At 71.2% G+C, this 56,088-nt stretch carries 52 protein-coding genes; 23 read left to right on the forward strand and 29 right to left on the reverse strand.

Annotated features, from left to right (window positions below; all coding sequences use genetic code 11):
• Nucleotides 1-187: 187 nt before the first annotated feature.
• A complete protein-coding gene (locus tag DVH02_RS05875; RefSeq protein WP_114622616.1) occupies nucleotides 188-454 on the reverse strand; it encodes a hypothetical protein in 267 nt (88 codons plus the stop codon).
• 176 nt (nucleotides 455-630) lie between these two features.
• On the opposite strand from DVH02_RS05875, the gene DVH02_RS36915 reads away from it, so the two are divergent.
• On the forward strand, nucleotides 631-1,014 hold the full coding sequence (locus DVH02_RS36915) for a cold-shock protein (RefSeq protein WP_114622617.1): 384 nt from the start codon (nucleotides 631-633) through the stop codon (nucleotides 1,012-1,014).
• Between the two features lie 53 nt (nucleotides 1,015-1,067).
• Here the strand turns inward: DVH02_RS36915 and DVH02_RS05885 are convergent, their stop codons facing one another.
• Entirely contained in the window at nucleotides 1,068-1,643 is a 576-nt protein-coding gene (locus tag DVH02_RS05885; protein WP_114622618.1) for a TetR/AcrR family transcriptional regulator, read from the reverse strand.
• Nucleotides 1,644-1,890: 247 nt separating this feature from the next.
• Here DVH02_RS05885 and DVH02_RS05890 point away from each other — a divergent pair, with 247 nt between their 5' ends.
• On the forward strand, nucleotides 1,891-2,883 hold the full coding sequence (locus DVH02_RS05890; RefSeq protein WP_114622619.1) for a zinc-binding dehydrogenase: 993 nt from the start codon (nucleotides 1,891-1,893) through the stop codon (nucleotides 2,881-2,883).
• 71 nt (nucleotides 2,884-2,954) lie between these two features.
• On the opposite strand, the gene DVH02_RS05895 is transcribed toward DVH02_RS05890, so the two are convergent.
• From DVH02_RS05895 to DVH02_RS05910, 4 genes are all read right to left on the reverse strand, one after another.
• Nucleotides 2,955-3,839, reverse strand: coding sequence for a 1,4-dihydroxy-6-naphthoate synthase (locus DVH02_RS05895; protein WP_114622620.1), 885 nt, complete (start codon nucleotides 3,837-3,839; stop codon nucleotides 2,955-2,957).
• Nucleotides 3,836-4,588, reverse strand: a complete 753-nt coding sequence (locus DVH02_RS05900; protein WP_114622621.1) for a futalosine hydrolase — start codon at nucleotides 4,586-4,588, stop codon at nucleotides 3,836-3,838. The genes DVH02_RS05895 and DVH02_RS05900 overlap by 4 nt, the downstream gene beginning before the upstream one ends.
• A 53-nt stretch (nucleotides 4,589-4,641) precedes the next feature.
• Nucleotides 4,642-5,139, reverse strand: coding sequence for a DUF2771 domain-containing protein (locus tag DVH02_RS05905; RefSeq protein WP_114622622.1), 498 nt, complete (start codon nucleotides 5,137-5,139; stop codon nucleotides 4,642-4,644).
• Between the two features lie 261 nt (nucleotides 5,140-5,400).
• Nucleotides 5,401-6,813, reverse strand: a complete 1,413-nt coding sequence (locus DVH02_RS05910) for an MFS transporter (RefSeq protein ID WP_114622623.1) — start codon at nucleotides 6,811-6,813, stop codon at nucleotides 5,401-5,403.
• Nucleotides 6,814-7,326: 513 nt separating this feature from the next.
• Here DVH02_RS05910 and DVH02_RS05920 point away from each other — a divergent pair.
• From DVH02_RS05920 to DVH02_RS35055, 4 genes are all read left to right on the forward strand, one after another.
• A complete protein-coding gene (locus DVH02_RS05920; RefSeq protein ID WP_114622624.1) occupies nucleotides 7,327-8,352 on the forward strand; it encodes a DUF3027 domain-containing protein in 1,026 nt (341 codons plus the stop codon).
• A gap of 267 nt (nucleotides 8,353-8,619) precedes the next feature.
• A complete protein-coding gene (gene hisS / locus DVH02_RS05925; RefSeq protein ID WP_114622625.1) occupies nucleotides 8,620-9,948 on the forward strand; it encodes a histidine--tRNA ligase in 1,329 nt (442 codons plus the stop codon).
• A gap of 47 nt (nucleotides 9,949-9,995) precedes the next feature.
• A complete protein-coding gene (locus DVH02_RS05930) occupies nucleotides 9,996-10,607 on the forward strand; it encodes a hypothetical protein (RefSeq protein ID WP_114622626.1) in 612 nt (203 codons plus the stop codon).
• Nucleotides 10,608-10,691: 84 nt separating this feature from the next.
• Entirely contained in the window at nucleotides 10,692-10,841 is a 150-nt protein-coding gene (locus DVH02_RS35055; RefSeq protein ID WP_158575843.1) for a hypothetical protein, read from the forward strand.
• A gap of 31 nt (nucleotides 10,842-10,872) precedes the next feature.
• Here the strand turns inward: DVH02_RS35055 and DVH02_RS05935 are convergent, their stop codons facing one another.
• Nucleotides 10,873-11,370 (reverse strand): hypothetical protein, encoded by a 498-nt coding sequence (locus tag DVH02_RS05935; protein ID WP_147286009.1) that lies wholly within the window; start codon nucleotides 11,368-11,370, stop codon nucleotides 10,873-10,875.
• A complete protein-coding gene (locus tag DVH02_RS05940; RefSeq protein WP_233518058.1) occupies nucleotides 11,367-12,017 on the reverse strand; it encodes a hypothetical protein in 651 nt (216 codons plus the stop codon). The genes DVH02_RS05935 and DVH02_RS05940 overlap by 4 nt, the downstream gene beginning before the upstream one ends.
• A 491-nt stretch (nucleotides 12,018-12,508) precedes the next feature.
• Here DVH02_RS05940 and DVH02_RS05945 point away from each other — a divergent pair, with 491 nt between their 5' ends.
• Nucleotides 12,509-15,793 (forward strand): sacsin N-terminal ATP-binding-like domain-containing protein, encoded by a 3,285-nt coding sequence (locus tag DVH02_RS05945; RefSeq protein WP_114622662.1) that lies wholly within the window; start codon nucleotides 12,509-12,511, stop codon nucleotides 15,791-15,793.
• A gap of 146 nt (nucleotides 15,794-15,939) precedes the next feature.
• Here DVH02_RS05945 and DVH02_RS05950 read toward each other — a convergent pair whose 3' ends face one another.
• Nucleotides 15,940-18,810 (reverse strand): ADP-ribosyltransferase, encoded by a 2,871-nt coding sequence (locus DVH02_RS05950; RefSeq protein ID WP_114622628.1) that lies wholly within the window; start codon nucleotides 18,808-18,810, stop codon nucleotides 15,940-15,942.
• A gap of 499 nt (nucleotides 18,811-19,309) precedes the next feature.
• Between DVH02_RS05950 and DVH02_RS05955 the strand changes: the two genes are divergently transcribed.
• Complete coding sequence (locus DVH02_RS05955; protein ID WP_114622629.1) at nucleotides 19,310-20,215, forward strand: DUF5707 domain-containing protein; 906 nt, start codon at nucleotides 19,310-19,312, stop codon at nucleotides 20,213-20,215.
• Nucleotides 20,216-20,302: 87 nt separating this feature from the next.
• Here the strand turns inward: DVH02_RS05955 and DVH02_RS05960 are convergent, their stop codons facing one another.
• The gene (locus tag DVH02_RS05960; RefSeq protein WP_114622630.1) at nucleotides 20,303-22,813 is read right to left on the reverse strand and encodes an HAD-IC family P-type ATPase; all 2,511 of its coding nucleotides are present in this window, start codon (nucleotides 22,811-22,813) and stop codon (nucleotides 20,303-20,305) included.
• A gap of 193 nt (nucleotides 22,814-23,006) precedes the next feature.
• Nucleotides 23,007-23,384 (reverse strand): DUF2530 domain-containing protein, encoded by a 378-nt coding sequence (locus DVH02_RS05965; protein ID WP_114622631.1) that lies wholly within the window; start codon nucleotides 23,382-23,384, stop codon nucleotides 23,007-23,009.
• Between the two features lie 285 nt (nucleotides 23,385-23,669).
• Between DVH02_RS05965 and DVH02_RS05970 the strand changes: the two genes are divergently transcribed.
• On the forward strand, nucleotides 23,670-25,130 hold the full coding sequence (locus DVH02_RS05970) for an NCS2 family permease (RefSeq protein ID WP_114622632.1): 1,461 nt from the start codon (nucleotides 23,670-23,672) through the stop codon (nucleotides 25,128-25,130).
• Between the two features lie 27 nt (nucleotides 25,131-25,157).
• On the opposite strand, the gene DVH02_RS05975 is transcribed toward DVH02_RS05970, so the two are convergent.
• Nucleotides 25,158-25,346 carry a ribbon-helix-helix protein, CopG family gene (locus DVH02_RS05975; RefSeq protein WP_114622633.1) on the reverse strand — a complete coding sequence of 63 codons (189 nt, stop codon included), beginning with the start codon at nucleotides 25,344-25,346 and terminating at the stop codon, nucleotides 25,158-25,160.
• Nucleotides 25,347-25,575: 229 nt separating this feature from the next.
• Between DVH02_RS05975 and DVH02_RS05980 the strand changes: the two genes are divergently transcribed.
• The 3 genes from DVH02_RS05980 to DVH02_RS05990 are packed head-to-tail and all read left to right on the forward strand — an operon-like array spanning nucleotide 25,576 to nucleotide 28,015.
• On the forward strand, nucleotides 25,576-26,022 hold the full coding sequence (locus DVH02_RS05980; protein WP_114622634.1) for a MarR family winged helix-turn-helix transcriptional regulator: 447 nt from the start codon (nucleotides 25,576-25,578) through the stop codon (nucleotides 26,020-26,022).
• 29 nt (nucleotides 26,023-26,051) lie between these two features.
• Complete coding sequence (locus DVH02_RS05985) at nucleotides 26,052-27,617, forward strand: MFS transporter (RefSeq protein ID WP_233518059.1); 1,566 nt, start codon at nucleotides 26,052-26,054, stop codon at nucleotides 27,615-27,617.
• Nucleotides 27,614-28,015, forward strand: coding sequence for a 2'-5' RNA ligase family protein (locus tag DVH02_RS05990; RefSeq protein WP_114622635.1), 402 nt, complete (start codon nucleotides 27,614-27,616; stop codon nucleotides 28,013-28,015). Before DVH02_RS05985 ends, DVH02_RS05990 begins: the two co-directional genes overlap by 4 nt.
• A gap of 196 nt (nucleotides 28,016-28,211) precedes the next feature.
• Here the strand turns inward: DVH02_RS05990 and DVH02_RS05995 are convergent, their stop codons facing one another.
• Entirely contained in the window at nucleotides 28,212-29,084 is an 873-nt protein-coding gene (locus tag DVH02_RS05995; protein ID WP_114622636.1) for an alpha/beta fold hydrolase, read from the reverse strand.
• A 108-nt stretch (nucleotides 29,085-29,192) separates the two neighbouring features.
• Here DVH02_RS05995 and DVH02_RS06000 point away from each other — a divergent pair, with 108 nt between their 5' ends.
• A complete protein-coding gene (locus tag DVH02_RS06000; RefSeq protein WP_114622637.1) occupies nucleotides 29,193-29,660 on the forward strand; it encodes a winged helix-turn-helix transcriptional regulator in 468 nt (155 codons plus the stop codon).
• Between the two features lie 161 nt (nucleotides 29,661-29,821).
• Here the strand turns inward: DVH02_RS06000 and DVH02_RS06005 are convergent, their stop codons facing one another.
• Complete coding sequence (locus tag DVH02_RS06005; protein WP_114622638.1) at nucleotides 29,822-30,805, reverse strand: aldo/keto reductase; 984 nt, start codon at nucleotides 30,803-30,805, stop codon at nucleotides 29,822-29,824.
• A 417-nt stretch (nucleotides 30,806-31,222) separates the two neighbouring features.
• On the opposite strand from DVH02_RS06005, the gene DVH02_RS06010 reads away from it, so the two are divergent.
• Nucleotides 31,223-31,561: a hypothetical protein gene (locus DVH02_RS06010; protein WP_147286010.1), complete on the forward strand. Its 339-nt coding sequence runs from the start codon at nucleotides 31,223-31,225 to the stop codon at nucleotides 31,559-31,561.
• A 164-nt stretch (nucleotides 31,562-31,725) separates the two neighbouring features.
• On the opposite strand, the gene pip is transcribed toward DVH02_RS06010, so the two are convergent.
• Nucleotides 31,726-32,757 carry a prolyl aminopeptidase gene (gene pip, locus DVH02_RS06015; RefSeq protein ID WP_114622640.1) on the reverse strand — a complete coding sequence of 344 codons (1,032 nt, stop codon included), beginning with the start codon at nucleotides 32,755-32,757 and terminating at the stop codon, nucleotides 31,726-31,728.
• 182 nt (nucleotides 32,758-32,939) lie between these two features.
• On the opposite strand from pip, the gene DVH02_RS06020 reads away from it, so the two are divergent.
• Nucleotides 32,940-33,590, forward strand: a complete 651-nt coding sequence (locus DVH02_RS06020) for a dihydrofolate reductase family protein (protein WP_114622641.1) — start codon at nucleotides 32,940-32,942, stop codon at nucleotides 33,588-33,590.
• A gap of 56 nt (nucleotides 33,591-33,646) precedes the next feature.
• Nucleotides 33,647-34,705, forward strand: a complete 1,059-nt coding sequence (locus DVH02_RS06025) for an SdiA-regulated/phytase-like domain-containing protein (protein ID WP_114622642.1) — start codon at nucleotides 33,647-33,649, stop codon at nucleotides 34,703-34,705.
• Nucleotides 34,706-34,775: 70 nt separating this feature from the next.
• On the opposite strand, the gene serC is transcribed toward DVH02_RS06025, so the two are convergent.
• The 7 genes from serC to DVH02_RS06060 form a co-directional block, all read right to left on the reverse strand.
• The gene (serC, locus tag DVH02_RS06030; RefSeq protein WP_114622643.1) at nucleotides 34,776-35,894 is read right to left on the reverse strand and encodes a phosphoserine transaminase; all 1,119 of its coding nucleotides are present in this window, start codon (nucleotides 35,892-35,894) and stop codon (nucleotides 34,776-34,778) included.
• A 241-nt stretch (nucleotides 35,895-36,135) separates the two neighbouring features.
• On the reverse strand, nucleotides 36,136-37,509 hold the full coding sequence (locus DVH02_RS06035; protein ID WP_114622644.1) for a cytochrome P450 family protein: 1,374 nt from the start codon (nucleotides 37,507-37,509) through the stop codon (nucleotides 36,136-36,138).
• Between the two features lie 64 nt (nucleotides 37,510-37,573).
• Nucleotides 37,574-38,767 (reverse strand): cytochrome P450, encoded by a 1,194-nt coding sequence (locus DVH02_RS06040; RefSeq protein WP_114622664.1) that lies wholly within the window; start codon nucleotides 38,765-38,767, stop codon nucleotides 37,574-37,576.
• Nucleotides 38,768-38,922: 155 nt separating this feature from the next.
• Complete coding sequence (locus tag DVH02_RS06045) at nucleotides 38,923-39,627, reverse strand: GTP-binding protein (RefSeq protein WP_233518060.1); 705 nt, start codon at nucleotides 39,625-39,627, stop codon at nucleotides 38,923-38,925.
• Nucleotides 39,608-39,964 (reverse strand): DUF742 domain-containing protein, encoded by a 357-nt coding sequence (locus DVH02_RS06050; protein WP_114622645.1) that lies wholly within the window; start codon nucleotides 39,962-39,964, stop codon nucleotides 39,608-39,610. Before DVH02_RS06050 ends, DVH02_RS06045 begins: the two co-directional genes overlap by 20 nt.
• On the reverse strand, nucleotides 39,961-40,392 hold the full coding sequence (locus DVH02_RS06055) for a roadblock/LC7 domain-containing protein (RefSeq protein WP_114622646.1): 432 nt from the start codon (nucleotides 40,390-40,392) through the stop codon (nucleotides 39,961-39,963). Before DVH02_RS06055 ends, DVH02_RS06050 begins: the two co-directional genes overlap by 4 nt.
• Complete coding sequence (locus DVH02_RS06060; protein ID WP_114622647.1) at nucleotides 40,389-41,873, reverse strand: sensor histidine kinase; 1,485 nt, start codon at nucleotides 41,871-41,873, stop codon at nucleotides 40,389-40,391. The genes DVH02_RS06055 and DVH02_RS06060 overlap by 4 nt, the downstream gene beginning before the upstream one ends.
• A gap of 265 nt (nucleotides 41,874-42,138) precedes the next feature.
• Between DVH02_RS06060 and DVH02_RS06065 the strand changes: the two genes are divergently transcribed.
• The 3 genes from DVH02_RS06065 (at nucleotide 42,139) to DVH02_RS06075 (ending at nucleotide 47,435) form a co-directional block, all read left to right on the forward strand.
• Nucleotides 42,139-45,162, forward strand: a complete 3,024-nt coding sequence (locus tag DVH02_RS06065) for an FAD-binding and (Fe-S)-binding domain-containing protein (protein ID WP_114622648.1) — start codon at nucleotides 42,139-42,141, stop codon at nucleotides 45,160-45,162.
• Nucleotides 45,163-45,540: 378 nt separating this feature from the next.
• The gene (locus tag DVH02_RS06070; protein ID WP_114622649.1) at nucleotides 45,541-46,689 is read left to right on the forward strand and encodes a type III polyketide synthase; all 1,149 of its coding nucleotides are present in this window, start codon (nucleotides 45,541-45,543) and stop codon (nucleotides 46,687-46,689) included.
• 299 nt (nucleotides 46,690-46,988) lie between these two features.
• The gene (locus DVH02_RS06075) at nucleotides 46,989-47,435 is read left to right on the forward strand and encodes a hypothetical protein (RefSeq protein WP_114622650.1); all 447 of its coding nucleotides are present in this window, start codon (nucleotides 46,989-46,991) and stop codon (nucleotides 47,433-47,435) included.
• Between the two features lie 82 nt (nucleotides 47,436-47,517).
• On the opposite strand, the gene DVH02_RS06080 is transcribed toward DVH02_RS06075, so the two are convergent.
• Nucleotides 47,518-49,128 carry a hypothetical protein gene (locus DVH02_RS06080; protein ID WP_114622651.1) on the reverse strand — a complete coding sequence of 537 codons (1,611 nt, stop codon included), beginning with the start codon at nucleotides 49,126-49,128 and terminating at the stop codon, nucleotides 47,518-47,520.
• A 388-nt stretch (nucleotides 49,129-49,516) separates the two neighbouring features.
• Entirely contained in the window at nucleotides 49,517-50,347 is an 831-nt protein-coding gene (locus DVH02_RS06085; protein ID WP_114622652.1) for a hypothetical protein, read from the reverse strand.
• A 111-nt stretch (nucleotides 50,348-50,458) separates the two neighbouring features.
• Between DVH02_RS06085 and DVH02_RS06090 the strand changes: the two genes are divergently transcribed.
• Complete coding sequence (locus tag DVH02_RS06090) at nucleotides 50,459-51,136, forward strand: DUF308 domain-containing protein (RefSeq protein WP_233518061.1); 678 nt, start codon at nucleotides 50,459-50,461, stop codon at nucleotides 51,134-51,136.
• Between the two features lie 50 nt (nucleotides 51,137-51,186).
• On the opposite strand, the gene DVH02_RS06095 is transcribed toward DVH02_RS06090, so the two are convergent.
• The 4 genes from DVH02_RS06095 to DVH02_RS06115 form a co-directional block, all read right to left on the reverse strand.
• Entirely contained in the window at nucleotides 51,187-51,744 is a 558-nt protein-coding gene (locus DVH02_RS06095) for a DUF1203 domain-containing protein (RefSeq protein ID WP_114622653.1), read from the reverse strand.
• An 81-nt stretch (nucleotides 51,745-51,825) separates the two neighbouring features.
• Entirely contained in the window at nucleotides 51,826-52,071 is a 246-nt protein-coding gene (locus DVH02_RS06100; protein WP_114622654.1) for a hypothetical protein, read from the reverse strand.
• A 494-nt stretch (nucleotides 52,072-52,565) separates the two neighbouring features.
• On the reverse strand, nucleotides 52,566-52,763 hold the full coding sequence (locus DVH02_RS06110; RefSeq protein WP_114622656.1) for a DUF397 domain-containing protein: 198 nt from the start codon (nucleotides 52,761-52,763) through the stop codon (nucleotides 52,566-52,568).
• 10 nt (nucleotides 52,764-52,773) lie between these two features.
• Entirely contained in the window at nucleotides 52,774-53,622 is an 849-nt protein-coding gene (locus DVH02_RS06115; protein ID WP_114622657.1) for a helix-turn-helix domain-containing protein, read from the reverse strand.
• Nucleotides 53,623-53,867: 245 nt separating this feature from the next.
• Here DVH02_RS06115 and DVH02_RS06120 point away from each other — a divergent pair, with 245 nt between their 5' ends.
• Together DVH02_RS06120 and DVH02_RS06125 are read left to right on the forward strand one after the other, a co-directional pair.
• Nucleotides 53,868-54,350 (forward strand): ATP-binding protein, encoded by a 483-nt coding sequence (locus tag DVH02_RS06120; protein WP_114622658.1) that lies wholly within the window; start codon nucleotides 53,868-53,870, stop codon nucleotides 54,348-54,350.
• Nucleotides 54,347-54,547, forward strand: a complete 201-nt coding sequence (locus tag DVH02_RS06125) for a hypothetical protein (protein WP_114622659.1) — start codon at nucleotides 54,347-54,349, stop codon at nucleotides 54,545-54,547. The genes DVH02_RS06120 and DVH02_RS06125 overlap by 4 nt, the downstream gene beginning before the upstream one ends.
• Here DVH02_RS06125 and DVH02_RS06130 read toward each other — a convergent pair.
• A complete protein-coding gene (locus DVH02_RS06130) occupies nucleotides 54,538-55,395 on the reverse strand; it encodes an RNA methyltransferase (protein ID WP_114622660.1) in 858 nt (285 codons plus the stop codon). The two genes, DVH02_RS06125 and DVH02_RS06130, sit on opposite strands and share 10 nt — an antisense overlap.
• A gap of 211 nt (nucleotides 55,396-55,606) precedes the next feature.
• On the opposite strand from DVH02_RS06130, the gene DVH02_RS06135 reads away from it, so the two are divergent.
• Nucleotides 55,607-56,088: hypothetical protein (locus tag DVH02_RS06135; RefSeq protein WP_147286011.1), on the forward strand; the 482-nt coding region annotated here is incomplete at its 3' end.

The raw sequence follows: 56,088 nt of genomic DNA on the forward strand, positions 1-56,088 counted from the left end.
CGGCCTGAGCGGCGGGAGCGGCGGGAGCGCGAAACCGCCTCCCGCCCCGCGGGCGGACGGGCGCTGTCTGCCAGACAGGGCCCAGGGGGGGGAGCGCCTCTGGGACGGCTGGAGTCCGGTCGAGATTCCCGGGGCCCCAGGGGGGGGCGCCTCCGGTACGCCCGGCTCCGGTGGAGATTCCCGGGGCTCAGGAAGGCCCGGCGGACGACTTGGCCAGCCGCCGCTGCGCGCCGATCGACCGCAGCACCCCCGCCCCCGCGATCGCGAAGCCGGCGCCCATCAGCATGCAGACGAGATAGGCGACGGGCGGAAAGGGGTCGGAGCCGAGGAACAGCGGCGCCACGGTGATGAGCGTGGCGACCGCGCCCACGATGAAGACGATCGCGCCGATACGGACCAGCCCGTCGCCGGGGCCGGTCTCGTCCGTCGTGCGGGGTGCAGGAGTAGCAGTCACGCCACCAGGGTAGTTCCCTGCCGACAACAGCGGAAAGGAACCGACCGGCGACGTCTTGTCACCAGCCCCTGGACCATTAGCCTTGGTATCGGCGGGTCGGTGGACCCGCTTCAGCGCTATGCAGAGCCGATTTCGCGCGCGCCAGCGCCCCAACGAGTACGAGGACGAGGACAGACGTGCCTACCGGCAAGGTCAAGTGGTTCAACAGCGAGAAGGGCTTCGGCTTCCTCTCCCGTGACGGCGGCGGCGACGTCTTCGTGCACTCGTCGGTTCTGCCCACCGGAGTCGACGCGCTCAAGCCCGGCCAGCGTGTGGAGTTCGGCGTCGTGGCGGGCCAACGCGGTGACCAGGCCCTCTCGGTGACCGTCCTCGACCCCGCGCCCTCCGTCGCCGCCGCCCAGCGCCGTAAGCCCGACGAGCTGGCCTCGATCGTCCAGGACCTGACGACGCTGCTGGAGAACATCACGCCGATGCTGGAGCGTGGCCGCTACCCGGACAAGGTGCACGGCGCCAAGATCGCGGGCCTGTTGCGCGCGGTGGCCGACCAACTGGACGTCTGAGGCCCGGCACCCGCCTCCGCGGGGGGCTTTCGCGCAAGCCGCTGCGGGAGCCTTTACGGAGGCGCCTGGAACGCCCGGATCGCGAGGGCGGCGAAGCGCCGCGACGCCGCGACCCCGGCGGGCGTCGACGTCGTGTGGAGCCCCCTGTTGGCCATGATCACGAGGATCAGGTCGTCCAGGACGAAGTCGGCGCGCAACCGGCCGTCGGCCTTGGCGCGGCGGGCCAGCTCCGCGGTGGACTTCAGTGTGTGCGCACGGCTGGCCGTGAAGTCCAGCGCGCCGGGGAAGGCCGACATGAAGGCGTCGGTGAAGCCGCGGTTGCGCGCGTGCAGTGCACAGGTCCTGTCGATCACGTGACAGAACCCGCGCCACGGATCCGGGTCGGCGAGCCCCTCGTCGACGATCGCGCGGCACGCGAGCAGCTCGTCCGCGAAGGCTTCGGTGGCCAGCGTCTGCTTGGTCGGGAAACGCCGGTACAGGGTGGCGGGCCCGACTCCGGCGTGCCGGGCGATCTCCCGCATCGGCACGTCCAGGCCCCGGGCCGCGAACAGGGCACGGGCCGCGTCGAGGATCCGTTCGCGGTTGTCCTGGGCGTCGGAGCGCAGGGTGTGAGGCAAGTGGTCGGTCACGCTCTCACTTTAGCCAAATGGACGGGTGTGTCCGTTAGCGTCCGACGGCATGAAGCCCTCACCGCAGACGCGACAGCAGCAGGCAGAGCAGCAGACACAGCAGCAGGCACCGCAGGCGGCACAGCAGCAGGCACAGCAGGCGGCAGAGCAGCAGGCACGGCAGGCGGCAGAGCAGCGGGCACCGCAGGCGGCACGGCCGACGCGACAGCCGACGGCACGGCAGCAGGCGCAGCCGACGGGGGCGGCCATGAAGGCGGTCGTGATCCGGACGTTCGGCGGCCCCGAAGGTCTGGCCGTCGTCGACCTTCCCGCTCCCCTCCCCGCCCCGGGTCAGGTGCTGATCGCCACCGAGGCGATCGGCGTCGGCGGCGTCGACGCCGTGCTCCGCAGCGGCGCTCTGGCCGCCTACGGCTTCGTGGAGGGCCATGTCCCCGGCAGCGAGGTCGCGGGCGTCGTGACGGCGGTCGGCGACGGCGTCGACCCGTCGTGGGTCGGCCGGTCCGTATGGGCGTTCACCGGTACGGGCGGCGGCTACGTCGAGCAGGCGACCGCCCGGGTCGAGGAGATCCTCCCGCTCCCCGCGCGGCTGTCCGCCGTGGACGCGGTGACGCTCGGCGGATCCGGCGTCGTGGCCCACTTCGGCCTCGCCCACGCCCACTTCGCGCCCGGCGAGTCGGTGCTGGTGCGCGGCGCGGCCGGCAGCATCGGGATCATGGCGGTCCAGCTCGCCGCCCGGGGCGGCGCAGGTGCGGTGGCGGTCACGACCTCGTCGGCCGAGCGCGGCGAGCGCCTGCGCGAGCTGGGCGCGACCCATGTGCTGGACCGGTCGGGCGAGGGAGGCGGCGGCGGTGGCGGCGCAGCAGGCGAGGACCGGGGCGCCCCCTCGGGGTACGACGTGATCATCGACGTCGTCGCCGGTGCGAGCCTGCCCGCCTTCTTCGACCGGCTCAACCCGAACGGCCGCATGGTGGTCGTCGGCGCGGTCGCGGGCCAGCCTCCGGCGGACTTCGGTACGCGGATGATGGCGGCGTTCCAGAAGTCGATGTCGTTCGCCACCTTCAGCGCCGCCACCGTGCCGGGATCCGCCGGGCGGGCGGTGCGGACCGAGCAGTTCGCCGCCGCGTCCCGGGGCGAGCTGCGGACGGTCGTCCACGAGGTGCTGCCGCTGGAGCGGGCCGTACTGGCGCACCGGAAGATGGCCGCGGGCGAGGTGTTCGGCCGGATCGTGCTGACGCCGTAGCCCGCGCGGCCTCGTGCTGACGCCGTAGCCGCGCGGCCTCGTGCTGACGCCGTAGCCCGCGCGGCCGGTCCTCAGACGAACCGCAGCGCGTTCCGGTCGAGGGGCGGTACCAGTCCCTCGGCCGCCGCCCGCGTGAGCAGTCCGCGCACGGCCGCGTAACCGTCGGGACCCAGGTCCGCGGTGAACTCGTTCACGTACAGGCCGATGTGCTGGTCCGCGACCGACGGATCCATCTCCTGGGAGTGCTCCAGGACGTACGGACGCGAGGTCTCCGGGTCGTCCCAGGCCATCCGGACCGACCGGCGGATCGACTCGGCCAGCAGCTGGAGCACCTCACCGCCCAGCGAGCGCTTCGCGATGATCGCGCCCAGCGGGATCGGCAGGCCCGTGGTGGACTCCCAGTGCTCGCCCATGTCGGCGAGGCAGTGCAGCCCGTAGTCCTGGTAGGTGAAGCGCGCCTCGTGGATGACGAGCCCCGCGTCCACCTTGCCGTCACGGACCGCGGGCATGATCTCGTGGAACGGCATCACCACGACCTCGCCGACCCCGCCGGGGACGACGTCCGCAGCCCAGAGGCGGAAGAGCAGATACGCCGTGGAGCGCTCGCTCGGTACGGCGACGGTCCTGCCGGTCAGATCCGCACCCGCCTCCTTGGTCAGGACGAGCGGCCCGCAGCCCCGGCCCAGCGCGCCGCCGCAGGGCAGCAGGGCGTACTCGTCCAGGACCCAGGGCAGCACCGCGTACGAGACCTTCAGCACGTCGAACTCGCCGCGCTCCGCCATGCCGTTGGTGAGGTCGATGTCCGCGAACGTGACGTCGAGATCCGGCGCGCCCGGCACCCGGCCGTGGGCCCAGGCGTCGAAGGTGAAGGTGTCGTTCGGGCAGGGCGAGTAGGCGATCTGCAGGGCGCGCGCGGGGGACGCGGCGGACGCGGCGGACGCGGTCGGCGAGGTCATGACGGCTCCTCGAATACGGGGGTGAGCAGCGTGAAGGCGTAGCGCAGCGCGTCCAGGGCCCGGCCGATCTGCCAGGAGTCGCGGTCGCGCGGACCGACGGCGTTGGAGACGGCGCGGATCTCGGCGCACGGCACGGAGTGGGCGGCGGCGGCCTCGGCGACGCCGAAGCCCTCCATCGCCTCGGCGGCCGCCCGTGGATGACGGCCCGTCAGTTCGGCGGTGCGGGCGGCGGTGCCGGTCACGGTGGAGACGGTGAGGACGGGCGCGAGGACCGCCCGGATCCGCGGATCGGCGTCCAGGACCTCCGCCAGCCGGGCCGAGAGGCCCGCCGCGGGCTGGTGCGTGCCGCGCCCGAAGCCCAGTTCCTCGACCGGGACGTACCCCTCGGGGCTCTGCGCGCCGAGGTCCGCCGCGACGATCGAGTCGGCCACCACGAGCGAGCCGACGGGCGCGTGGGGCTGGAAGCCGCCGCCGATACCGGCCGAGATCACCAGGTGGTACGGGGGGTCGTACGGCGAGGAGGCGAGCGCCGTCGCCGTCGCGACGGCCGCCGCGACCGGGCCGACCCCGCCCGCGAGGACGTCCACCACCGGTATCTGCACGGACCCGGGCCTGGGCGTGTACTGGGCGTGGCCCGCGATCTCGTACCCGCCCGTCAGTTCCCGTACCCCGGAGGCGGCGTACCGGGCGAGCCCGGCGGCGACGGAGTCGGCCTCCGCGGCCACGGCGGTCACCACAAGCACACGCATGGCGGGCCTCTCAGGGCGTTCTCAGGGTCCGGGCGGGGAGGGGCGTCCGGGGGTCAGGACGACTTCTTCAGCTCGAAGTGCCAGATGCCGGTCAGGGACTTGCCCGAGGTCTCGACGATGCTGATCTGGACGCTGTCCGGGGCGGGCTCCGTCTGGCCGGTCTGGCTCTGACCGGAGGACAGGAAGGCGCTGGCCGAGATGGACCGGTACGTCTTCTTGTACGGTTCCTGCTCGGCCTGCTGGCCGTTGACGAAGATCGTCCAGCCGTGGTCGGCGATCTCCGGGTCGACCCCGAAGCGCAGCCGGTCGTCCATCGACGCCTCGACGGTCTTCGTGGCCTTCTTGTTGAGGCAGGGCTGGATGTCGGCTTCCTTGATGGCCTTGCCGTCGTTGTAGCAGGTCGCCTCGGTGTTGACCGAGTTGTCGCCGACCGTCACGGTGGCGATCGGCGTCGGCTTGTCACAGGCGGCGAGGACGAGGAGCCCGGCGGACACCGCGCCGAGGACGGCGCCGGCGCGGCGGGACCTACCGGAGAAGAACGCAACGGTCATGGGCCGAAGGCTATCGGTCGCCGGCCGCGGCGCGGCGAGGGGGTACGGCGAGCCGCCCCCGGGCCGTCGTAAGGGCCGGTGTCCGGGCGGCTGTCCGGGCCGGTGTCCGGGCTGTGTCCCGGCTGTCGCCGCGACCTCGCACGTGGGCCCCGCACCGGCTCCCGCACCGAACCCGCGCAGGGCCTCGCGCGGGGACCCGCCCACGCCCTCTCACACCGCCGCACTGCTACACCGCCGCACCGCCACACCGCCGCACGACGCTCACGCCACGCGCGGATATCCGGTGGGGCGTTTCGCGGCGCGCACCAGCCCCCGTACCGCCGTGAGCGAGCCGAGCGCGACGAGCCCGGCGGCGACGGACATCCCCAGCACCCCGTTGAGCGGCAGCGCGATACCGATCGCCCCGCCCACCACCCACGCCATCTGGAGCAGCGTCTCGGAGCGGGCGAAGGCGGAGGTGCGCACCTGCTCCGGGACGTCGCGCTGGATCACCGCGTCCAGCGACAGCTTCGACAGCGCCTGGGAGAAGCCCGCGACCGCGCACAGCACGGCCATCATCACGCCGCCGAACAGCAGCGCCGCCAGCACCGCCGCCGTCAGGGCGATCCCCAGCATCGTGGCGATGATCACCTCGGGGCCGCGCGCCTTGAGCCAGGCGCCCACCGTCGTCCCCAGCGCGTTGCCCGCCCCGGCCGCCACGCCGACGATGCCCAGGGAGACGGCCTCGCTCTGGCCGGTGAGCGGGTGTTCGCGCAGCAGAAAGGCGAGGAAGAAGATGAGGAAACCCGACAGGGCGCGGTGGGTGGCGTTCGCCTGGAGGCCGTGCAGGACGGACGGGCCGACGGTACGCAGCGTGGGCCGCCGGTCCTTGCCCGCCGCCCTGCCCTTCACGTTCGCCCTGCCCCGCACCCGGTCGCTGACGGCGGCCGGCACCGGGACCAGCCGCGCCCTGCGCTCGCCCTTCGCCGAGTCCACCTTGTGCGGCAGCGTGAACGCCAGGAACGTACCGGCCAGGAAGATCAGGCAGGCGCCGTAGAGCGGCAGGCGCGGGCCGAGGTGGTGCAGCCCGGCGCCGATCGGGGCCGCGACGCCGGTGGCCAGCAGCCCGGCGAGGGTGACCCGGGAGTTCGCCCGTACCAGCGAGAAGCGCGGCGGCAGCAGACGGGGGACCACCGCGCTGCGGACCACCCCGTACGCCTTCGAGGCGACCAGCACGCCGAGCGCGGCCGGATACAGCTCCAGGCCGCCCGTGACGACGGCCGTCGACATCAGGACGGCGAGCACCGCCCGGGTCAGCATCGCCCCGGCCATCGCGGCGCGGCGGCCGTGTGGGAGGCGGTCCAGCAGCGGGCCGATGACCGGCGCGAGGAGGGTGAAGGGGGCCATGGTGATGGCGAGGTAGAGGGCGACGCGCCCGCGCGCCTCGTCCGTCGGGACCGAGAAGAAGACGGTCGAGGCCAGCGCGATCGTGATCATGACATCGCCCGCGCCGTTCACGGCGTGCAGCTCGATCAGCTTCCCGAGGCCCGACTCGCCCGCGCCGTGCGCGTTGGTCGCCTTCCTGATTCCCCGCGCGGAGGCGGTGAACGGCAGCCGCACCGCACGGCTGAGGGCCCGTCCGGTCTTCCGGAGCGGGCCCACTGCGTCTCGGTCGGACGACCTCGCGGCTGCCACCCCGCCATAGTGCCCCAACCCCGAGTGGCTCGAACCGATCCCGGCCAAGGCGGGACGGCGCGTCTCCGGCGCGTCTCCGGCGCGTCGCGGTCGTGCGGCACTCGTACGGCACCCGTACGGCACCCGTAGGGGACCCGTGCGGGACTCGTGCGGAACCCGGAGGGAGCCCGTACGGGATGACGCGCCCGAAAACTGTCCTGAGCGGGTCCGAATAGTCCCTCGCCCCTTGACCACAGGGTTACGGCCTGGTTGCGGTGTGCCCCGAAGTACCGGAAAGGCGGCGTGCAGGTGGGCGGGGGGCGGCGGAGGGGGTAGCGTGCGTAGCGCGCCACCGGCGGTTGTTCTCGGCCGCGCGCCTCTTCGTCATCCCGCAGAATGGATGAGGAAAGGTGTGCCCGAGGAGACATCGGGCGTGGACGTCGATGCGGCCCTCTGGTCCGCTCCGCCCGCGGCTCGTGTCATCGCGAATCGGCCGGCGCACCCGTGAGACGGCGTAGGAGAGAAGCGAGACCTGTGAGTGCTGCGACGACGCGAAGCCGAACCCCCGACCGTCTGTGCGCCGAGGCGGTAGACCTCGCCCGGTCGGCTGCCGAAGAGGCGGCCGCGCCCGGTGTCGTGGGGGAACATGTCTCGGCGGTGGCGGACGGGGACCGGGTCGTCACCCACTTCTTCGAGTGCAAGGAGATGGGCTACCGGGGCTGGCGCTGGGCGGTGACGGTCGCGCGGGCCTCCCGCGCGAAGGTCGTCACCCTCGACGAGACGGTCCTGCTGCCCGGCCCGGACTCCCTGCTGGCCCCCGAATGGGTGCCGTGGAGCGAACGGCTCCGCCCCGGCGACATGGGCCCCGGCGATCTGCTGCCGACCGAGGCGGACGATCTGCGCCTGGAACCGGGCTACGCGGGCGTCGACGACGAGGACGGCGCCCCCGCCGACCTGACCGGCCAGGAGGGCCCGGAGGGCGGCACGGGAGCCGCGGGCGCCTTGGCCCCGCTGGCGTACCCGGAGCTGACGGAGGACGCCGAGCCCGTCGACCTGACCGACGGTCAGCCGAAGCCCGGAACTCCGGCCGCCGCCGCTGCTGCCGCTTCCGTGCCGACCGCACCGGCCGTGCCCGCGCGCGGCACGATCGCGGCCGTCGCCGAGGAACTGGGCATGCGCCGGGCGCGCGTCCTGTCGCGCTACGGCCTGCACATCGCCGCCGACCGCTGGGACGAGTCCTTCGGCGCCAAGACCCCCATGGCGCAGGCGGCGCCCGCCCCCTGCGTCTCCTGCGGCTTCCTGCTGCCCCTGGCGGGCTCGCTGCGCCAGGCGTTCGGCGTCTGCGCGAACGAGTTCTCCCCGGCCGACGGCCGCGTGGTCTCGCTCGCGTACGGCTGCGGCGGCCACTCCGAGGCCGCCGTCATGCCCAAGCCGCTGCGCCCGCCGCCCCCCGTCCTGGACTCGATCGGCACGGACGCCTTCCCACTGCGCCCGGCCCCGGACAGCGGCTCGGTACCGGCGGCGCAGGACGACACGTCGGAGGACCTGGGCCACTCGTAGCATTCCGGCTGGGGGCACGGTTCGTCTTGGGCTGAGCCCGGTCCGCACGTGCGGGTTGTCGCCGGGCCCCTCCGGGGGCACGCGCCCGGACCGCACGATTTACGCCGCGTGCGGGCCGACCGTATCCGCGGGTCTCGTCCAGCGGCACACATCACGCTTTACGTCCGGACACGCACCCCCTCCGACGCGCCCTTCCCCGCCCGCCATACTTGGGGCTCCCGCACGGGCGTTTTGCCTCGGCCATCGACGTCCGGGACCATGACACCCATGGCCTCCTCGAAGCAGTTCGACCCGGCATCCGGGACCCGCGATTTTCTCGCCGCCGAGTATGAGGGGCGCGAGCGCGCGTTTGCTATCATCCGCACCGTATTCGCCCGGTACGGGTTCCAGCCGCTCCAGACACCGGCGTTCGAACGGCTGGACGTCCTCACCGGGAAGTACGGAGACGAGGGCGACAAGCTCATCTTCAAGATCCTCCGGCGCGGCGAGCACGAAGCCACCGGAGAGGCCGACCTTGCCCTGCGCTACGACCTCACCGTCCCCCTTGCCCGTGCGGCAGCGGCTTACGGCAGTCAGCTCCCCTCGCCGTACAAGCGGTACGCCATCGCCCCCGTATGGCGGGCGGACCGCCCCGGCAAGGGGCGGTTCCGTGAGTTCGTCCAGTGCGACCTGGACATCGTGGGGTCGTCCTCACCTCTGTCGGACGCCGAGGTCGTCGTCGCACTGCACGACGCGCTCGACGCACTCGGCGTGCCGGAGTTCCGTTTCCTCGTGAACTCCCGGCACGCCCTGTTCGGTCTGCTGGAGGCGTACGAGGTTCCGGACGAGCTTGGTTCCGGTGCCCTGATCACGCTCGACAAGCTGGACAAGCTCTCGCCCGAAGCAGTGGTGAGCGAGCTGGTGTCCGGTAGGGGGCTGTCGCGGAAGACCGCACAGGGCCTGGTCGACGATCTCACCGCGCCCGATTCCGTCGAGCGCGTCCGGGCTCGGCTGAAGTCCAGCGAGACCGGCCAGGCCGGCTTGGCCGAGGTCGACCAGCTTCTGGAACTGACCAAGGACACGATCCCGGCCGAACGGATCGGATTCACCCCGAACCTGGTACGCGGACTCGACTACTACACCGGCGTCATCTTCGAAGTGGTCGCACCCGGTGTGCCCGGGTCGATCGCGTCCGGAGGCCGGTACGACGGCCTCATCGGCCGTCTCGGTGGCAAGGACTCCCCTGCCTGCGGTGGGTCGCTGGGCATCGAACGCATCCTGCCTCTGCTCTCTCAGGCGGAGGAGACGCCGTACGCGCAGATCGAGGTTGCCGTCACGGTGATGGGCGAAGAACAGGCTACGGACAGCTTCCGTGTAGCGGCCGAAATCCGTCGCGCTGGAGTTCGGACAGGTGTCTACCTCGGGTCAAGCGGGAAGTTCGCCAAACAAATGAAGTGGGCCAGTGACCAGGGGGCCCGATTCTGTGTGATCTACGGCGCGGCCGAACGTGAGGCCGGAACGGTCACGCTGCGGGACATGGTCAGTGGCGAACAGGTCCAGGTTCCCTTCGATCAGGCCGCCGAAGAACTCTCCCGGCGGTGCGCACAGTCCAGTTGACATGCAGCGGACCTGTTTCGCTGCCGACTCGTTCCGAGGAGCAGTGGATGGGAACGCAAGGCGACCGCATCTTTCAGATAACGGCTGAGCAAGGGTTTCCGGACCCGTGGCTCAGCTTCGGCGACTCACTGTGTGACGAGGCTGCACTCAGCACAGAACTCACCCGGGCCATCACGAAGGTACGCAAGGAATCCACGGCTGAGACACATGCCGAGGTGTCCCGGGTGTTCGCAGCGAAGAAGGCGAACCTTCGTCGCTGTGCGGGCATCCTCGATCAGGTACTCGGCGACTACGACGCCTCTGGTATGTGGGAAGTCCTGGACGGGCGAGCCGCCAGGCTGGATGTCCAGGATGTACTGGAGACGTGGGGCCGAACTCAAGCTCTCCACCCGTTCCCTGTAGTGCTCCGCAGCCTTGAATTCAACTGGGGCTACATGAAGGATCACGGCGTCCGGGCGTTCTACGAGATGACACGTGGCTACGTTTCCCAGCTCCAGGACAACACTTCTCGGTGGAATGAAGCCTGGCGGGATGAGGCAGCCACCGGGGTCGTGGACCGCATCACGTCCATCGAATGCGATCTGGCCAGCATCGAAGCCCCGATGCACTGCGATGTGTGCAAGAAGACGATTACCGCGCTGCTCTACCTGGACGGATAGACGTCCGTGCTGCTGTGCCGCGCGGCGAGGTGGCGGCGCAGAAACAGGCGGCAGTCGGTCGCCTCACCGAACGCACTCTCAGTGATGACGAGTTGCTCGGCGGAAGCGTACGAACAGGCCCTCGACCTGACCGCCGTCCTCACGCTCCCCGCCGCCACCCCGCTGGAACAAGCCCTGGCGGCCCTCCGGTCGGGCGAGGACTGGCCCCTCATCCTGACCCCGCCGCCCGAGTAGCCTCCTCGGCGCGGGAGGCGGTCGCGCGACCTCAGATCTTGCTGATCCTCCAGGCGATCATTCCCGACGCCCCTTGCCCGCCCGTGATGTCGAGGCGTACCGACCCAGGAGCGACGAACCGCTCGGACACGACGGACCTGTCGCAGGGAAGGGACTTTGTAGCGATACCGACCGCGGGAGTGAAGGTGATCCTCACGTCTCCGTCGCCCGCGCATGCCACCGTCAGCCGGTATTCGTCCTTCTCGTGAAGGAACGGCTCCGAACGAACTCCGTCCGGGACACGCTCCACCCCTGATTCGACCAGCTTCTCCTCCACCGCTGTGCCGTCAACCGCGGTGCGCGCCTCGGCGGCCAGCTTCTTCTCGGTTCGCTGCTGGGACGGTGCGTGCGCGCTGCTCGAAGCCGACGAGGCGGCCCCCTTGGGCCGATTGTCCTGGCCGGACGTGCAGGAGACCAGGAGGAGAGAGCAGAGCGCGGTGCATCCCAGCAGCATCGTCCGCTGACTCAAACGCGGTTGAGACGTACTCATGACGAAGTCTCCCAGTACTTCCATCCGACTTCCTTGGTGGGAAGGGTGGCTTTTCCGCTCGCGATCACGGTCCCCGCGCCACAGCCGTTTCCTTGTGCACGGTACTTCTTCCACGAGACCTTGTAGCCCCATGATCCGTACTGGAGGTGTCCGTACTTCTTCTTTCCGATGTCGTGCGAGTAAGTGTGGCCGGTGGTGATCCCGACACTCGCGCCGATCTTGCCGCTGACGGAGACCTTGGCCTTCGCGATCACCGCGTTCATCTCGGCCTCGGATCCGACTGTCATCTCGGCCGAGATGGTGCCCGACTTGGTCACACTGACCGACATCGTGCCCCCGGGTCCGTCCTTGTATTTGGTGCCGTTCCACCAAGCAGGTACGTGGTAAGCGGACTTACTGGTGATGCTGATCCAGGTCTGCGGACCGTCACACCTGGTCGGGCTCTTTTCGGATACCGGGGTTTCGACTCCCTCGATGTAGTCAGCAGGGTCGTTGATGTCCGCGTCTTCGTTCACCACGGGATCCGGTGAGGTCGCATCCGCGGTCTTTCCCGATTGACTGGATTCCGCGACAGCGGTTCCCGTCATCCCGATACACAACAGCATTGAGGCTGCGGAAGCGATGACAACTTTCCGTGCGATGCCCATTGGTCGCCTTTCCCCGAACCGCCCCCGTGGCGGCCAACGGACTGGACGCTATGCAGGGAGTATGCACACGTCAAGCAGAAAATAGGCACCTGAGCGTAACTTGAGGAATGCGCCGGGCAACGTAAATCCTGTGCAATATCGAGCGCCTTCCGGGCAACCGGATCCCATGGAATCGACTCAGGCGTGCGGACGCTCCCACCGGCCCCTGGTCGCCGGGTGGTTGGGATGCGACCCCGGGCCCCGGCACGGGCCGAACAGCCCGCACCCCCCGGGACCGGCACAGCCCGCCGTCCGGACATGCGCCTCCGGAGTGCCCCGGGCCCCGGCACTGTTCGCACCGGGCCCGGCCCAGGACGGCCACGGTCCCGCCCCGGAGGCGAGCCCGCGCCCCCGCCGGACGGCGCCTCGCGGTACGTTCGGGCCCGCACGTACGACCGGCGGGCGGACAGCAGCGGACAGAGCGGAGCCACAGGGTGAGCGGCGTGGGCGGCGTGAGCGGCAGTACGACCGAGGGGGCCGACCCGTTCGGGACGGCGCGGCTGCGGCGAGGGGTGCTGGACGCGTGGGGGGCCAGTCCCGCGCGGTTCCGGGAGGACGCCAACGCGGAGGAGGACCTCGCGCTCGGCGGCTACCGCGACCGCCTCGTCGTCGAGCTGGCGCAGAACGCCGCCGACGCCGCCGCCCGCGCCGCCGTGCCCGGCCGGCTCCGGCTGACCCTGCGTCCCGGGACCGCCGAGGGCCCCGCCGTCCTCGCCGCCGCCAACACCGGCGCGCCCCTCGACGCGGCGGGCGTCGAGTCGCTCTCCACGCTGCGCGCCTCCGCCAAGCGGGAGGGGCACGAGGCGGCCGTCGGACGGTTCGGCGTCGGGTTCGCCGCCGTCCTCGCGGTCAGCGACGAGCCCGCCGTCATCGGGCGGCACGGCGGCGTCCGCTGGTCGCTCGCCGAGGCCCGCGAGCTGGCCGCCGGGCCCGCACAGGCGAGCCCCGGCCTCGGCGACGAGCTGCGGCGCAGGGACGGCCACGTACCGCTGCTGCGGCTGCCGCTGCCCGCCGAGGGCACGGCGCCCGACGGGTACGACACGGTCGTCGTCCTGCCGCTGCGCGACGCCGCCGCCACGGCTCTGGCCGAACGGCTGCTCGACGGCGTGGACGACGCGCTGCTGCTGACCTTGCCCGGACTCGCCGAGATCGTCATCGAGACCCCCGAGGGCGAACGGACCCTGCGCCGCTCCCAGGACGGCCCGTACGTCACCGTCGAGGACTCCGGCCCGGTCGCGGCCCCGGTCGCGGCCCCGGCCACCGCGGCGCCCGCCGCGACGCCCGCCGCCACCCGCCGTTGGCGCGTCGTCAGCCACAGCGGCCCCACCGACCCCGCCCTCCTCGAAGGGCGGCCCGTCGAGGAGCGGCTGCGCCCGCACTGGTCCGTGACCTGGGCCGTCCCGGTGGACGGCGCGGGCGCGCCGGACCGGCCGCGCACCGCGCCCGTCGTACACGCCCCGACGCCCACGGACGAGCCGCTCGGCGTGCCCGCCCTGCTGATCGCCTCGCTGCCGCTGGACACCACCCGGCGCCACCCCGCGCCAGGACCGCTCACGGACTTCCTGGTCGAGAAGGCGGCCGACGCGTACGCGGAGCTGCTCGGCGACTGGGAGCCCCGCTCCATCGGCACGATCGACCTCGTCCCCGGCCCGCTCGGCAAGGGTGAGCTGGACGGACGGCTGCGGGCCGCGATCCTGGAGCGGCTGCCGCGCGTCGCCTTCCTCGTCCCGGCCGTCGCCCCCGGTGCCGAGGGAGCCGGTGCCGAGGGAACCGGCGCCGAGAACCGTACCGAGGGAGCCGACGCCGAGAACGGCGCCGAAGGAGCCGACACCGAGGACGGCGCAGGGCCCGCCGCGCTGCGCCCCTTCGAGGCCGAGGTCGTCGAGGACGCCGGTGCCGAGACCGTACGCGTACTCGCCGAGGTGCTCCCCACCCTCCTGCCCGCCGGGCTCGAACGCCGTACGCAGCTGCGCACCCTCGGCGTCGGCCGACTCCCGCTCGGCGACGCCATCGAGCGCATCGCCGGGGCCGAACGCCCGCCCGCCTGGTGGCGGCGGCTGTACGAGTCCCTCGCGGGCGTCGACCCCGAGCGGCTCTCCGGGCTGCCCGTGCCGCTCGCCAACGGGCGCACGACGATCGGACCGCGCCATGTACTGCTGCCGCTGCCCGGCACCGAGGGTGCCGACGACACCGGCCGCGACCTGGCCCGTCTCGGCCTCAAGGTCGCGCACGCCGAGGCCGCCCACCCCCTCCTGGAGAAGCTGGGCGCCCTGCCCGCCACTCCGCGCGCCGTCCTGACGACCCCTCAGGTACGGGCGGCGGTCGCGGCCTCGCTGGACGCGGAGGAGGCGTGGGACGACGGCCTGGCCGAGTCCGCCGCGCCGGACGCCGAGGAGCTGGCCGAACTCGTCCTGACTCTCGTACGCGACGCGGCACTCGAACCCGGCGACGAGCCCTGGCTCGGCGCGCTCGCCCTGCCGGACGAGGACGGCGAGCAGGCGCCCGCCGGGGAACTCGTGCTGCCGGGCAGCGCGTTCGCCTCCGTGCTGCGCGCCGACGAACTCGCCTTCTGTGACGCGGAACTGGCCGAGCGCTGGGGTGAACAGCCCCTCGCCGCCTGTGGGGTGCTGGCCGACTTCGCGCTCGTACGGGCCACGGACGTCGTCCTCGACCCCGACGAACTGGAGCCCCGCGACAGCGACTTCGCCGAACCGGACGACGCCGGGCTGCTCGACGCCGTCGACGTGTGGTGCGAGGACGCGCTCGACCGGCTGCCCGAAGGGCCCGTACCGCCGGTGGCCACGGAGATCGTGGCCGTCCGGGACCTGGACCTGGTCGACGACGACGCCTGGCCGAGGGCGCTGGCGCTGCTGGCCCGCCCGCCGCTGCGGGACGCGCTGATCCAGCCCGTACGGGTGCTGCTGCCGGACGGCACGACGGAGAGCGTCCGCTCGTACACCGCGTGGTGGCTGCGCGACCATCCCGTACTCGACGGCCGACGCCCGGCCGGACTGCGCGCCGAGGGCGGCGATCCGCTGCTGGCGGGGCTGTACGACGCGGTGGACGCGACCGGTTTCGAGGACACCCAGGTGCTGCGCGCCCTGGGCGTACGGACCTCCGTCGCCGCGCTCCTCGACGAGCCGGGCGGCGCGGCGGAGCTGCTGGGCCGGCTCGCCGACCCGGAACGCGAGGTGACGTCGGGGCAGTTGCACGCGCTCTACACGGCGCTCGCCGACCTCGACCCGGACGAGGTGACGCTCCCGGACGAACTCCGCGTCGTGGTGGACGGCACGGTACGGGTGGCCGACGCGGCGGACGCCGTCATCGCCGACGCGCCCGACCTGCTGCCGCTGGCGGCCGGGGTGCCGCTGCTGCCGGTGGCCCCGACGCGGTACGCGGAGCTGGCGGAGCTGCTCCAGGTGCGGCGGCTGAGCGGGACGGTCCCGGCCGAGGTGACCACGGACGGCGAGGAGCACACCGTCCCGGAGCCGGTCCGCGCGCTGCTGGGCGCGGACGCCCCGGAGACGTACGTCGAGCACGAGGAGCTGCGCGCGGGCGGCGTCGAGCTGGACTGGCGCAGGACGCCGGACGGGGTGCTGCACGCGGCCACCCTGGAGGGCGTGGCGGCGGGCCTGGCGTGGGCGGCGGGCCAGTGGCCGAGGCGGTTCGAGGTGGCGGCGCTGCTGGAGGACCTGTCACGGACGGAGGAGCTGGCGCGGGACCGCTGGTTCGACTGACTTCGACTGGCTTCGACTGACGGCGGGTCGGCCGTCGCCGCAATACGCGGGCCCTGTGCGACGTGACCTTCCGGTCCACGCCGCACAGGGCCTGTACAGGGCCTGTACCGGGCTCGCGCAGGGCTCGCGTAGCTCTGCGCGGGGGGTCAGCCGGTCTGCTTCACCTTGACGACCTTGACTTCCTTCCCGTCGATGACGCGGGTTTCGACGCTGGTCATCTCGAACTTGCCGTCGCGCGGGATGAGTACTTCGGATTCCTTGCCCCGGTAGCGGGAGAGGGGGTCGACGTTGCGGCCGTTGCTGGTTTCGATTTCGAGCAGGACCTTCTCGCCCTTCATGCCGCCTCCGTTGGCCCGGCCGAGGGCGGTCTCCGCCTTGCCGAGGTCGGTGGACGTGCTCAGGTACTCGGGGAAGGTGACCGGGTCACCGTCCAGGAGCTGCTGGAGGATGTTGTCCGGCATGAACGTTCCCCGGTAGACGGTGAGGTCGGGGACCGGCGGGAGGTGGCTCAGTGCATCGTCCATCAGATCAACCTTGGCGGACGGGTCGTGGAACGATCCGGGCACCTTGCCGCCCCGGAGGTACTTGTTGAGGTCGGAGGCCCAGCTCCCGGTGTACTTGGCGATGACCCAGGCGTCCTCCGCCGTCAGGTCCTCGGTCAAGGGGTTCTTCTTGGCGATCTCCTCGACCTCCTTCGCCCAGTCCTTGCTCTGCTGGATACCCGGCCGATAGTCGGGGACGTCGTCCAGAGCGCGCATCGGGTCGTTCTCGGCATCGGAGCAGCTCCCGCCCTTGCCGCCCTCCTTGGAGCCGTCGCCAGGTCCCTCCTTGTCGTCCCCGCCCTTGTCCTTGTCCTTGTCGTCGTCGTTGTCGTCGTCCTTCGGCTTCGGCCTGGGCTCCGGCGGCGGCTTCGGCTCGTCGGTGAGACCGAGAGCGTTCGAGATCCTGTCATTCACGTTCTGGTACGTGTCGACACCGGCGATGGAGGCTCCGGACACCGCCGCCATCAGGTCCATCGGAGAGGGCCCGGGACCGGCCGCGTACGTGACGCCACGGCCGTCCATCCGCCCGGCGACCACGCGGGTACGGGCCCCGGCCGAGGCGGCGAGTGTGTAGCGGCCGGTGCCGGCCGCGCCTGTGACCACGCTGCCGGAGAACGCGACGTTGGTGCCGTTCAGGCAGTCGTTCTTGTCGTCCTTCTTGTCGTCCTTCTCGTCATCGTCATCATTTTTGTCTTTGTCTTTGTCGTCGTTCCCGCCGGACGAGCCGCCGCTGCTGCCTGTGTCCCGGCAGTTCTGCGTCATGCCCCAGGGCGCCATGACCGGCCAGCAGTCGACACCGCCGGTCGAGCCGCCGGACTTGGAACCGCCGCTGCTGCTGCCGCCGGAGCTTGAGCCGCCGGAGGAGCCACCGCTGCTGGAGCCGCCGGAGGAGCCACCGGAGCTGGAGCCGCCGGAGGAGCCGCCGGAGCTGGAGCCGCCGGAGGAGCCGCCGGAGCTGGAGCCGCCGGACGAGCCACCGCTGCTGGATCCGCCGGAGCTGGAACCGCCGCTACTGCTCCCGCCGGAGGAGCCGCCGGAGCTGGATCCGCCGGACGAGCCACCGCTGCTGGATCCGCCGGAGGAGCCGCCGGAGCTGGAACCGCCGGACGAGCCACCGCTGCTGCCGCCGCTGGAGCTGGAGCCCCCGGAGCTGCCACCCGACGAGCCGCCCGAGCTGGAGCCACCGGACGAACCGCCCGATGATCCACCGCTGCTGCCACCGGAGGAGGACCCACCCGAAGCGCCACCGCTGCTGCTACCGCCGGAGCTGCTGCCGCCGCTGGAGCCGCCGGAGGCTCCGCCTACCGCCGCGCTGCCGCCGTTGTCGTTCCCGCCGTTGCTCCCGCCGGAGCTGGACCCGCCGGAGCTGGACCCGCCGTTGCTGCTGCCGCCGGAACTGGAGCCACCCGAGTTGGAGCCACCCGAGTTGGAACCGCCGCTGCTGGAGCCGCCCGAAGCGCCGCCTACAGCAGCGCCCCCGTCGTCGTCATCGTTTCCACCGTTGCTGCCGCCGGAACTCGATCCGCCGGACGAGCCGCCGGAGCTGGAACCGCCCGACGAGCCACCAGAGCTGGAGCCACCGGAGTTGGAGCCGCCCGAAGCACCCCCGGTCGCAGTGCCGTTGCTACCACCGGAGGAATTCCCGCCGGAGGAATTCCCGCCGGAGGCATCGCCTCCGGAGGCACCACCGCTGGAGCTGCCGCCCGAGGTACCGCCGGAGTCACCGCCCGAGTCACCGCCGGAGTCACCGCCCCCGTTGTCACCACCGCTGTTGCTGCCGCCGGTACCGCCGGTACCGCCGGTACCGCCTGTGCCACCGTTTTCGCCACCACCAGTACCACCACCAGTACCACCACCAGCGCCGCCACCGCCCCCGGTGCCCTGGTCGTTGGAGCAGTCGCCGCCGAGGACGTTGCAGACGGCCGTCTGGAGGCCGCCGGAGATCTGGGTCCCCACGCCGCTGAAGACGAGCGTGCCGATGATCAGGGCGACCAGACCGATCAGGCCCACGTACTCGACCGTCGACTGACCGCGATTCCGGCGCCACCCGATCAGGTGCGGAATCGACGGGAGCGCCTCCCGGCGCAGCTGTTCACGCGTCCAGCGTGGCCTTACGGCCCGCCGGTCCGCGGGGAGTTCGAACCAGGAGCGGCTGGTTCCCATGCTGACCAGCGCGAGCAGCGCGCCCGGCAGCAGGAGTTGGCTGATACCGCGCACCGAACCCAGGTACAGATTGACGACGCTGGCGATCAGCAGCCACGCCTGGAGGCCGATCAGCGCGTACCTGACCACCGCGCCGCCGGTCCACAGGCGCCGCGCCAGGATCACCGCGGCGACGCCCGGGGCCATGGCGTACAGCGCCGCCAGGGTGAGCGTCTGGGTGACACGACTGCCCAGTTCCAGCAGCGAGTTGAGTACGCCGATGCCACCGAGCAGCGTGAGGAAGAACATCAGATACAGCAGGAGGCGCGTCACGGCGAGTGATCGCGGCAACTCCCAGCGATGCGCGGGAACGCCTGTCCGGAGCGCGAGGCCCTTGGAGTCCAACAACGAAATACCTTTCGCCGAATCGCTGACGATGTCGGCCCAGCCCCCCAACCGCGGCGCGTATATCGGCACACTAGGTACGCGTCCGCCCCAACCGAAGGGCCCGTGGGCCCACTTCGGGGGCCCAAGCCGGACCCAGACCGGACCCACGCCTCGGTTTCGGCGGGGGCGGCTCCGTCCCGCCGTACGTCCCGCCGTACGTGGCCTGGTTCCTCGTCTCGTACGTCGCCTCGTTCCTCGTCTCGCGCGTCGTCCCGTGCTCGGCTCGCGCAGACGATCTTCGCAATTACTTCATAATTTTGTACAACCATTCACGTGTGCGCGTGGTCTGGTCGGTTGGATCCGCGCTTCTGCGGGTCCGATGACATTTCGGGCCCGGCCGCGGTGGACGATGCGCCGAGGGGGCCCTTTTCACAGGGGGAAGTACATGCGTACGCGTGCCGCCGTCGCCGCTGTTTCCGGTGCTCTGGTCCTGTCCGCTCTCGCCGTGCCCGTGTCGCACGCGGCGGACTCCCGCCAGGACAGCGCCGAGCTGGCCCGTTCCATCGAATCGTCGTTCCGGGACCGCGTCGCCGCCGCTCCTTCCGCCGCGCCGAAGGGTGCCCTGGCGGGCACGGCGGCCAAGACGGTCAAGACGGCCGACACCGCGCCGAAGGTCACCAAGGTCGTGGTGAACGGCGGCAAGCCCGTCGTGCTGGGTGCCACCGGCAGCAAGAAGGTGTCGGTCTCCTACACCGTCAGCCACGCGTCCGGCATCTACTGGACGCTCTCGTACCTCTGGACCGGTGGCGCGAAGCTCGACTCCATCACCAACATCATCCTTCCTGAAGAGGACGAGCCCGTCTGCAAGGCGGTCAGTGCCACCACGTCGAACTGCACGTACACGGCCAAGGCCGAGGCGAGATACCTCTTCAACAACGAGGCCAAGAACTGGAACGTCGCCACCTATGTGGTCGCCAACAGCGCCGACTCCGCGGAGAAGGAGAAGGCCGGCACCGTCAAGTTCCAGCGCGCCTCGCAGCTGACCGTCACCGCGACGCCGAAGCCGGTGAAGAAGGGCAAGACCCTCACCGTCACGGGCAAGCTGTCCCGCGCGAACTGGGAGACCGGCAAGAACGCGGGTTACGCGGGCCAGCCGGTGAAGCTCCAGTTCCGTAAGAAGGGCAGCTCCACCTACACCACCATCAAGACGGTCAAGGGCTCCAGCACCGGCACCCTGAAGACCACCACCACCAAGACCACGGCCGAGGGCTACTGGCGCTGGAGCTTCGCCGGTACGGCCTCCACGCCGGCGGTCAGCGCGCCGGGCACCCTGGTCAAGATCAAGAAGTAGGACGGCACCGAGCGGCGGAAACGGAGGGGCCCGGTCGGCAGATGCCGACCGGGCCCCTCCACCGTCGCGCGGGGGACGACCGGCCCCCTACGCGGGCATCTTCCGCCCCACCAGCCGCCAGCAGTACTCCAGCGCGCCCGACGCCACCACCGCGATCGCCACCGCCGTCCACGGCATCACCGCGCCCACCAGCTTCAGCGCGAAGAAATGCTGGAGCGTCGGCACCACCAGGACCACCAGGAACGCCACCAGCATCGAGATCACCAGCCCCACCCGCCACCAGGTGTACGGGCGGGCCACGATCGCCAGCACCCAGATGGAGACCAGGAACAGCGTGAGCGTGGCCGCGCTGGTCTCCGCCTCCAGCGTGTTGGGGCCGCTGTAGTAATTCCGGGCGATCAGATACGTGGCGAACGTGGCGATGCCCGCGATCAGCCCCGAGGGGATCGCATAACGCATCACCCGGCGCACGAAGTTCGGCTGCGCGCGCTCCGTGTTCGGCGCCAGCGCCAGGAAGAACGCCGGGATGCCGATCGTCAGCGTCGACAGCAGCGTCAGATGGCGCGGCAGGAACGGATACTCCACCTGGAAACAGGCCACCAGGATGGCCAGCAGCACCGAGTAGACCGTCTTCGTCAGGAAGAGCGTCGCCACGCGCGTGATGTTCCCGATGACCCGGCGGCCCTCGGCCACCACGGACGGCAGCGTCGCGAAGCTGTTGTTCAGCAGGACGATCTGCGCGACCGCCCGCGTCGCCTCCGAGCCCGAGCCCATCGACACGCCGATGTCCGCGTCCTTGAGCGCGAGGACGTCGTTGACGCCGTCCCCGGTCATCGCGACCGTGTGGCCGCGCGACTGGAGCGCGCCGACCATGTCGCGCTTCTGCTGCGGGGTGACCCGGCCGAAGACCGCGCCCGATTCGAGCGCCCCGGCCATCTCCTCCTGGCCGGCCGGCAGCCGCCGGGCGTCGACCGTGTTCTCCGCGCCCGCCAGCCCCAGCTTCGCGGCGACCGCGCCGACCGAGACCGCGTTGTCGCCGGAGATGACCTTCGCGGCGACGTCCTGGCCGGCGAAGTACGCGAGGGTGTCGGCCGCGTCGGGCCGCAGCCGCTGCTCCAGGACCACCAGCGCGGCCGGCTCCGCGCCGGACGCGGCTTCGGGGGAGTCCAGTTCCGCGCCTGCCCTGGCCAGCAGCAGGACGCGCAGCCCCTGCCGGTTGAGGTCGTCGACCTCGGCCAGCGTGGGATCGTCCTCGCCGAGCAGGACGTCGGGCGCGCCGAGCAGCCAGCGCGAAGGCCCGTCGCCTGCCTTCTCCTCGAACGCCGCGCCGCTGTACTTCCGTACGGACGAGAAGGGCAGCGCGGCCGTCACCGGCCACTCGCCCCGGTCGCCGCGATAGGCGTCGTTGATCGCCGTGAGGCTGGCGTTGGGGCGCGAGTCGGAGGCGCCGATCGCGCCGAGCACCTGCCGTACGTACGCCTCGTCCGCGCCGCCCAGCGGACGCAGCTCGCTGACGTCCATGCCGCCCTCGGTGAGCGTGCCCGTCTTGTCCAGGCAGACCACGTTGACGCGCGCCAGCCCCTCGATGGCGGGCAGCTCCTGGACGAGGACCTTCATACGGCCGAGCCGGATGACACCGATCGCGAAGGCGACGGAGGTCAGCAGCACCAGCCCCTCGGGGATCATCGGGACGATGCCGCCGACGGTCCTGGCGATCGAGTTCTTGAAGTCGTTCTGCTTGACGACGAGCTGGCTGAGGATGAGTCCCAGCGCGGTCGGGATCATCATCCAGGTGACGTACTTGAGGATGGTGCTGATGCCGTTGCGCAGCTCGGAGTCGACCAGCGTGAACCGCGACGCCTCCTCGGCGAGCTGCGCCGCGTAGGCGTCGCGGCCGACCTTCGTCGCGTGGAACGCGCCGCCGCCCACCACCACGAAGCTGCCGGACATCACCGTGTCGCCGGGGCGCTTGAGCACGGGGTCGGCCTCGCCGGTGAGCAGCGACTCGTCGATTTCGAGGCTGTCGGCCTCGGCGACCACGCCGTCGACCACGACCTTGTCGCCCGGCCCCAGCTCGATGAGGTCGCCGAGGACGATCTCGGAGGTGGAGATCTCGGCCGCGACGCCGTCACGCCGTACGGTCGGCTTCGCCTCGCCGATGACCGCGAGACCGTCGAGGGTCTTCTTGGCGCGCAGCTCCTGGATGATGCCGATGCCGGTGTTGGCGATGATCACGAACCCGAAGAGGGTGTCCTGGATCGGCGCGACGAAGAACATGATCACCCAGAGCACGCCGATGATCGCGTTGAACCGGGTGAAGACGTTGCCCCGGACGATCTCCGAGGTGGAGCGGCTGCTGCGGACGGGTACGTCGTTGACCTCGCCCCGCGCGACGTGTTCCGCCACCTCGGCCGAGGTCAGGCCGGTGTGCCGGCTCGCGGGCTCGGGCGGCTTGATGGGGTGTACGGGGTCGAGTTCGGCGCCCGCGTCGATGGCGGGGCCGTCCTGGCGCGTGGCCGGGCCATGTGATCCACGGCCGTGCGGCTCGGGGCCGGGGGGCTCGGGGCCGTCGGTGTCGATCTTCGCCCGCTGCGTCATGGTAATGACGGTAAGGCCGGTCGGACCGGTTCACCCGCCGACCAGGCAGAAGATCAGACTCCGGGACGAGGAGGATCGTACCCAGGCAGGAGGGAGGGTCACCGGAAACGCGACTTTGGGCAGGGTGCGATCAGGGGAGCGGGGGGTTCGGCCCCGCCGACCCCGCCCGTCCCGTCAGCTCCCGCCGACCTCGTCAGCCTCCGTCGCGGCTGCCACTCCCGCCGGGGCTGCCGGTCCCGCCGGGGCTGCCGGTCCCGCCGGGGCTGCCACTCCCGCCGGGGCTGCCGGTCCCGTCGTCGGTCCCACCGGTCCCGGCTGCCGCCGCCGCGCGCTTGAGGGCCGCGTCCCGGCCGCGTACGTACCAGATGCCGATGAGGCCGAGTCCGGTGCCGGCGAGGCAGGTCCAGATCCACCACGCGTGTCCGTGGTCGCTGTACCAGCCGTAGAACGGGAGCTGGAGAACGAAGAGCGCGAACCAGAGGATCGTGCCGCCCGTGACGGTGCCGACGACCGGCCCCTCCAGGGGTTCGGGCGCCGGGTGGCGGGGGTTTCCCGTCAGAAAGCCGCTCATGGCAGTCAGTGTATGCGGGGGCCACGACGCCCGGGTTGATGGTGTGGACAGTACGGAAGAAGGCAGGTGACACACGGGTCTACGCGCGGAGATAGCGATCTTGGGCGGTCATATTCATACTGATGTATTCATACTGAAACCGTTTACTGGCTGACTTGTTCTGTTCGTGCGCCTGTGCAGAATCGTTCAGTTCCGCTGTTCGGCACGTCAGCTGTCCGGCGCGTCAGCGTCGTCCTCTGCCGCGTTCCCCTCCCCATCCCTCCCGTATGACGACTGAGGTTCCGCATGCCATCCTCGGCCACCGCTCCGGCCGGTTCCGACGCCCCGCCCCCGGCCTCCGGTTCCGGAGAGCCGACCGGCGGACTCGACCGCTTCTTCAAGATCTCGGAGCGCGGCTCCACAGTCGGTCGTGAGGTACGCGGCGGATTCGCCACCTTCTTCGCGATGGCGTACATCATCGTGCTGAACCCGATCATCCTCGGCAGCGCGAAGGACATGTACGGGCACCAGCTCGACAACGGGCAGCTGGTCACCGCGACCGTGCTGACCGCCGCCTTCTCCACCCTCCTCATGGGCGTCATCGGCAACGTCCCGATCGCCCTCGCGGCCGGTCTCGGCGTCAACACGATCGTCGCCCTCCAGCTCGCCCCCCGGATGAGCTGGCCCGACGCCATGGGCATGGTCGTCCTCGCCGGGTTCGTGGTGATGGTGCTGGTGGCGACCGGGCTGCGCGAGCGCGTGATGAGCGCGGTGCCCACCGGGCTGCGCAAGGGCATCGCGATCGGTATCGGCCTGTTCATCATGCTGATCGGCCTGGTCGACTCCGGCTTCGTCTCCCGCATCCCGGACGTCGCGCAGACCACCGTCCCGCTCCAGCTCGGCGGCAACGGCCATCTGCACGGCTGGCCGGTCCTGGTCTTCGCCCTCGGGGTGCTGCTCACGATCGTCCTGATCATCCGCAAGGTGCGGGGCGCGATCCTGATCTCCATCGTCGCGATGACCGTACTCGCGATGATCATCGACTCGGTCGTGAAGGTGCCCAGCTGGGGCCTGACCACCCCGAAGTGGCCCGGCAACCCGGTCTCCACCCCCGACTTCGGCCTGTTCTGGCACTTCAGCCCCTTCGGCGGCTTCGAGAAGGTCGGCGTGCTCACCGGCCTGCTGTTCGTCTTCACCGTGCTGCTGTCCTGCTTCTTCGACGCGATGGGCACGATCCTCGGCGTCGGCGACGAGGCCAAGCTGATGGACGAGAAGGGCAACCTCCCCGGGATCAACAAGGTCCTCTTCGTGGACGGCATCGCGGTCGCGGCCGGCGGCGTCGGCTCCGCCTCGGCGAACACCTGCTTCGTGGAGTCCACGGCCGGGGTCGGCGAGGGCGCCAGGACGGGCCTGGCGTCCGTCGTGACCGGCGCGCTCTTCGCGGTGGCGCTGTTCCTCACGCCGCTGGCGACGATGGTCCCGTCCCAGGCGGCGACGCCCGCCCTGGTGGCGGTCGGCTTCCTGATCCTCGCCGGGTCCGTACGGGACATCGACTGGAGCGACTTCACCATCGCCGTACCGGCCTTCCTGGCCATGGTGATGATGCCGTTCACCTACTCGATCACCAACGGCATCGGCATCGGCTTCATCACCTTCAGCGTGCTGCGCCTCGCGACCGGGCGAGGCCGCGAGGTGCCGGTGGCGATGTACGCCGTGTCGGCGGTGTTCGTCTTCTACTACGCGATGCCGGCGCTCGGGCTGACGTGACCCGGCCGGGGCCGGGGCCCCGCCGCGTCACTCCGTTGCCACTCCGTAGAACTTCTCCGTCTCGTCGACCGCCACCTTGAAGCGTTCGTCGAAGTCATCGCGAATGAGCGTCTGGGCCACATAGTCCTGGACGCTCATTCCGCGTCTGGCGGCGTGCTGCCGTATCCGGTCGAGCAGCTCACCGTCTATCCGCAGGCTGAGCACTGTCGATCCCATACGGACCAGGTTCGGGGGTGATAGTGGCTCGTCGTGTCACTTTCCGGAGCAAGCTCACTCGTAAGAGTGAGCGCGCGGCGCGGTACGGGCCGCCACGGCGGCCCGTGAGCGGCCGCCGGAAGCCCCGGAAGCCCGTCGGAAGGCCGTCCGGTGTCTGCCGGACGCCTGTCTGACGGGGGCTTGTCCTTCCGGTGGTATTTAGCATGGGTAATGAGTTAACCTAACAAACATGTCTGACCTGCCCCACGACGACGACAACGAGAACGCCGCCGCCGTGAACGCTCTCCGCTCCGCCGTCATGCGGCTGGGCCGGCGTCTGAAGCACCAGCGTGTGGACGAGTCGCTGAGCCCGACCGAGATGTCGGTGCTGGGCACCCTCGCCCGCTGTGGCTCGGCCACCCCGGGTGAGCTGGCCCGCAAGGAGCATGTGCAGCCACCGTCGATGACCCGCATCGTCGCGCTGCTCGAAGCGAAGGGTCTCGTCAGGCTGGAGCCGCACCCCGACGACCGTCGGCAGAAGGTGGTCAGCCAGACCGAACAGGCCGAGGCGATGCTCGAAGAGAGCCGCCGCAAGCGCAACGTCTGGCTGGCGTCCCTCGCCGAGGGCCTGGACGAGGACGAGTGGGCGAAGCTGCGCGCTGCCGCCCCCGTACTGGAGAAGCTCGCCCACTTGTAATCCGCGCGCCGTAAGGAGGCGAACCCCCATTGAGTACGGGATCCGGAGCAGACTCCGCCCCCGCACCGAAATCCACCCACGACAGCACCACGCACGACAGCACCACGCACCACAGCACCGCCCATGACGGCACCATCCACGACGGCCCGAGCGGGCCCGGGGCCACGACGCCCGGGGCCATCACACCCGAGGCCGTCATACCCGACGTCACCACCTCCGACGAACCGGTCGAGGCACCCGAGACGTACGACGCCGGGACCAGCGACAGCAGCAGCGGTAGCGACAGCGCCAGCGGTAGCGACAGCAGCAGTGGAAGCACCGGAAGCACCTTCTCGTCGCTGAAGATCCGCAATTACCGGCTGTTCGCGACCGGCGCCGTCGTCTCCAACATCGGTACGTGGATGTCCCGCATCACCCAGGACTGGCTGGTCCTCAGCCTCACCGGGTCATCGGCGGCCGTCGGCATCACGACAGCCCTCCAGTTCCTGCCGATGCTCCTCTTCGGTCTGTACGGCGGAGTCATCGCCGACCGCTACCCGAAGCGTCAGCTCCTGCTCGTCACCCAGAGCGCGATGGCGGTGTGCGGGATCTCCCTCGCCGTACTGACCCTCTCCGGACACGTCCAGGTCTGGCACGTCTATCTGATCGCGTTCATGCTCGGCATGGTCACGGTCATCGACAACCCCACCCGGCAGTCCTTCGTCTCCGAGATGGTCGGCCCTGACCAGCTGCGCAACGCGGTCAGTCTCAACTCGGCCAACTTCCAGTCCGCCCGGCTCATCGGCCCGGCGGTGGCCGGCGTACTGATCACCACGGTCGGCAGCGGCTGGGCCTTCATGCTGAACGGTCTGTCCTTCATCGCCCCGCTGACCGGACTCCTCCTGATGCGGCAGCACGAGCTGCACAAGTCCGTCCTCGTCCCGCGCGGAAAGGGCCAGCTCAGAGAGGGGCTGCGCTATGTGCGCGGACGCCCCGAGCTGATCTGGCCCATCGTCCTGGTCGGGTTCATCGGCACCTTCGGCTTCAACTTCCCGATCTGGCTGACGGCCTTCGCCCACGAGATCTTCCACGGCGGCGCCGGGATGTACGCCTTCTTCAACATCCTCATGGCGGCGGGCTCCCTCGCGGGCGCCCTGCTCTCCGCCCGCCGCCGCTCCAGCCGGATCCGGATGCTGGTGCTCGCGGCGATCGGCTTCGGGCTGCTGGAGATCCTGGTCTCCGTCTCGCCGTCCGTCTGGCTGTTCTCGCTGCTGCTCCTGCCGATCGGCATGATCGGCCTGACGGTCAACGTCAGCGCCAACACGAGCGTCCAGATGGCCTGCGACCCGGAGATGCGCGGCCGGGTGATGAGCCTCTACATGATGGTCTTCGTCGGCGGCACTCCCATAGGCGGCCCGCTCCTCGGCTGGGTCACCGACACCTACGGCGCCCGCATCGGCTTCGCCACGGGCGGCGTGGTCTCCCTGCTCGCGGCGGCGGCCGTCGGTCTGGTGCTGACCCGGCTGGCGGGGGTACGGCTGAAGGTCGACCTGCGCGGGGGACGCCCGCACATGGAGTTCGTACCGAAGGAACGGGAGCTGGCTACGGCCGCGTGAGCCGGGCCCTGTGGGCCGGGGCGGCCGGGGGCACCGCTGAGCTGTGCCTGCTCGCGGCGCGCGCCGACGCCGCCGCGCGCCGGGCCGGGGCGCCGATGAGCGAGCCCCGCCACCGCTACCGTCCGCACCTCACGCCCGCCCGCGACCGCAAGGGCGCGCACGTGGACCTCCAGCCGTACGCCGAGGCGCTGCGCGGCTTCGAGGGCGGCGCGTGGGAGGTCGGCGAGCTGGCCCTCGTCCACAGCCGTCTGCCGGTCTCGCGGGAGCCCCCCGCGCCCGGGGGCGCGGGGGCGCCGGGGGAGCGGCCCTCGTACGAGACGATCGCGCGCTGTCGCCTGGGCCGGTCCTGGCGCGGCCACGACCCCCCGGGCGACGGGACTGTCGGCGGTGGCCGTTAGGCTCGGAGAGTGGACCCCAAAACCCGTAACCGCATCATGGCCGGTGTGCTCGTGCTGATGTTCGCGATCATCGCCGTGGCAGCCGCCGTTGGTTAGGGTCTTTCGTTTGGATCAGGCCGGATCAGGGAGCGGTGCAGGACCCCGCGAGCCCGGCGTCATCCGAGCGAGAGGCCCTGGCTCCGGGGCGTGACGCGCTTCAGGCGGTCGCGCCCTCGTCCGCCAGGAACGGGCGCAGCAGCGTGAGCAGGGCGCGCGGCCGGTGCAGCGGGATGATGTGGCCGCAGTCCTCGATGAGGTGTGCGGTGAGATCGTCGGTGAACGGGCGGAGCTGGCGTTCCAGCGCGGCGCCGACGGGCTGGGATCCCAGCGCCATGGTCGGCACCGTCAGGCGGGCGGCGGCAACGGCCTGTTCGATCTGCGCGGCGCTCTCGGGCAGGGCCCGGTAGTACGAGAACGCGCGGCTCAACGCCTCGCGGCCGGTGTACGCGCGGACGAAGGCGTCCCGGACGGCGGGGCGCACTCCCTCGCCGAGCGTGCCGTTCCGCAGAAACCAGTCGACGTAAGCGTCCTCGTGTCCCTCCAGCACGGTCTCGGCGAGGCCGGGCGCGGCGGAATGGAAGCCGAACCACCACGGCGGCCCGCCGGCGAGGAAGTCCTCGGCACCGGGCAGCCTGCCCAGCAGGGACTCCATGACGACCAAGCGCCGGACGAGACCGGGGTGGCGCAGGGCGAGGAGGAAGGCCGGCGGGGTGCCCGCGTCAATGCCCACCACCGCGGCCGAGGACACGCCGAGCGCGGCGAGAAGCGCCGCGGCGTCCTCGGCCAGGGTGCCCGCGTCGTATCCGGAGGTGGCCCGGCTGCTGGCGCCGAACCCGCGCAGGTCCGGCGCGATGACGCGGTGGCTGCCGGACAGCTCGGCCATGACGTCCGTCCACAGCTCCCAGGTGTGCGGGAAGCCGTGCAGCAACAGGACGGCCGGGCCTGATCCGGCGAGGGCGACGTTCAGCTCGACGCCGTTGACGGGGACGCGACGCAGCTCGGGCAGGGGCTCGGGCGCAGACTCTGGCATGGAGGGCTCCAGGAGGGGAGGGGCGGTGAGGAATGGTGACAGGGTCACCGTAGGGAACTAGCCTGGTCCTCCCAAGACGGCACTTTTCCTTCAGGTGGTGAGCCCCGGGTGACCACGTCGAGTACCGGCGCACCGAGCCGACGGCCCGGTGACCGCGGTGACCTGCTGGATCCGTGCTGCCCGACCCGTCAATTGCTGGACCGCGTCGGCACCAAGTGGACATCGATGGTGGTCAAGATGCTGGCCGAACACGCTCCGGGCGAGCTGCGCTTCGCGGAGCTGCGGCGTCTTGTCCCTGGCATCTCCCAGAAGATGCTGTCCGTCACCCTGCGGAGCCTGGTCCGCGACGGCCTGGTCGCGCGCCGAGTGGAACCCACTGTGCCGCCCGCCGTCCACTACAGGCTCACCGAGCTGGGGCTGTCCCTCGAAGAGCCGCTCGCCGCCCTGCGGGTGTGGGCCGAGACGCACATGCCGGAGATCGACCGGAACAACCGGCTCGCCCTCGCCGACGAGTCGTCCCCGAGCCAGGACGTGGCGCGCGAGGATCCGGGCGCACCGGGCACAGCCGCTCGTTGACGCCCGCCACGAGGACGTACGTATGTGAGACGTACGTATGTGAGGACGTACATATGTGGGGTATGTACGTAGGTGCTGTCGTCAGGCCCGCCCCGGCCGCACAGCGATGAGCGCGGGTGCGGCCGGGGCGGGCCTGTACGACCGGGTGAACGCCTCACGTACTACCAGGCGAACGCCTCCGGGGACGGCCCCGGGCCCGGGAAGATCTCGTCCAGCGAGGACAGGACCTCCTCCGACAGCTCCAGCTCGATCGCCCGCAGCGCCGACTCCAACTGCCCGGCCGTGCGCGGTCCGACGATCGGGCCCGTCACGCCGGGACGCGTGAGCAGCCAGGCCAGAGCCGCCTCGCCCGGGTCGATGCCGTGCTTGTCGAGCAGGTCCTCGTACGCCTCCAGCTGCGCGCGCAGCGGCGAGTCGGCCAGCCGGTCGGCCGACCGGCTGCCCGAGGCGCCCTCGCGCTCCTTGCGGATCGCGCCGCCCAGCAGCCCGCTGCCCAGCGGCGACCACGGGATGACCCCGAGGCCGTACTCCTGGGCCGCCGGGATCACCTCCATCTCGGCGCGGCGCTCGACGAGGTTGTAGAGGCACTGCTCGCTGACCAGGCCGTTCGAGCCGAGACGGCGGGCCGTCTCGTTGGTCTGGGCGATCTTCCAGCCGGGGAAGTTGGAGGAGCCCGCGTAGAGGATCTTGCCCTGCTGGATCAGGGTGTCGATGGCCTGCCAGATCTCCTCGACCGGGGTGGCGCGGTCGATGTGGTGGAACTGGTACAGGTCGATGTGGTCGGTCTGCAGCCGCTTGAGGCTGGCGTCGACCGCGCGGCGGATGTTGAGGGCCGAGAGCTTGTCGTGGTTGGGCCACGCGTCGCCGTCGGCGGCCATGTTCCCGTAGACCTTGGTGGCGAGCACGACCTTGTCGCGGCGGTCGCCGCCCTTGGCGAACCAGGTGCCGAGGATCTCCTCCGTACGGCCCTTGTTCTCGCCCCACCCGTAGACATTGGCGGTGTCGAAGAAATTGATACCCGCGTCGAGAGCGGCGTCCATGATGGCGTGACTGTCGGCCTCATTGGTGAGAGGCCCGAAGTTCATCGTCCCGAGGACGAGTCGGCTGACCTTGAGTCCGGTGCGTCCGAGCTGCGTGTACTTCATGACTCCACACCCAACTCGTTCGAGCGCACTCGAAGCAAGAGCGAATACGCCTTGTGGCGGCCTGTTGTCGTCGGTCCGAAGGGGGTGGAGGCCGCTCGCTTGAGTTCACCCTTGAGGCCACCTGGGGTCCCCCTGAGGTCACCCCCGAGGTCACCCCTGAAGTCCCCCTGAGGTCGTCCACGTGTGAGTGATCTCGAATCAGTCGATCGGCTGCTTTCAGGCCATTGTCGGCTGTTTGCGCATGATGACCCCTTTCTGTGATCAACCTTCACTCCGAGTGACCGGGCGTGGGGCCGCTCACCAGGCACTCGGCCGGCGGTGTTCGACCACTGGTGGCTGAGCGTGGCCCTCATGCCCGTCCGTCTTCGCACCGCGTTTTCGTACCGCGTCTTCGTACCCGGAACATCGGAGGTTCCCTTGATCACTCGTACGCGACACACCCTCGCCGCCGTCGCCGCGACGCTCGCTCTCGGCGCGGGCGGGCTGCTGACCGCGGCGGCACCGGCCACGGCCGCCGCACCGCGGGCCCAGGCCCCGGCCGCGCTCAGCTGTACGCACCAGCTCCTGACCGGAAGTGGCGGCCACAAGGGCGCGGCCATCACGTGCCAGGGGTCCACCTTCACGGGCGTCATCGACTGCAAGAAGGGCGATCTCGTCTACCGGCACTTCGGCAACCGGGCCGCTTCGGGCGGTACGTCCACGGTCTGGTGCGACCTCGGGGCCCAGGTCGTCTTCGCGGGCGGAACCCCCTCATGAGGTGCTCACGAGGTGCTCATGCGGTCCGCATGGGGTCCTCGTGAGGTCCTCGTGAGGTCCGCATGAGGTCCGCATGAGGTAGCGGTAGCGGATCGCTACGACTCCGTCCCTGCCCTGACGGTCGGCGGGCCGTCAGGACAGGGCGTCGAGGGCGGCGGCTCGGGTCAGCCCGCGAACGCGTCGAGCGCGGCGCGCACTTCGTCGCGCTGCGTGTCGCTGCCCTTGTGGCCCGCGTCCTGGACGACGATCAGCCGCGCGTCGGGCCAGGCGCGGGCCAGCTCCCATGCGGTGCCGAGCGGGCCGCCGAGGTCGTAACGGCCGTGGACGAGCACACCGGGGATGCCCGCGAGCCGTCCCGCGTCGCGCAGCAGGGCCCCCTCGTCCAGCCAGGCGCCGTGGGAGAAGTAGTGGGCGCAGATCCGGACCAGGGCCTGCTGAGCGGTCGGGGGACGCTCGGCGTAGGGGGTGGGGGAGCCGTTCGGCTCCTGGGAGAGCACGGCGTCCTCCCAGGTGACCCAGTCGGCCGTGGCCCGCTCCCGTACGGCCTGATCGGGGCTCTCCACGAGCCGGGCGTACGCGCGCAGGGTCTCCCGCACCACGGCGCTCCGGTCGGCGGCCGGTCCCGACCACCCGGTCCTGCTGTCGTCCACCGGAAGACCGGCGCCGTTGCGGAACCGGTGCCACTCGGCCGGGAAGACCGCTCCCGCGCCGCCGTACAGCCACTCGATCTCGGAGCGGCGGGTGGTCGTCACGGAGGAGATGACGATCTCCGAGACGCGCTCGGGATGCGCCTCGGCGTACGCGAGGATCAGCGTCGAGCCCCAGGAGCCGCCGTACAGCAGCCAGCGCTCGATCCCGAGGTGCTCGCGCAGCCGCTCCATGTCGGCGATGAGGTGGGCAGTGGTGTTGTGGCGCATATCGGCGGCGGGGTCGGCCGCGTGCGGTGTGCTGCGCCCGCAGTTGCGCTGGTCGAACAGGACGGTGCGGTAGCGCTCCGGATCGAAGAACCGCCGCGCGTACGGGGTGCACCCGGACCCGGGCCCGCCGTGCACGACGAGCGCGGGCTTGCCCCGCGGATTGCCGCAGACCTCCCAGTGCACGAGATTGCCGTCACCGACGTCGAGCATGCCCTGCTCGTAGGGGTCGATGGGCGGGTGGAGCGGGCCTGCGCCGCTTGCGGTGCGCACAGGGCTCATGGGGACCTTTCGGGCAGGCGGGGCGGACGGCGCTACGTTGAAGACAGGGCCCAGGCGGAGGCGACCAAGAATACGAACAGGATGCTGCTCACGGATCGCGCACCTCCTGAATGATGGCGATGCGCAACTGTAGGGTGCGTCGATCAGGTGCCGATCGTCATCACCCGCTGAAGGTGCGTCCCATGTCCAAGGTCCGTGTGCAGAACTTTCATGTCTCCCTCGACGGCTACAGCGCAGGCGAGACGATCACGATCGACACACCCATCGGGGGCGCCGAGGGGCTGTTCGCGCGCTTCGACGGGCGGGTCATCCACGGCGTGGACGCCGTGGACGACCCGATCACCCTTGATCGCGCTCTCACGAGCCTCTGGGGCCAGGGCATCGGCGCCGAGATCATGGGCCGGGGCAAATTCGGTCCGCAGACCGGCGAGTGGACCGACGGCGACTGGCGCGGCTGGTGGGGCGACGAGCCTCCCTTCCGTACGCCCGTGGTGGTGCTCACCCACCACCGACGCGACCCCCTCCACTTCGACAACGGGACGAGTTTCCACTTCCTCGACGCCACCCCCGAGGACGCACTCGCCTACGCCCGGGACCTCGCGGACGGCCGGGACGTTCGCATCGGCGGTGGCCCCTCCACCGTCCGGCAGTTCCTGAGGGCCGACCTCATCGACTTCATGCACCTGGTCACCGTGCCCATCACCCTCGGCGCCGGGGTGTCGATGTGGGACGGGCCGGCCGGAGTCCAGGACCGCTTCACCATCGAGTCGGCGACCTCGGCAAGCGGCCTTACGCACCACTTCTGGAATCGCGTCATCGACGACAGGGCCTAGCTTGGACGTCCATCCTCGCGGAGGGGCCGCCGTGCCCGGGGTGGCAGGCTGGGGGGATGCGTTCGCTTCCGCTTCCGCGCCGTTCCGGTCCGCGCGCTCTTCGCGCGCACCGGACGGCCGCCGCTCTCGCCACCGCCGTCCTCCTGCTGAGCGGTGCTCCGGCCGTGGCCGCGGCGGAGGGGGCGCCCGACCGGGACTTCACCATCAAGGATCCGCGGATCACCGAGTCGAGCGGGCTGGCCGCCAGCCGTATCCACCCGGGCGTCTACTGGACGCACAACGACAGCGCCCACCCGCCGTACATCTACGCCGTGGACTCCCGGACCGGTGAGACCGTCGCGACGGTCACGCTGGAGGGCATCGGCGATATCAGGGACGCGGAGGCCATCTCCCTCGGCCCGGACGGGAACCTGTACGTCGGTGACATCGGCGACAACCTCGACGGGTCCTGGGACCACGTCTGGATCTACCGCTTTCCCGAGCCCGAGCAGCTCAAGGACGTCACCGTCCGCCCCACGCAGTTCACCGTGCGGTACGCGGACGGGCCGCGCGACGCCGAGTCGATGATGGTCCACCCGAAGACCGGGCGGGTCTACATCGCGTCGAAGAACCGTAGCGGCGGCGGGCTGTACGAAGGCCCCGAGAAGCTGACGGCGTCCGGTACGAACACGTTCCGGCGGATCGGCGAGGTGCCCTGGGTGACGGACGGCGCCTTCTCCCCGGACGGCGAGGAGCTGACGTTCCGCTCGTACTTCAGCGCCCGTACGTACGCGTGGAAGGACGGCGGCAGGCTCGGCGGGCACCGGGCGGTGAGCGCGCCGTTGCAGCGGCAGGCCGAGTCCGTGACGTACACGGCGGACGGGCGCGCGTTGATGTTCGGGACGGAGGGCGCCCACAGCGGCGTGGTGCGGGTGGACATCGCCAAGGGCACCGGCTCGGGCTCGGGCGCCGACGACGGCGCGGCGGGGAAGGGCTCAGGCGGCGCCGCGTCCTCCGGCGGTACGGGCGACGGCTCCGGCGGCCGGGGCAACGCCACTCTCGGCGCGTTCGTGCTCGCCGCGGCGGCGGCGCTGTTCTTCGGCTTCAGGCGGCTGCGCGGGCGTACCAAGGGCTGAACGACGCCGAAGGCCCCGGCTGCCGCGGGAGTACCGCGGCGGCCGGGGCCCTCTTGTCGGACGTTCGAGGTCAGAGGCGCTCGATGACGTAGTCCACGCAGGCCGTCAGGGCCTGGACGTCCGCCGGGTCGACCGCCGGGAACATCGCCACGCGCAGCTGGTTGCGGCCCAGCTTGCGGTAGGGCTCCGTGTCGACGATGCCGTTGGCGCGCAGGGCCTTGGCGACCGCCGTCGCGTCGATCTCGTCCGCGAAGTCGATCGTGCCGATGACCTGCGAGCGCTTCGCCGGGTCGACCACGAAGGGCGTCGCGTACTTGGAGGCTTCGGCCCAGCCGTACAGGTTGCGGGCGGACGCGGCCGTGCGGCCGGTCGCGAAGTCCAGGCCGCCCTGCGAGTTGAGCCAGTTCAGCTGCTCGTTGAGCAGGAAGAGCGTGGCCAGCGCCGGGGTGTTGTACGTCTGGTTCTTCAGCGAGTTGTCGATCGCCGTCGGCAGCGAGAAGAACTCGGGGACGTGGCGCCCCGAGCCGTGCACGCGCGCGGCGCGCTCCAGCGCGGCCGGTGAGAAGACGGCGATCCACAGGCCGCCGTCGGCGGCGAAGGACTTCTGCGGGGCGAAGTAGTAGACGTCCGTCTCGGCGATGTCCACCGGCAGACCACCCGCGCCGGACGTCGCGTCGACCAGCACGAGCGCGCCCTCATCGGCTCCGGCGACCCGCTCGACGGGCGCCGCGACACCGGTGGAGGTCTCGTTGTGGGTGAGCGCGTAGACGTCGACGCCCGCCTCCGCCGCCGGGTCCGGGTGCGAGCCGGGGTCGGCGGTGATGACGGTCGGCTCGGCGAGCCAGGGCGCGAGCTTCGCGGCCTTGGCGAACTTCGAGGAGAACTCGCCGAAGGAGAGGTGCTGCGACTTGTTCTCGATCAGACCGTGCGTCGCGACGTCCCAGAAGGCGGTGGAGCCGCCGTTGCCCAGGATCACCTCGTACCCCTCGGGGAGGTCGAAGAGGCTCCGTACGCCGTCCCGCACCGCGCCGACCAGGTTCTTCACCGGTGCCTGGCGGTGGGACGTGCCGAGCAGGGACGTGCCGGTCGCGGCGAGGGCGTCCACCGCCTCCGTCCGTACCTTGGAGGGCCCGGCGCCGAAACGGCCGTCGGCGGGCTTGATGTCAGCGGGAATCTGGATATCGGCCACGGGCCGGAGCGTAGCCGCTCCCGGCGCGACACCGTAATCCGTGTCCGTCGGGTGAGACATCCGAAGTGGCCGATTCGAGACGTACGAACCGGTACGAAGTGACGAGGGCGCCGAGCGCCGGGGGCCGCCCCGGTTCGTACGTACGCACAGGAACCCGGGGTGCGGGCCGCTGTGCGTACGTACGGAACGGGCGGCTGGGCGGCTGAACGGGCGGCTGGGCGGCTCGCGGCCGTCGCGCCGGTCAGGCCCGCAGCCGCACCGGCAGGTCGAACAGGTCGTTCTGTGTCACCACCGGCTTGTTGCGCAGCTCAGCAGCCGGTACCGCCAGGTCGAGGCCGGGGAAGCGGGCGTACAGCGCGGGCAGCGCCACCGACGCCTCCAGCCGGGAGAGCGCGGCTCCCGGGCAGACGTGCGGGCCGTGGCCGAAGGAGATGTGGCGGTTGGGGGTACGGGTGGCGTCGAAGTCGGCCGCCGTCGGACCGTGCTGCCGCTCGTCCCGGCCGATCGCGCCGAACGAGACGATCAGCGCTTCACCCCTGGGGAGGACGGCACCCGCGTCGCCCACCGCGATGTCCTCGGCCGCGAACCGGATCAGGACGTGTGAGGTGGGGGTGGACCAGCGCAGGGTCTCCTCGATCACGTTCTCCCACGGGATCTCCCCCTTCAGCACCTGTTCGCGCTGTTCGGGGTGGGTGCTCAGGGCGACGACCGCGTTGACGATCAGGCTGATGGTCGTCTCGTGACCGGCCGCGATCATCAGCTGGAGCGTGTTGACGATCTCCTCGGAGGTGAGCCGGTCGCCCTCCTCCGACGCCGCGATGAGCGCGCTGGTCAGATCGTCGCCGGGGGCCGCCCGCTTCGCGTCGACGACCCGGGTGAACAGCGCGCCGAGGTCCGCCATCATCCCCGGCACCTCCTCCGGCGGCGTCTGGGTGGAGAAGAACATCTCGAAGAGCGACTTGAGCTTCGGATGGTCGGCCGCGTCCACGCCCATCAGCTCGCTGACGACGCCCATCGGGAGCGGATAGGCGAACTCCGCCTTCAGGTCGACGGGCCCCACCGGGCCGCCCGGCTGCTGTGCGACGCCCGGGTCCTGTGTGCTGCCGGTCCCCTGCGCGACGCCCGGCCCCACCGCGCCGCTCGGCTCCTGTGCGCTCCGCTCCTCGTACCGTCGCTCCAGGTCGTCCAGCAGACCGTTCGTCAGCTTCTCGATACCCTCGCGCAGCCGCTCCACCCTGCGTACGGTCAGCGCCTGCGCGACCAGGGCGCGCAGCCTGCGGTGCTCCTCGCCGTCCGCCGTCAGCATCGAACGGCCGGGGTTGGCCAGCCCGATCAGCGGCCAGTCGAGCGGTATCACACCGCGCTGCCACGCGTCCCAGACGTCGATGTCCTTCACCAGCCGGGCGTCGGTCAGCAGCTGCCTGGCCTCGGCGTGGCGCGTCACCGCGTAACACCGCACCCCGCCGGGCAGCTCCACGCGCGCGAGGGGCCCTGCGGCGCGCAGCGCGGCGCTCTCCGCCTCCAGGTCGGTGACGAGGGGGTCGAGGACGATGACGCCGCCGGGATCGCCGGGAGTGTCAGCGCCCGCTGTCCGGTGGGCGTGGGGACAGGTCATGTCGTGCCTCCGTGAGCGGGGTCGGGTGGGTGGTCGTCGCGTCAGGGGGCCCGTACGGGGGTGGTCAGGGGCCCAGTACGGGGGTGGGCGTGAAGGTCACCGGCAGCTCCGTGAGACCGCGCAGCCACGGCGAGGGGCGCGGGGTGAGCGCCTCGGCCGGGACGGCGAGATCGATGTCGGGCAGCCGGTCGAGCAGCACCTCGATCCCGGTACGGGCGACGACCTCGGCGATCTCCTGCGCCGGGAACGGGCAGCGGTGCTCGCCGTGGCCGAACGAGAAGAAGGCGCTGTTGCCGCCGGTGAGCGCCGAGCCGTCCGTACGGATCTGCGGGTCGTAGTTGGCGGCGGCGAGGCCCAGCAGCAGCATGTCACCGGCCTGGATCCGGCGGTCGGCGAGGCGGGTGTCGCGGGTGGCCCAGCGGCCGGCGACGTTCTGGGTCGGGGTGTCCTCCCAGAGGACCTCGTTCATGGCCTCGGCCACGCTGTGCCGACCGGCGGACAGCGACGCGGCGAACCGGTCGTCGGTCAGCATCAGCCGCAGCGAGTTGCCGATCCAGTCGGCGGTGGGCTGGTGGCCCGCCGCCATCATCACCATCAGGTCCTCGGCGACCTCCTCGGCGGTGAAGCCCGCCGTGTTGGCCAGCATCATGGACGCGGCGTCGTGGCCGGGCTCCGCGCCCTTCGCTTCGAGCAGCGCCCGCATGGACGTGGCGAGGTGGCGCGCTCCCTCAAGGGCGCGCTCGCGGCCGTCGATCATGTCGTTGAGCGCGGTGACCAGGCCGGGGCCCTGCTCGTCGGGGAAGCCGTAGATCTTGGCGAGGACCCGTACGGGCAGGAGCATCGCGTACCGGCCGATGATGTCCGTACGGCCCTCCGCGCAGAAGCCGTCGATCAGCTCGTCGGCGAACTGCTCGGCGTGCCGACGGAGCGTGAACGGGTCGGCCGACTCCAGCGCGTCGCTGATCATCGCGGCGCGCTCTCGGTGGCGGGCGCCGACCGTGTAGAGGATGGACGGCTGCTTGCGGCCGATCATCGGGCGCAACGGCCAGTCGTCGGGGATGGCGTCCCACTGGTTCCACAGGTCGGAGTCGCGGCTGAACAGCGCCGGGTCGCCGGTGACCTGGTGCAGCTCGCGGTAGCCGAGGACCAGCCAGGCGGGGATGTCCCCGTCGAGGACGACCGGGGCGACGGCTCCGTGGTCGCGCCGCATCTCCCGGTAGACCCGCGTCGGTTCGGTCTGGAAGTGCGGGCCGCTCAGGGGGACGGGGGCGGTGCCCGCGTGGGCCGGGCAGCCCGGGGGAGGGGAGGCGGCCCCTGTCCCGGCCTCCGCGTCCGGTGGGGCCGGTGCGAGAGGCGAGGACGGTGAGGAGGGCGAGGACGGTGAGGAGGGCGAGGCCGGTGTGCTGGGCGTGGTCACGACGCTGCCTCCGGGGTCGGCTCGGCCGCTCTGCTCGTCGCGGACGGGTTCTGCGCGGACGGGTTTCGCGCGGACGCGGACATGCTCTGCGAGGACAGGGCGTGCAGGTGCTCGACGAGCGTGATCAGCACGTACTTGCTGGACGAGCGGTCCCGCGCGTCGCACTCCACCATCGGCACGTCGGGCCCCAGATCCAGTGCCTCCCGGATCTGCTCCTCCGTGTGGAGGGGCCCGCCGAAGTCGTTGCAGGCCACGATGAACGGCGTGTTGTGGTGCTCCAGGCGGTCGATCGCGTACCAGGAGTCGGAGAGCCGCCTGGTGTCGACGAGGACGACGGCGCCGAGCGTCCCGGAGAACAGCCGGTCCCAGAGAAACCAGAAACGTTCCTGCCCAGGGGCGCCGAACAGATAGAGCACCGAGCGCGCGTCCAGGGAGATCCGGCCGAAGTCGAAGGCGACGGTGGTCGAGGTCTTCCTCGACAGCCCTTCGAGATCGGCGAGTTCGTCGATCCCCTCGCCTGCGCGGGTCATCGTCTCCTCGGTGTTGAGGGGACGGATCTCACTCACGGAACGGACCATGGTCGTCTTGCCGGCACCGAAGCCGCCGACGATGACGATCTTCAGACCGTTGTCGGCGGTGTCGGCCAGGGACGGCCCGGCCGAGGACGGACCGGTGGGCCGTTCAAAGGTTGCGGAGTCCAACGAGCACCTGCTCCAGGAGTTCGGGATCGGGAAGGCGGTCGGCCGCCCTCGCCGTACGGGGATGACGGGCGCTGATCCGTCCGGTGTCGAGCAGATCGGCGAGCATGATCCGGACGATGCTGCCGGGCAGACCGAGTTCGGCGGCGATCTCCACGACCGCCACCGGGCTCCGGCACATCCGCAGGATCGCGACGTGCTCCGACTGCATGCCCGGCGCCGGATCGCTCTCCGCGACCACCAGCGTCACCAGGTCGAACGTGTCCGAGTCCGAATGGCTGCGCCCTCCGGTGAGGGTGTAGAGCCGGTCGGGGGACTCGTCCCGGCCCGGCCGGCTCATACCCGCACGCCGCTCTGTCCTTGTCCGGTGGCGCGCGGCGGTGAGCTGAGGTGCTCCCCGAGCTGCTCGACGAGTTCGCTCATGTTGTGCCCGACCAGGCCGACATCGGCGTCCTCGGTGGCGACGACCGCGAGGTGCGCGCCGTCACCGGCCTCCACGATCAGCAGGAGGCCGCCGTAGAACTCCGTCATGGCGGACCGTACGCCGCCCTGGCCGTTGCCGAACTCGACGGACGCGCCGTGCGACAGGCTCTGGATGCCGGCCGCGATGGCGGCGAGCTGGTCGGCCTGGTCGACGGAGAGTTCCGGGGTACGGCACAGCTTGAGGCCGTCCCGGGACAGGACGAGCGCGTGGCGGGCGCCGCTGGTGCGCTGGAGCAGGTTCTCCAGCAGCCAGTTGAGCTTCTCGTCGGTGGTGGTGCCGGTCATCGGGGATCGCCTTCCGAGGGTGTGGAGGTGGCCGGTGGTGGGGGAACGGGTGTGGGGGTCACGGCCTTGCGGAAGCTGCTGAAGCGGGCCGCCTGGGCGGCGGGGGTGGTGCTGGGCGCGGCCGTGGCCGGGCGCGCTTCGTCACGGGCGCGGGCCTTGGCCTCGCCGGTGCGCAGCAGGGCGGCGGCCAGCGTACGGCCGCGTCGGCGCTTGGGCAGGCCGCTCTCGCCGAGGTCGGCTCCGGGCGGGTCGGAAGCGGTGGGTGTGGCGGTGGTGGGTGTGGGTGTGGCGGCCGTGGTGGCGGGTGGGTTTGGTGCGTCCTGTACTTCCTGTACTTCTTCTTCTACTACTTCTGCTTCTGTTTCTTCTGTGCTCTGAGCTGCCTGTTCCGGGACCCGCGGCACAGCAGACGCTTTCCGGGCCCGTACGGGAGCGGGCGGCGGCGCGATGCCCACCGGCTGCGGCGCCGGGGAGCCGGGACGCAGCTCCGTGAGCAGCTCCTGCGGCAGCATCATCAGCGCGCCCGTACCGCCGCGCGCCGACGGCCTGAAGGAGACCGTCAGTCCGTGCTTGCGGGCCAGCCTGCCGACCACCGCGAGCCCGAGCCGGGTGCCGGACAACGCGCTGAGGTCGGACTTCTCGGCCGTCACCGCCCGCTCCGCCCGGCGCAGCTGGATATCGCTCATCACCAGCCCGCTGTCCTCGACGGTGACGACGACACCGGCCGGGACCTCCTCCACGTACACATGGACCTCGGCGGTCGGCGGCGAGAAGTTGGCCGCGTTGTCGAGGAGTTCGGCCAGCGCGTGCATGACGCCCTCGGCCGCGTGGCCCGCGATCGCGACCTGGCTGGTCGAGTGGAGCCGTACCCGCTGGTAGCCGCTGATCCGGCCCATCGCGCCGCGCAGGATGGACTCCATGACGATGGGCCGCGCCCACCGTCTGCCGGAGCGCGCCCCGGTCAGTACGGCGATGGAGTCGGCGATACGGCCTGCCTGGGCGGCGCGGTGGTCGAGGTGGAGCAGGTCGGTGAGGACGTCCTCGTCCGTGTGCCGGTGCTCCATCGCGCGCAGGTCGGCGAGGACGCTGGTCGCGATGGCCTGGACCCGGCCCGCCGCGTTGGCGCAGGCCGCCACGGTGGCCGTGCGTACGGCCTCGCTGCGGGCCGCGTCCTCGGCGGCCCGCCGGGCGTCGGCGACCGTACGGCGTACGTCCTCCTCGGCCCGTCTCGCCTTGGCGGCGAGCTGCTCGGCGCGGGCGGTGAACGCGGCCTCGCGGCCGCGCAGCCGCTCGACGAGGGAGCGGAAGTGGGCGGCGGCGGTGACGGCGGCGGTCAGGGCCGCGGCGCCCGCGCCCGCGCCCCACGCGAGCGGGGTCTGCGCGGAGGCGGGTGCGGCGGAGACCGCCCAGACGCACAGCAGGCCGGTGACGGCCGCCGAGATCAGCGCGGCCGGGACGGTCGACCGGAGTGAGGGGCGCACAGTCGGCTACCTCGTAGACGGGGGAAGTCGGACATTCCAGGACGCTCGGACGGCCCGGCAGGGCGTGCGCCGGAGCACGGGCATTTTTTGAACTTTACTCAAACGGTGGCCACTATAGGAGAATTGACGATCAGTTTGGGAGCTTCCTGCTCGTTTTCTTCTGTGAGTGGTTCTGTTGATCCACCTTGTCGATCGGCTCCCCGGCTCGGCGGCGTCGGCGGGCGAAGAGCCGGGCTCCGGCCGGCCTCCCATGCATGCTGGACGCATGTCTGAGCAGCGGGAAACACCACAGGCGATGACCACCGCGCTCGCGCGGGCGCTCGCCCGGGAAATGCGCGGCGAGGTGGAGTTCGGCTCCGCGGCACGCGCGCTGGCCACGATGGACGCCTCCAACTACCGCCGCGTGCCGGTCGGGGTCGTCGCGCCCCGCGACGCGGCGGACGTGGCGGCCGCGCTCGCGGTCTGCCGGGAGCACGGCGTGCCCGTGGTCCCGCGCGGCGCGGCCACCTCCATCGCGGGCCAGGCCACGGGCGTGGGCGTGGTGCTCGACCTCACCCGCCATCTGCGCGCGATCGTGTCCGTGGACCCCGGCGCCCGTACGGCGGTGGTCCAGCCGGGCGTCGTCCTGGACGAACTGCGGGACGCCGTACGGCCGTACGGTCTGACCTTCGGCCCCGACCCCTCCACGCACAACCGCTGCACGCTCGGCGGGATGATCGGCAACAACTCGTGCGGATCGCACTCGGTGGCCTGGGGGACGACCGCCGACAACGTGCGCGGGCTGTCCGTCACCACGTACGGCGGGGAGGAGCTGCGCCTCGGCCGGGGCCGGGACGGCGTGCTCGGCGGCGGGTCGGGTGGCGCGGGCGCCGTAGCGGGCGCTGGCGCCGGAGCGGGAGCTGGAGCGGGCGCCGTAGCGAGGGCTGGCGTGGGCGCCGGAGCGGGTGCTGGCGTGGGCGCCGGCGTGCGCGCCCTCGTCGATGCCCACCTCGCGCTCCTGCGCACCGGTTTCCCCACCGGGATGCCCCGCCGTATCTCCGGATACGCCCTGGACGCGCTGCTCCCCGAGAACGGCGCCGACCTCGCCCGTGCCTTCTGCGGCAGCGAAGGCACCCTCGGTGTGGTCACCGAGGCGTCGCTGCGGCTGGTCGAGGCGCCCGCCGCGCGCGCCCTCGCCGTCCTCGGCTACCCCGACGAGAGCGCGGCGGCCGAGGCCGCCGCCGGGCTCCTGCCCTACGGCCCGCTCACCGTCGAGGGCATGGCCGAGGACCTGGTGACCGGCGGCCACGACCTGCCGCGCGGCGGGGCCTGGCTCTTCGTGGAGACCGGGGGCGCGAACCCCGCCGAGGCGCGCGCCGCCGCCGAGGCGATCCTGCGCGCGGCCGACGCCCTGGACGGAGCGGTCGTCACCGACCCGGCCGGGCAGCGGGCGCTGTGGCGGGTACGGGAGGACGCGGCCGGCACGGCGACCCGGATGCCCGACGGCAGCGAGGCGTGGCCGGGCTGGGAGGACTGCGCCGTGCCGCCCGCCCGGCTCGGCCCGTACCTGCGCGACTTCCGCGCGCTGCTGGCCGAACACGGCCTGCGCGGCACCCCCTACGGGCACTTCGGCGACGGCTGCATCCACGTGCGGATCGACTTCGACCTGCTGACCGACGACGGCGTACGGCGCTTCCGGCGGTTCTCCGAGGAGACGGCCGCACTGGTCGTCGCGCACGGCGGTTCGCTCTCCGGCGAGCACGGCGACGGGCTGGCGCGCGCCGAACTGCTGCCGAAGATGTACGGGGACGAACTGGTCGCGCTGTTCGCCCGCTTCAAGGACGTCTGGGACCCGGCGGGCGGCATGAACCCGGGCGTGCTGGCCCGCCCCGACCGCCTGGACGATCAGCTGCGGTTCGCGGTGCTGCCGCGCGAACGGGTGGAGGTCGCCTTCGGCTACCCGCACGACGGGCCGGACGGCGGGGACTTCGCGCGGGCGGTCAGCCGGTGCGTCGGCGTGGCCAAGTGCCGCGTCGCCGGGCCGAGTACGGGAGCGGGCGTGATGTGCCCCTCGTTCCGCGCCACCGGCGAGGAGCGGCACTCCACGCGCGGGCGCGCCCGGCTCCTCCACGAGATGCTCGCGGGCGAGGTGGTCACCGACGGCTGGCGCTCGACGGAGGTACGGGACGCGCTCGACCTCTGCCTGTCCTGCAAGGGCTGCCGCAGCGACTGCCCGGTGGGCGTCGACATGGCCACGTACAAGGCGGAGTTCCTGCACCACCACTACGCGGGCCGGATCAGGCCCGCCGCGCACTACTCGATGGGTCTGCTGCCGGTGTGGCTCAGGGCGGCGGCGCCGTTCGCCCGCGTCCTGAACGCGGCGGCGCGGGTGCGTCCGCTGGCGGCGGTCGCCAAACGGCTGGGCGGCATCGCGCCGGAACGTACGATTCCGCGGCTGGCGACGGAGACGTTCGGGCAGTGGCTGCGGGGACCGGGATCGGGTCCGGGTCCGGGATCGGGACCGGGGCGTGGGCGGGAGCGGGCCGTGGACGCGACCGGCCCGGCCGGGCTCGACGTCCCGCCCGGCCCGACCGTGGTGCTCTGGCCCGACACCTTCACCGAGCACCTCTCCCCGCAGGTGGGGCGGGCGGCGCTACGCGTCATGGCGGCGGCCGGGCTGCGCGTCGTCGTACCGCCGCGCGCCCGCGTGTGCTGCGGACTCACCCACGTCTCCACGGGTCAGCTCGACCGGGCCCGTACGGTCATGCGCCGCACCCTCGACACCCTCGAACCCGCCCTGGACCAGGGCCTGCCCGTCGTCGTCCTGGAACCGAGCTGCGCCGCCGCCCTCACCACCGACCTGCCCGAACTCCTCGGCGACGACCCGCGCTCCGCGCGGCTGGCCGCCGCCGTCCGTACCTTCGCGCAGGCCCTGGAGGAGTACGCGCCGCACTGGACGCCGCCCCGCGTCGACCGCCCGGTCACCGGCCAGACCCACTGCCACCAGCACGCGGTCCTGGGCGACGGCGCGGACCGGCGCCTGCGCGAACGCGCCGGGCTGACGGGGGAGCTGAGCGGCGGCTGCTGCGGCCTGGCGGGCAACTTCGGCTTCGAACGCGGCCACTACGAGGTGTCGGTGGCCTGCGCCGAGGACCAGCTGCTGCCGTCGGTGCGGGCCTCGCTGGCGGCCGGTGCGAACGCGGAGGTGCTGGCGGACGGTTACTCCTGCCGTACCCAGCTGGAGCAGGTGGGCGGCCACCGGGCCCGGCACCTGGCGGAGGTGCTGGCCGAGGCGCTCGGGGAGCCGTAGCGACGGATGTCGCCCATTGAGGCCACGCTGAGTGTCGGTGTGGTCGCGTAGCGTGGTGATGAAGCCTTTCTGTGGGCCGGTGAACTGGCGTGGGTCCAGGTCGGGTTGACGGGCTCCACGAAAGGGTGGTCTTTGGTTTCTCCTCGCATGAATCATGAGTTATCGCGGAATTGACTGATAAATGGTGTTGTCTTGCCCATCCGGGCGGGACCACGTGTACAGGGGGATCGCGATGACCGCTTCAGAATCCGCGCCGGCCCGTTCCGAGCGGAGCCCGGCGCCGCCCGGACTCCCGTCCGGCGTGCAGGCACCCCCGGGCGGCCGGGCGTTACGCGCCCGCTCCGCCGCCACCGCCGACCGTCAGGTGGGGAGCTGATCATGGCGACTCTGTGCAGACCGGCGATCGCCGTCCCCGATCACGTCATCACAAGAGAAGAGACGCTGGACCTGGCCCGGCAGTTGCACGCAGGCCACCCCCAGTTGGGCCTCGCCCTGCGCCTCATCGGCAACACCGGCGTCCAGACCAGGCGCCTGGTGCGGCCCATCGAGGAGACCCTCGAACACCCCGGCTTCACCGCGCGCAACGCGGTGTACGAGGAAGAGGCCAAGGCCCGGGTCCCCGAAGTGGTGCGCCGCGCGCTGGACCACGCCCAACTCGCCCCACCCGACATCGACATGATCGTCTACGTGTCGTGCACGGGCTTCATGATGCCCTCGATGACCGCCTGGATCATCAACAACCTGGGCTTCCGCCCGGAGACCCGCCAGCTCCCCATCGCCCAGCTGGGCTGCGCCGCCGGTGGAGCCGCCATCAACCGCGCGCACGACTTCTGCACCGCCTACCCGGGCGCGAACGTGCTGATCGTCGCCTGCGAGTTCTGCTCCCTGTGCTATCAGCCGACCGACCTCGCCGTGGGCAATCTCCTCTCCAACGGCCTCTTCGGCGACGCCCTCGCGGCGGCGGTGGTGCGCGGCGAGGGAGGCACGGGCGTCCAGTTGGAGCGCAACGGATCCCATCTGGTGCCCGGCACGGAGGACTGGATCTCCTACGCCGTCCGTGACACCGGATTCCACTTCCTGCTCGACAAGCGGGTCCCCAAGACCATGGCCATGCTCGCGCCCGCCATGCGCGACATGGCGGCGCCGCACGACTGGGACGTCTCCGGCCTCGACTTCTACGTCGTCCACGCGGGCGGCCCCCGGATCCTGGACGACCTCAGCCACTATCTGGGGCTCCCGGCGGAGATGTTCCGTTACAGCAGGGCGACCCTCACCGAGCGCGGCAACATCGCCAGCGCCGTCATCTTCGACGCCCTGGAGCGCCTCTTCGCGGAGGGCGGCGCCCACCACGGCGCCCGGGGAGTCATCGCCGGGTTCGGCCCCGGCATCACGGCGGAGATCACGTTGGGCACCTGGTCGGACGCGGGCCGGGACACGCCGGGCGCGGCGGGGGCGCCGGAGGCGCGGGCACCGGGCGCGGAGCTGGCCGCCCAGACCCCCGCGCTCCAGGGAGGCGTGCGCGGCTGACGCCGGTCGCGGGGGTCGAGGAGTGGAGACGCCGGGGTGTGGAGGTGTAGGGGTGCGGAGGTGCGGGGTGTAGGGGTGCCGGGGTGCGGAGTGCGAACGAACCAACGGAGGCCCGGCGACCGGACGCCGACGGTCAGCGGCTCCCCCCTCGCCTCCCTCGCCGCCTCCCCCGCCTTCCCGCCTGGCGGTACGGGATCGACTCCGTGCCCTCCACCGCCTCGGCGAGTTGTGGCACTACTGTTGCCGGAACTATGGCCTCCGTCACATGGGGCCTGGGGGTGTTCTGATCAGCTCGACGCATGGCCTCCTTGCTCCTGTTGCTTCTCCCCGCCGGGCTGATCACCGTCTTCGTCCTGGCCGGCTACGGCTTCGGCAGACTCGGCCGGGTCGGTCTCCGGCACGCGGACACCACGCTGTGGCTCCGGAGCGCGAGCGCCCTGCTGATCGCGGGCGCCGCGGCCGTGTACACCTGGGGCCTGCTCCATGTCGCGGGCGCGGTCGTGCAGGCGGAGGACGGCGGCACCAATTCCTCCCCCATGCTCCCCTGCCGTTCGTCGGCCCGAGCGGAGTCCGTGATCGACTACACCGTGGACTACGTACCGCTCCAGTTCGTCTGCCTCACGTCGGACGCCGGGAGGTACGACTCCCGGTCCGTCCCCGGCTACGTCAACCCGGTGGCGTTGACCCTCGCGCTGGCCGGTGTGGTGGTCGGCTCGGCGCTGGCCCTCGGATCGGGTGAGGAGTGATCACCGTCGCGCTGCACGCCAGACGAGTTATTCCGAAGTAGCGTCGTCCGCCCGCCGGGCAGAAGGGACTTCGGAACACGCCCTAGACGGGCGTGGTCTGGGTGCAGTTCTGCCACTCGACCCAAGGTCGCGAGCCGCCCTTGCTCGGTCCCGTGGCGTAGGTCGGGTCGCCGGTGATGGTCTGCTTCTTCTCCTCGTGCGTGATGTCGATGCCGAAGAGCTTGAAGCCGAGGGTGACCTGTCCGGCGGAGACGCCGAAGCCGATGCCCAGTGAGGCGTTCCACCAGTCGGTGTTGGCCTCGTAGTCGAGCCGGGAGAGCTTGGCCTTGTCGTGGAGGAGGGTCTCCAGGGGGCCGGCGTCGTTGCCCAGCGGCTCGGCGGCGTCCGAGGGATCGGGCAGGGCGTCGCCTGCGGGGAAGTCGCCGCGTCCGCGCAGCCAGTCCTCGACGAGGGTGCTGTCGCCGTCGTTGTCGAGGGCCAGATCGGCGGTCTCGGTGTGGATCGTCGAGTGGATCGTCCCGCCGCCGCCACCGACGTCGATGGTCACCGGCACGGGACCGGCGTTCACTCCGGCGCCCACCTTGACCCCGCCGCCGTCCCCGGCCTCCTGGCTCGTGGTGATCGTCAGCTTCTGCGGGTGGTGGGCGTCGCCGTTCTTCTCTTCCGCGTCGTAGGCGGCGGCGTCGTAGGTGACCGCGACCTGCTGCATCTTGCTGCCCTTGCCCTGGACACCCTCACCGGCCTGGCCGCCGACGGAGAAGGTGTAGACGAAGGTGACCGTGCCCGCGTCCGGTCCTGTCTTGGTCCGCATCACCACCACGTCCTCGGTCATCGACGCGGAGAGGAGGTCGGTGGATAGGGAGCCGAGGTCCTTCTTGTCGTCGCCCTTGCCCTTGCTGAAGGACTTGCCGAGGCTGAGCCCACCGGACAGCTCGGTGGTCGACTTGGTGATGTCGACGTCCGGAGCCCGGTCCGGGTCCAGGTCGCCCTTCTTCGCGTTGGCGCCCGCGCTGCACTCCCGGTACGTGTCGAACGGGTCCCCCGTCGGGCCCTTGCCGCACTTCGCCGCCGCCTTGAGGTACTCGGTGAACTGCTTGGCGTCCGCGAGGTTGGCCTCCAGGTCGGCCTGCGGGTCGTCGCTCTTGTTGCCGTTGAAGACCCACTGTCCGCCGCTGCCGCTGCCCTTGGAGTAGCTGCCGCTGAGCGAGGCGCTGCCGCCCCAGTCCTTCAGCCCCGGAATACCGGCCGAGATGCTGGCGGTGACGCCGACGCTGCTGTCGGTCACGCGCTCCAGGGTGACGGTGCCGTCGGACCACTGCTGGACCTTGACCGACTCCGAACTGCTGATCTTGATGAACAGGATCTGGACGACGACGGTGGTCTTCGTCTGGTCCTCGGACAGCAGGCACTTCGCCGGTTCGAACGGGTCGTCCTCGGGCGGTACGACCGGCCCATCGGGGTCGTCGGGGTGGTCACCCGGGTTGTCGCCTTCACCGGGCCCCCCGTCTCCGGGCGCGTCCGGGTCCTGGTGGTCGCCGGTCGCGCACGACTCGGAGCCGCTCAGCGGATGGATGACCCGGCAGACGGCGGACTTCAGCCCGGTCGCCTCGTCCTGGGGTACCGAGAGGCCGACGACGGCGGCGGAGATCATGGCGACGATGAGGATCAGCGCCACGTACTCGGTGCCCGCCACCCCCCGGTCCCGGGCGGCACGCACACCACCGGGAGCGCGCGAGGGAGCGCGGAGAGAGGTAGCAGGGCGAGAGGGAGCGCGGAGAGAGGGAGCAGGGCGAGAGGGAGCGCGGAGAGAGGGAGTACGGAGATATTGGAGGTCCCGGACGCCCTCGACCCGTTTCATCCGCACTCCTCGTCGCCGCAGAACGCCAACTACCCCGAGCCGCATGCAGAGTAGAGGCGAAGCCGGACCCATCAGCAGGGCCCATGGGCCCAGTTCCGGGCCTGCGCCGGACGGGCGAAGGCCCCCGTCCGGCTGGCGGATTCCTGGGGGCCTTCGCGGTATTCGTGGCGTTTCGCGTGAGCAGGGCCAAGAGCGCCGGAGGGCGATGGCCGGAGGGGCGCCGTCAGCGCACGTCGACGTAGTCCGCCGCGCCGACGGTGGAGCCGGTCGTGGTGTTGCCGTTGTACTTCCACCGGTAGAAACCGTCGGTGGAGGCAGTGACGGTGGCTTTGAGCCCACCGGTGCTGCTGGTGGTGGCCGTCTTGACCGTCTTGTACGCGGCCGTGCCCTTGGCGCGGAATTCGAGCCTGACCGTGCGGTCGCCGTAGCCGTTGTACTTCTTCGTGCTCCAGTCCGCCCGGGTCAGCTTGCCCTTGACGGTGATCTTCTTGCCCTTGGTGACCGGATCCGGCGTGGCGTCGGCAGCGGTGACCTTGGCGGCACGCTTGAGACGGACGGTCTGGGACCTCGTCTCGTACTCCGCCGCCTTGACGGCGCCGCTGGCCTTGAACAGGCGGAGCGACACAGCGACCTTCCACGTAGTGGCGTCGCTGTTGGAGCTGACTTGCTTCCGGCTCCGGTGCGGATCGATGTAGAGGTTGCCCTCGCAGCGAGCACGCTTGGAGCTGATCTCGTAGCAGGTGTATCCGCCCGGCCCGATGTAGTTCTTCCCCGTGTCGGCCGCTGTCTTCAGGCTGCCGCGATAGAGGAAGGGATCCGCCTCGTAGGCGTAGGGGTCGGCTGTGCTGTACCCCGATGGCAGGGTGATCTTGAAGGTGAGGGGCGGCTCCACCGCCTTCGACGTGCCGACCACGATCGGCTTGCCGTTGTTGATGACTATGTCCGACACCGTGATGCCGGTGTCCGCCGCCTGGGCCGCCGGCGCATGGAGAATCCCGAGCCCCAGCGCCCCGATGAACGCGGCCGCCACGGCGGTTCGTCTTCCTGGTTTCATTCACGCCTCTTCGAAGGAACCGACACGAAAGGCGACACGCTACCAATGACGTGATCATGCCTGCCGCCGAAATTCCTGGAAGCGCCAAGTCCGCGCCGACGGCGCTCGGCCGTGCGGGAAGCGTGCGCGCCGCGATCAGGGCGCCTCGGCGCCCTGTCTTCCACCACGCCGACGCCCCCGACCACGCCCGCGACCACGCCCGCTCACGCGCACGCTGCCGCGACCGCGACGACGTCCGCCGCGCTCCGCTCGCTCCACCTGATCCGCGTCGCCTTCTCCCTGATCTGGGTGGCACTCGTCTTCGCCACCTCCGCCTCCCTCGTGTCGACGGACGAGCCCACGGTGACCGCGGCCGTACTGCTCGTGATCTACCCCCTGTGGGACGTCGTCGCCACGCTCCTCGAACGGCGCACGGCCGGAGCCGCCACCGGCTCCGTGAGCCGCGTCACCACCGCCAACGTGGCCCTCGGCCTCGCCGCCACCGCCGGGATGATCGTCGTCGCCGCGTTCGCCACCATCGCCACGGCCCTGCTCGTGTTCGGCGTCTGGGCGCTGCTGTCCGGAGCGGTCCAGCTCGTCGTGGGGATCCGGTGCCGTCGCACCGTCGGCGCCCAGTGGCCCATGATCATCAGCGGCGGGCAGTCCGTCCTCGCGGGCGTCAGCATCGCCGCCATGTCCGCCTCGGCCACGAGCGGCCTGTCCACCGTCGCCGGATACTCGGCCTTCGGCGCCTTCTGGTTCCTCGTCTCCGTCATCGCCCTCAGCGTCCGGGGCCGAAGCGCCCGGTGACGCGGGGGGTCTTCCGGGCCGCATCCCGGCGGCCGTGCGGTGCCAGGCGGCTACGGAGTGATGTCGGCCGGGCGGGCGACCTCGAACTGGAAGCAGCCGTACTCCACGGCCCGGACGTGGACGAGCACCACGTCCGGCTCCGCGAAAGCCTCGCCGATGACCCGGTCGAAGGCCGCCGAACCGTCCTCGGGCGAGCCCTCGGGAACCTCGAACAGCCGTCCCCCGACGATGTGGCCCCGGGAGTCGTACCGGCGGACAGCGCGCAGCGCCCCCGGCCGCGCGAACGGATAGCCGCCGGGCGCGGAGCCCGTCGGCCCGTCGCACTCTCCTGCGTGGATGAACACCGGCCCCGACTCGTCGTACGCCCCCGGCTCGGCCCCGGTCGCCGCCGCCCACCGCCTCAGCGGCGCGTACGAGACGAGCGCGATGCGCTCACCGGGCGCGACGGCGCGCAGGCAGCAGCGCAGCGGGCTGCCGACGCTGTCGACGGGAGCGCCGTGCTCGCGCGCGGTGTACGGGCGGAGGGGGCGACCGGCGTCGTCGGTGACGCGGAGTTTTTTGAGGGCGGCGGTGGGGATGGGGAGCGGTGTGTACGTGGTCCTGTTCACGGGGCCAAGTCTTGGTGGCCGTATGCCCGTGTGCTGGCAGGAATCGGACGTGGCGTTCGGGGGTGCGGGAACCGTGGCACGTCAGGTTCCGCCCCTGCTGCTGCGCTTGTTGCGCTCGGCGACACGAGAGCTGAGTTTCGGGGCGGGCGCCCCGGCGGTGGGTGAGGCGGAGGCGGAGGCGTTGGTGCTGGTGCCGGTGCCGGTGCTGGTGCTGGTGCCGGTGCCGGTGCTCCCGGGCAGGTTGTCCTTCGGGACGACGAGCGTGCCGTCCATCCCGAACGTGGCGATGAGCAGCGACAGGTGCTGTCGCGCGGTCAGCCCGTTCACGCGGCCCACCTCCGCAGCCCGCGCCGTACGCGGAGCATCAGCTCGATGTCGGGTTCGGCGAACTGGTCGGGCCCCGGGACCCCGGCTGGGAGGGGGAGAGTCCACGCGGGCGGATCCGTTGCGGGTGACGGGGCGTCGGTCTTCGTCGCGGGCGGGTGGGTTGCGGTCTGTGTGGCCATAGCTGTCGTGCCCTCTCCTCGACGCGTGATGCGGGGGAACAGGGTTGCCCCCTGCCTGCGGCGCCGGCATGACGAGCGGCAGGCGTCGGGGGCAACCCCTAGCTCTCCCCAATGGGGCGCGGGACGGGGAGAGTTGCGCGCCTTGAGAACGGAGTCCCGCCGAAGGGGCCGATCCGGTCGGCGACGCACGGCGACGGTAGCGTCACAGCAGGGTGAGGCGCAACAGTGGTACGTCCCAAAGTTGCGCCGCACAACGGCGGACGCCCCTCATCTGCGGAAATGAGGGGCGACCGGGAGGCGCGGGTTACAGGTTCATCAGATCAGGTGATCGAGATCCCCGGCCTTGACTCTGAACAGCAGGCTGCGCAGCCTTTCGGGGCTTGTTGCGATGATGGTCTCTGGATCTGCGCTCTCGCGCATCATGATCTTGCCGTCGGCGGTGGCTAGTTCGACACAGTTCGGACTGTCATCGGCCCCCGAGAACGAGGACTTCTGCCATATGGGGTCGGTCATGCCGCTTGACTCACATTCCCTGTGCGATGTTTTGGATGAATCCACCCGATTCGTCGGCGTCGAGCGAGATGGCCTCGACCGAATCGAGCAGCGCCCGGTACTTGGCAAGTTGCGCTTCGGCGTCCAAGTATCCGCCGCCGAAGGCGCTATCGATCTGTACGGTGTCCAGCTGAGGGATTGATGCACCCACATAGAGCATCGAGTGCACTGAACCTGTGATCTGGGCATCGAACGGGATGATCCGGATCGTGACGCTCGGCCAGCGGGATGCCTCGTGCAGGAAAGCGAGTTGTGCCCGCATGACCTCAGTGGGGCCGTACCTCATACGGAGTGCGGCCTCGTGGATGAACGCCTCGAACTTTGGCGGATTCGGCCGATCGAAGACCTCGCGTCGCTGCATGCGATGTGCGACCCGGGCATCGATGTCGGCTGCTGGTAGGTCGGATACGCCGCTCGCAATCAATTCGCGAGCGTATTCGGCCGTCTGGAATATGCCTGGGATGTTCAGCATTTGAATCGCGCGCATGTAGACGGCGTGATATTCCAGCTCTGCTTGGTCGAGAAAGCCCAGCGGAAGGACCCTGCGGTACTCCATCCACCAGCCCTTGCCGCGCTCTTCGGCCATGCTTGCCAGTGCGTCGATGAGGTGCTTGTCGGTGGCTGAGCAGTGGGCTGCGATGCGGCGAACCCGTTCTTCGCTCACTCCGTAGCGGCCCGATTCCAAGTGGCTTACCTGTGCGCGTTCTCCTCCGAGGAACGCGGCAACCGCGCTCCCGGACATGCCGGCCCGCTCGCGCAGCTTTCGCAACTCGATGCCCAGCCGCTTTTGGCGGGCGGTTGGGTGTGGCCTTGGCGGCATGTGCCTCTCCCTTGATGGTCCCTACGAGTGTGCCGCCCCACAGTGTCACGGGTCCACCCGTAAGAGTGCGACGGCCGTCCCACTGTTGCACCGTCCCACTGTTGTGCCTTAACGTCCGAAGTGCGATGCAGCGGCATAACGGTTCGAAGTGCAGCTACCTGCACGCTCGTTGACGAGCAAAGGTGGCCAAGGCCACGGGCTGTGAAGCACATCGGCATCGTCATCGTCCGCGTTGGGAGAACGACATGACCACCGTCAACGCCACCGCACACCCCGTACCGCCGCCCCCGCCACGCGGGGATACGTACCGACTCGCCCTGCCCAACACCGCCGCCGCGCCGAAAGTGGCGCGGGAGTTCGTCAGTTCGCTGCTGGGCATCAACCGGCACACCCTGCTCGTCGAGGACGCGCGGCTGTGTGTCACCGAGATCGTCACCAACGCGCACCGGCACACCGCGACGCCGTTCATCCGCGTGCACGTGACCGTGGACCGTAAGCGGGTCACCGTCTGTGTGGCGGACGACGAGCCCTGGGCGCTGCCCGCGACCGCGTCCGTACCCGTACCCGCATCCGGCGCGGACTCGTACGGTGGCGTGGGTGGACGGGGGTTGCTGCTGGTCGAGAGCTTGGCGTGGGCGTGGGGCGCGGTGGTGCACGGGGGATGCGTACCCCGGCACAAGGTCGTCTGGTTCACCCTCGCCGAGCCCAGCCTCCTGGAGGCCGCGTGACGCGGCCCGGAGCCGAGGGGCCGGTCTGGGACTTCGTCGTGACGGGGGTCTTCCTGGGCGCGCTCGCCGGTGCCCTGATCTTCACGCAGGCGCCCGAGCGGATGGCCCGGCCGGAGGGGACGGAGGACGAGGAGACGGAGGACGAGGGGACCGGTCCCGACCGTACCGGCGACGGGCCGACGGCCGGTCAGCCCTGACGCGGTGCCTCGGCGCTTCCGCGCTTCCCCGCCAGGATGCGCTGCCGCGCGGCCTCGTACAGGATCGCCGTCGAGGCGTTCGCCGCGTTCAGGGAACTCGCCGCTCCGGTCATCGGGATGCGCACCGTGTGGTCGCACAACTCGCGCCAGGCGTTGCTGAGTCCGCTGGTCTCGTTGCCGACCAGCAGCAGGAGCGGCTGCGTGAAGTCGAAGTCGAAGACGTCGTGGTCGCCGTGCTCGTCCGTGCCCACCAGCACGATCGGGCGCCCGGCGGCGCGCTGACCGCCCACCCAGTCGGTCACCTCGCGCGGCGACGGCACCCGGACGGCGGGCAGGGCGAACAGTGAACCGGTGCTCGCGCGCACCGACTTCGAGTCGTAGACGTCGGCGGCGTGTCCGGCCACGATCAGGCCGTGCGCGCCGAAGGCGTCGGCAGAGCGGATGATGCTGCCGATGTTCCCCGGGCTGGTCGGGCGGTCGAACAGGACGCCGAGGAAGTCGTCCCCGACCGTGATCCGGCCGAGGTCGTCGGCGGGCATGCCGACCACGGCGATCACCTCGGGGGCGGACTCGCCCTTCTCGCCCAGCTCCGCCAGGAGATCGGGAGCCATGGCGATCTGCTCGGTCCGTACCGTCCGCAGCAGCTCCTGGGCCCACCGCGACAGGCTCCGGCTCTGGTCGAAGACGAGCGCGTGTATCGGCCAGCCGTACTCCACCGCGAGGGAGATGGGCCGTACGCCCTGCACCAGGAACTCCCCGGCGCGCTGGCGCTTGTTGCGGTTGGTGAGCAGTGCCTGCCACTGCTGGAACCGGGCGTTGCGCGAGGTGATCCGCTGGGCCACTGGCACCTGCCCCTCCTGCCCCTCAAGGCGTGACGAGTCCGATGACTCCGTACGGCGTGTGACGCAGGGTATCCGAAGCCGACCGGGGCCACGAAGCCATCACGAAGCGGACGGGCCGGGGGCGCGCGGGTGGTGAACAGGCCGAGGGGCGCTCTACGGTGACGGGGGTCGGACCGGTGACCACCGGGCCGGGCTGACCGGGACCGGGGGGTGTCCGATGGGGCGTTGGTGGCGGCGTGTGCTGCTCGCGGTGACGGTCGGGGCGCTGACGACGGGGTGTTTCGGCCCGCAGCCGCCGCTCTTCGGCCAGGACGGTGTGGTGCCGGAGGAGGCGGCGCGCGTGCCGATGGAGGTGCGGCCCGGCGCCGACGGTACGTGGGCGCTGTACGTACCCGAGCTGGGGCTGCGCGGTCAGGGCCGAAGCCTCGTCCTCCCGGAAGGTCCTTCGGTCAAGGGCTGGCGGAGGGAGCTGCCGGCCGAGTTCGCGGTGACCTCGCACCACCCCGGCGCCGTCCACTCCGCGTTCGTCCGTGGTGCGAGCGTGGTGCTGGTCGGTGGGCGGGAGGGGCGGCGGGGACCCAGCGCGGTCGCCTGGTTCGACGTGCTGAGCGGGCGTGTTCTGTGGACGCGGAACCTGCCTTCGGGCGCCACGGTCCAGCTGTCCGGGAGCGGTCCGCTGGTGGTGGCGGCGTGCGGGGC

The organism is Streptomyces corynorhini (assembly GCF_003346515.1).
GTDB classification, from domain to species: Bacteria; Actinomycetota; Actinomycetes; order Streptomycetales; family Streptomycetaceae; genus Streptomyces; species Streptomyces corynorhini.

Excerpts from the sequence above, each read along its gene's own strand:
- DVH02_RS05890 (WP_114622619.1), top strand. The coding sequence starts at position 1,891 with ATGAAGGCGGTCGTGATCCGGACGTTCGGCGGCCCCGAAGGTCTGGCC.
- DVH02_RS05895 (WP_114622620.1), bottom strand. The coding sequence starts at position 3,839 with ATGACCTCGCCGACCGCGTCCGCCGCGTCCGCCGCGTCCCCCGCGCGC.
- DVH02_RS05900 (WP_114622621.1), bottom strand. The coding sequence starts at position 4,588 with ATGCGTGTGCTTGTGGTGACCGCCGTGGCCGCGGAGGCCGACTCCGTC.
- DVH02_RS05905 (WP_114622622.1), bottom strand. The coding sequence starts at position 5,139 with ATGACCGTTGCGTTCTTCTCCGGTAGGTCCCGCCGCGCCGGCGCCGTC.
- hisS (WP_114622625.1), top strand. The coding sequence starts at position 8,620 with ATGGCCTCCTCGAAGCAGTTCGACCCGGCATCCGGGACCCGCGATTTT.
- DVH02_RS05930 (WP_114622626.1), top strand. The coding sequence starts at position 9,996 with ATGGGAACGCAAGGCGACCGCATCTTTCAGATAACGGCTGAGCAAGGG.
- DVH02_RS35055 (WP_158575843.1), top strand. The coding sequence starts at position 10,692 with ATGACGAGTTGCTCGGCGGAAGCGTACGAACAGGCCCTCGACCTGACC.
- DVH02_RS05935 (WP_147286009.1), bottom strand. The coding sequence starts at position 11,370 with ATGAGTACGTCTCAACCGCGTTTGAGTCAGCGGACGATGCTGCTGGGA.
- DVH02_RS05940 (WP_233518058.1), bottom strand. The coding sequence starts at position 12,017 with ATGGGCATCGCACGGAAAGTTGTCATCGCTTCCGCAGCCTCAATGCTG.
- DVH02_RS05955 (WP_114622629.1), top strand. The coding sequence starts at position 19,310 with ATGCGTACGCGTGCCGCCGTCGCCGCTGTTTCCGGTGCTCTGGTCCTG.
- DVH02_RS05960 (WP_114622630.1), bottom strand. The coding sequence starts at position 22,813 with ATGACGCAGCGGGCGAAGATCGACACCGACGGCCCCGAGCCCCCCGGC.
- DVH02_RS05965 (WP_114622631.1), bottom strand. The coding sequence starts at position 23,384 with ATGAGCGGCTTTCTGACGGGAAACCCCCGCCACCCGGCGCCCGAACCC.
- DVH02_RS05970 (WP_114622632.1), top strand. The coding sequence starts at position 23,670 with ATGCCATCCTCGGCCACCGCTCCGGCCGGTTCCGACGCCCCGCCCCCG.
- DVH02_RS05975 (WP_114622633.1), bottom strand. The coding sequence starts at position 25,346 with ATGGGATCGACAGTGCTCAGCCTGCGGATAGACGGTGAGCTGCTCGAC.
- DVH02_RS05980 (WP_114622634.1), top strand. The coding sequence starts at position 25,576 with ATGTCTGACCTGCCCCACGACGACGACAACGAGAACGCCGCCGCCGTG.
- DVH02_RS05995 (WP_114622636.1), bottom strand. The coding sequence starts at position 29,084 with ATGCCAGAGTCTGCGCCCGAGCCCCTGCCCGAGCTGCGTCGCGTCCCC.
- DVH02_RS06005 (WP_114622638.1), bottom strand. The coding sequence starts at position 30,805 with ATGAAGTACACGCAGCTCGGACGCACCGGACTCAAGGTCAGCCGACTC.
- pip (WP_114622640.1), bottom strand. The coding sequence starts at position 32,757 with ATGAGCCCTGTGCGCACCGCAAGCGGCGCAGGCCCGCTCCACCCGCCC.
- DVH02_RS06020 (WP_114622641.1), top strand. The coding sequence starts at position 32,940 with ATGTCCAAGGTCCGTGTGCAGAACTTTCATGTCTCCCTCGACGGCTAC.
- DVH02_RS06025 (WP_114622642.1), top strand. The coding sequence starts at position 33,647 with ATGCGTTCGCTTCCGCTTCCGCGCCGTTCCGGTCCGCGCGCTCTTCGC.
- DVH02_RS06035 (WP_114622644.1), bottom strand. The coding sequence starts at position 37,509 with ATGACCTGTCCCCACGCCCACCGGACAGCGGGCGCTGACACTCCCGGC.
- DVH02_RS06050 (WP_114622645.1), bottom strand. The coding sequence starts at position 39,964 with ATGAGCCGGCCGGGCCGGGACGAGTCCCCCGACCGGCTCTACACCCTC.
- DVH02_RS06055 (WP_114622646.1), bottom strand. The coding sequence starts at position 40,392 with ATGACCGGCACCACCACCGACGAGAAGCTCAACTGGCTGCTGGAGAAC.
- DVH02_RS06065 (WP_114622648.1), top strand. The coding sequence starts at position 42,139 with ATGTCTGAGCAGCGGGAAACACCACAGGCGATGACCACCGCGCTCGCG.
- DVH02_RS06070 (WP_114622649.1), top strand. The coding sequence starts at position 45,541 with ATGGCGACTCTGTGCAGACCGGCGATCGCCGTCCCCGATCACGTCATC.
- DVH02_RS06075 (WP_114622650.1), top strand. The coding sequence starts at position 46,989 with ATGGCCTCCTTGCTCCTGTTGCTTCTCCCCGCCGGGCTGATCACCGTC.
- DVH02_RS06085 (WP_114622652.1), bottom strand. The coding sequence starts at position 50,347 with ATGAAACCAGGAAGACGAACCGCCGTGGCGGCCGCGTTCATCGGGGCG.
- DVH02_RS06110 (WP_114622656.1), bottom strand. The coding sequence starts at position 52,763 with ATGACCGACCCCATATGGCAGAAGTCCTCGTTCTCGGGGGCCGATGAC.
- DVH02_RS06115 (WP_114622657.1), bottom strand. The coding sequence starts at position 53,622 with ATGCCGCCAAGGCCACACCCAACCGCCCGCCAAAAGCGGCTGGGCATC.
- DVH02_RS06120 (WP_114622658.1), top strand. The coding sequence starts at position 53,868 with ATGACCACCGTCAACGCCACCGCACACCCCGTACCGCCGCCCCCGCCA.